The following is a 52,678-nucleotide window of genomic DNA, read 5'->3' as shown; positions in this document are numbered from 1 at the left end:
CCAAGCTTCGCTCGGGCCGCCGGCTCTTTATCGCTTTATCGTCATTGACGCCGGCGGATAGAGTCTTCAACCCGCTCTTTGCCGTTGTCTGTGCGATATGCCAAGCTTCGCTCGGGCCGCCGGCTATACCAACCTTCGGTTGAACCGCGCTCTCCATCGTGTTATCGAGATTGATGCGCGCGGATAAAACCCACAAGGAGGTTTCTCGTTGCTTGATTCGCCTTATCGTCATTGACGCCGGCGGAGAGAGTCCTCAACCCACTTGCTTTTCCTGATCTCCGAACCTCCGAGGCGGAGTGCTGCTAATCAGTGAGTAAGTGATTGGTCATTGAGTGATGGGGAGAACGGCACGGTCAATTCCCGATCACGAATGACTGCATCATCCATCACGTTGTCACTCTTTTGGCTTCCATCGTGCCACCAAATACGGCTTGTGCTTCTCGAAGATTTGACACAGGGCCTCGATCCGGCCCTCGGCCTCCGCCGAGGTCAGGGCCTGAGTTTCCAGCACGAACGTGGCGGTGCGGCCCAGGTAGAGCGGGGTGAACGCCTTGAGCAGGTGGTCTCGCGGCATCACCCGTTCATGATACGCCACGGCGGCGTCATAGACCACGTGCGCCCACAGGTCGTCCGGGATGCGGAACTCCTGCGGCGAGGCGGTCCCCAGCGAGCGCAGCCGTTTCATCGTCTCGGGCGAGAGCATCTGATCCCAAATGGCGCCCAGGTCCGTCAAGCCTTGGCGGAAGCTGGCGATCATGCGATCCACGTTGACGTTCACGGGTTCGACCCCGACCTCGTACTGGAAGCCGAACAGCTTGACCGGGTTTGATCCCTGGAGCGCGGACCAGATCCCGGCATGTTCTTCCATCAGGGCGAAGACGGCGCCCAACACCTGGACCAGCATGGCGGACAGGTCCGCGGCCGGGTCTTTCGGGTTGTGGATCTTGGCGCCCAGGAAACTCTGGCATACGCGGGCGCCGCTCGCGATGGCTTCCGTCGTCATCCAAATGTCGATGCCGAACTTGGCGACGTCGGATTCCCAAACATGCTTGTCCAGGTAGTGGTCCGCCAGACGTCCGGAAAACCCGAAGTCGCCGCCGATGGGCTGGCGGATCCGCTGCCCGTAGAGCGCGCGCGTCAGCGGATACACGATGCTGTTGGTGATGGTGCCGTCGTACTTGTGGCGCAGGTAATAGGGCGCCACGTAATCGTACTGCTCTTCCAGTACGGGCCGGATCAGCAGCTCGATCCATTCGGGCGTGATGCTGCGCAGATCGGAGTCCACCACCGCGCAGGCCTTCGCCTTCAACCGGCGGGCGATCTCGAAGATGGTCCGGAACGCGCTGCCTTTCCCGGGAATGCCGTGGTAGGGCGTGATGATCTTGTGCAGCGGGCTCTGGCGGTCGCCGATGAACATGGCGTGGAGGTCCGCGACCGTCCGGTTGACCACTTCCTGCGTCCCGTCCGACGAGCCTCCGTCCGAATTGACCAGGACCGACCGGGCGCCGGGGAAATACTTCGCCAAGCCCGCGTTGACGGCCCGCACGACGTGCCCGACCGTTTCGGCGTTGTTGTAACTGGGAATTCCCACCAGGATGTCCGCCTCGCCGAGTCGCCGGACTTTTTCCTCGGTCTCGGGCGTCAGGGGCGTGTCGTTGGCAGGCATCCTTGTTTCATCCTGTAAAACAGCTGTCAGCCATCAGTAGTCAGCTATCGGTTCCCGATGGATGGTTGCGCGACGCGCGAGACAGGCGAGACGAGCGGGATGGGCGGAGCTGCCTTCTTCCAGTCGCGCATTTCGCGCGAGTCCGCTTGTCGCGCTCTGCGCGTCGCGCATTACGGATTACGGCGCCGCCTCGCTCACCCGAATCGTGGCGGTCGGGCTCATCGTGCCCTTCGGATCATCCGGTTCCATCCAGACATTGTAATGGACCGTGCCGGTCTGCGCGAAGCAGAGGCTCGCGTACTGCGCCGGCTCGATCGTCACGAGATCCTGGATCGCGCCGAAGCTCATGAATCCCTTCTGGCAGGAGACCTGGTCCAGTCTCTTGTGCTCGAGGATGCCCACGTTGACGGGGCCCTCCCGGAGGTTCTGCCAGCGGACCTCGTCGCCGACGTTGACGTACAGCGTCTGCGGGCTGATGTGGTCGCGGATCTGCACATAATGCACGGCGCCGGTGCGGCTGGTCTCGTGCAGGCCGCTGCAACCGGACGCGGCGCCGAGGACGGCGCAGAGAATCAGGAACATGCGGGGCGGCGTCGTGGAGCGTGTTTCCGTCATAATTCCTCTTTCATAGATTTCGCGGATCGGCGGGATTTGTGTTCTCCGCTTGGTTCCCAGTCATGGTCTTCCTCGACCGCTTCGATCAGTCGGCCGAAGATATCCGGCACCGCGGCGGTCACCCGGCTCCAATTGGAAATCATCGGCACGCCCAGGGGATCCTCCAGGAAGCGGTCCGTCGCGAGCTTGATGCCTTTGAGGAACACCTCGACGGCGGTCCGTTCCTCGTGGCGGTCGAATTTCAGGCTGTTGATGGCCGCGTCGTTCTCGTAGCGGCTGATGGCTTCCTGGGCCGCCTGCAGATAAGTCGCCCGCAGGGTCTTGAGCGTGCTGTCCGAAAGAACGACCCCGTCGCTGGCCAGGTTGCGGAACAGCGCCTTCGTAATATCCACGCACATCTTGAGCAGGCCGCCTTCCGGGTTGTTTGCGGACAACGGCTGGTGTTTGTGCTCATACTCGTCCGCGATATCCACCTGACAGATCCGCCGCAACGCGCAGTTACGGTGCACCTCCGCCAGCACCCCGATCTCCAGCCCCCAGTCGCCGGGGATGCGATTGATCCAGGCCAGGTCCCGCACCATCGCGAACTCGCCGGCCAGCGGATAGCGGAAACTGTCGAGGAACGTGAGCAGCGGCTGGGGACCCACAAGCTGCTGGAGGCTCCGCAAGAGCGGCGTGATAAAGAGGCGGGTCACGCGGCCGTGAAGCCGGTCGGTCACCCGGGCGTAGTAGCCCTTGCAGAATTCGTAACCGAGGTTGGGGTTGGCGATCGGGTAACAGAGCCGGGCGAGATATTCCCGGTTGTAGCTGAGGATGTCGCAGTCGTGCAGCGCGATCACCTTGCTCTGCCTCCGGGCCAACACGTATCCGAAGGCGGTCCAACAGCCGCGCCCTTTGCCCTGCAGGCCGATGTCGATCTCGTGGGAGACCAGCAGTTTGAGGATCTCCTGGATACGCGCGCCGTCGTTCCAGATGATCCGCACGCGTTGGGGGAGCGCGGAGAAATACTGCTTCGCCAGGCGGAACTCCAGCGCGGAGGCCCGGTCGAGCGAGATCACGATCTCGTTCAGGTACCGGACGTGTTTCAGCGTGTCCACGATGCCTTTCAACGCCGGCCGCTCGAGCTCCGCGTAGAGCGAAGGCAGCACGAGCGCGATCGGATTCTCCGAGGCGTGGCGTTCGAGCTCGATTTCGAGTTGCTCGATGTTCGGCCGCCCCAGCCGGTGGAGCACGGTGACGACGCCGTTTTGATGGAAGTCCGCCATACGTAACCCGCTGTGTCGTTGTTAAGTGTCGTCCATCCGGGCGGTTTATGCAACCCGGTTTCCAATGCAGGCGCGACGGATTGCGCGGCAGCGGCGGGCTGAGGTGAAGGGGAGGCCGTCGGGGATCGCAGCGGGAGAAACCGAAGAACGGCGGGGCACCGGTCCGACGCAGGACCGTGCGTCCGCCTCAGGCCGGGTCGTCATGGCCCAGGAAGATCCGTCGGCATTTCTTGGCGAAGAGGTCCTGGTCGAACGGTTTGACCAGATACTCGCCCGCGCCGAGCGTGATCGCCGCCCTGAGTCGATCCAAATCGGACGCGGTGGACATCATAATCACGGGGATTTCCGGGTGCCGGTCGCGTATCTCCCGGAGCACGGCCATCCCGTCCGGACTGGGCGTGTGCAGGTCGAGCAGCACGCCGTGGATCGGAGTCCGGTCCGTGTCCGTCGCGATTCGCGCAAGGCCCGCGCGGCCGTCCTGCTCTCCGACGACGTCGAACCCCATCGCCGACAACCGGTTGCAGACCATCGCGCGGGACCGCTCATCGTCGTCGACCACCAGGATTCTCCTGCGCATCCCGTGGCTGTTCATCGCCTCCGTCCTGTCCCGCTTCCTCGCGCCGTCGCGAATCGGGAGAGGACCCGCGGTCGCCGCCTCTATGCCTTCCGCTCATGCGTCTCTCTCGCTCACGGTCCGCGGCGCGGATCGCCTCAACTGATCACGATGCCGGCCTTCTTGGATCGGGCCCGGCCGTGCGCCGGCTCCGGACGGGCGATGCGGTTTTGCACGATGAGGGGGTCGACGATGTCTCCGCACGTGATGCAACGCCAGCCCGTAAAATACAAGGCTCCGGTGTCGGATTCCCAATCGACGAACGTCTCCTGCACCATCAGGCTATGACAACGTGGGCATCCCATCGGGGACCTCGCGGTGCGCGATTCCTCGGGTGTCTCTACCATCACTCACATACTCATGTGCCGGCCGCCGGGCGGTAAGCGGGTCGGTCGACGAAACTCTGATCGCCGCGCCCATAGCTCATAAGCTGCCGGTAGAACACGCAGCAATCGGGACAGTACGTATGGGAAAAAATGAAATCCGCGGGGGCGAGACGATATCGCTTCATGTAGACCAGCACGTCGCCCCATTCGCCTTGACCGAATCCGGTTCCGTTATCGTCCCGGACGCGCCGGCACAGCGAACACAGTGGAACCAACGCCGTCATGGACCGCCTCCATACCAAGCTTCGCTTGAACCGGTCGCGCTCTTAATCAGCTCGACCGGATAGACACCTCACGTAACTTTGCTCTCCCTTTCCATGCAGACGCGCCTTTCCGATACCGTGCTGAGGGGGAAAAGAAAACCCGTCATCTCCCCAGGAGCGAAGAGGAAAATCCCCAGGGGATGCGACAATCGGCACGAGTGCGGCGGCGAGGGGGGGGGATTACTGGGACGTCGTCAGGCCGTGGGCGATCGCGTACTTGGTCAATTCCGCCGTCGTATGGAGGTTGAGTTGATCCATGATCTGGGATTTGTGGAATTCGACGGTTTTCGCCGAAATGTTGAGCACTTTGGCGATTTCCTTGTTCGAACGTCCCTCGGCCACGAGCTGCAACACCTCGCGTTGGCGGAGGGTCAGCGAATCGCGGCGGGAGACCGGACTGCTCCCGCTGTCCAGCAGCGAGTGGATGAGGTCCTTGGTGATCAACGGCGTGATGTAGAAGTGGCCGTCAAGGACGGAGTCGATCGCCTGGATGAGTTCCGCGCCCGCCGACCGTTTCAAGAGATACCCGGATGCGCCCGCTTTGAAGGCTTCGTTCACGTAGGCCGGGTCCGCGTGCATCGTGACGAAGACGAGTTTGACCTCCGGCACCAGCTTCTTCAGTTGGCGCGCCGCGTCGATCCCGTTCAGCAGCGGCATCGAGATATCCAGCGTCACGAGGTCGGGTCGAAGCCGGGGCGCGACTTCGAGCAGCGCGCGGCCGTCCTCGACCGTACCGACCACCTCGTACCGCTCGCCCAACAGCTTGCGGAATCCTTCCAAGACCAGCGTATGGTCGTCCGCCAACAGCACCCGAGGCAACGGACTCATCAGATCCTCCCGGGCACCGGGATCCAGACACGCACCGACGTGCCCTGGCCGGGACCCGTCGCAATGTCGAACGTTCCGTTCACGAGACGCACCCGTTCCTTCATGCTGACCAGACCCAGTCCGGTCTGCCGGCGCTTCACGAGCTTGAGGTCGAATCCGCAGCCGTTGTCCCGCACGGTCAGGGCCACCCCCTGTTCGACGCCGGCCAGTTCCACATCGACGCAGGACGCGTTGGCGTGCCGGCTCGCATTGCCAAGGCTTTCCTGCGCCACCCGGTAGAGGCAGGTGGACACCGTCTGCGGCAACGGGTCGGCGACGTTGCGCAGCACGAAGGTGCCCTTGATGCCGGTCCGCGCGGAAAAATCGTCGATCAGGCGCTCTAGCGCGATCGGCAGGCCCAAGTCGTCCAGGATCGAAGGATGGAATTGATACGCCAGGTGTCTGACGTCGTCCGAGAGTTCCGCCAGACGATTCTGAATCGTCCGCAGCCCCCGGCCGATCCGTTCCGGGGACGACGGCAGGCTCCGTTCCAGCGTTTCCACTTCCACGGTCAGCATCGCCAGCCGCTGGTTCACGTCGTCGTGCAGGTCGCGTGACAGGCGCCGCCGCTCCTCCTCCTGCGCCGTCAGGAGGCGGGCGGCCAGGGCCCGCAGCTCCTCGCGGCTCTGCCGCAGCGCCTGCTGGCTGGCTTCGAGGGCTTGCTGCGCGCGTTTCCGGTCCGTGATGTCCGAATGGACGGCGACCCACACGGTTCCGTGCTCCGGATGTTCCAGCGTGGAGATGCTGGCCCAGGACCAGAACGGCGTCCCGTCTTTTTTTCGGTTGAGGATCTCCCCTTTCCACACGCCGGCGGCCTCGAGCTGGCGTACGATGTCGCCGGCCGCCTCGCCCGGCGCGTTGATGATCCCGACGGGCTTCCCCGTCAGTTCATCGGAGTCGTACCCGAAGATGTGTTCGAACGTGGGATTGGCGTACACGATGGTCGCATCGCTCTTGCGGACCAGACAGATCCCCTCGGCCATGTTGGCGGCGACGACGCTTTGGAGGCGGAGGGCTTCCTCGGCCTGCTTACGCTCCGTGACATCGCGCGTGATCTTGAGGAACCCGCGCAGCCGCCCCGACTCGTCCCGCAGAGCCGTGAGCACCACGTTGGCCCAAAAGCGGGAGCCGTCCCTGCGGACGCGCCAGCCTTCGTCCTCCACGCGCCCCTGGGCGGCGGCCTGTTCGAGCTGCCGTCGGGGCTTGCCGCTCCGCTCGTCGTCCGGCGGATACAACCGGGCGACACTGCGGCCGATGATCTCGTCCGCCTTGTAGCCGATGACGCGCGCGGCGCCGGCGTTCCAACTGGCCACCAACCCCTCGCGGTCGAGAAGAAAAATCGCATAGTCCTGCGTGCCCTCCACCAGCAGGCGAAACCGCTCCTCGCTGGCGCGCAAGGATCGTTCGGTCTCCATCCGTTCCGTGATCTCGGCCACCAGCGCTTTGTTGACGCTCGCCAGTTCCGACGTCCGTTCCTGGACCCGGACTTCCAGCGCGTCGTAGGCGCGGCGGAGCGATTCTTCCGCCCGCCGGCGTTGCAGAAAGAACAGCACGGGGATCCAGATGACGAGCACGCTGAACAGCCGATTGGTCAGGACCATCCACATCGGCACTCCGGCGATCGTCGGGCTGAACCACGCGCCCAACGCGTCGAGACCTGAACAACATCCCGCCACGAAAATGGGAAACCGTCGGCTGGATGAAGCAAAGGCTAGAATCACGACGCCGCTGTACAGGACGCCGTCGGCCACTCCCAGCGGAAGCGAGAGGTCGAGGAGGAACAGGCCGAGGATCAGTCCCGTAACTCCGAGGACGAGGGATGTGTCATTGCGCGAGGTCATTCCGCCGGCACACTCCCGTTGGGGGGGGAATTATCCTCCCCGGTCGTCGGTCTATTCAAGTGCGGGGCGTTTCGGGTGGACCGTCGGTTGCGCCGACCGGGCGCGGAACAAGCGGCGAGGAGCGAAACGGACACGCCGGATCGACCGGCGCGCCGGCCTGTGACGTGCGAAAGGTTCGTTATTGGCCGGGAGCGGCGGCGCGGCTCATACTGACGGCCTTGACGATTTTGGCTTGCCGGATGGACTCGAGAAACCGGTCGGGCGGGCCGACCGGGCGCGGCACTTCCACCGGATACCAGCCGGCGTTGACGGAGCCCTTCCGGCCGTGAATCTCGTCGATCAAGTGCTGGATGCTTTCTTCCGACGTCCCTTCCTGGAACGTGACCCAGAAGGTGAAGGGTTGCGCCTGGGGGTCGGGGCGCACCTCGGCGATTTGCGTAGACGCGGCGGAGTCCTTGGGCTTTCCGGCCACCGCCGGGGTCTCACCGGACGCCGGAACGGCCTTGGACACATCCACGCCCGCCGACTTCAGTCGATTTTTCAGCTCTTGGTTGCTGCTCTCCAGCGTCGCCATCTGCTTGCTCAGCGCCTCGTTGGCCGCGGTCAGGGTTCTGAGTTCGTGGCGCAACTGCTCGCGCTCCAGATCGGCCCGGTTCAGGAGCAAGCGGGTGAGGTGTTCGACCTCTCGGCTGACGGCCTTGTTGCGGTCGCCGAGGTTCTGCCGCACGGTCAGCACGCTGTCGTTGAGCTTCTGCTGTGTATCCGCGACCGCGGCCAGCGTTCGCTGAAACTGCTCCAACTCCTGCCGCTGGCTCTGCACGGTCTGCAAGACTTCGGTCTGGGCGTCGGCCAGTTGCGCGACGTCCTGCCGGAGGCGATCCACGTGGGCCTGCGTCGCCGAAACCAGCGCCGAGACCTGGCTGGCGGGCATGACCGGAGGTTCGGGTTTCAGCCAACCGGTCATCCGATCGGTCCACAGCACCACCACCGCGGCGGCGAGCGCGACCTGCGTCAGGACCAACACGCGCGGCCATGCCGGTTCGCGGGGTTCGGTACCGGAGACCCCGGAAACCAGCGACGCAGCCGCCTGCCGGACCCGATGCCACAGCGCCGGAGCGGCCTTGTATGCGACCCGAACCGATCCTCCGTCCATCCGGTTGTGGACGGTGATCTCGATCGCGTCGCGTGAAAGCGGAACGCGCGCGGTGCGAAGGCCGAACTCCGGCGCGCACAGGCCGCCGACGAGCACGCCGTCCTCCGTCCGGATCTCCACGGAGTGGACGATCCGTTCGCGACTGGAAAAGGCGAATGTCGGCTCGGTGGCCGCGCAGGCGACCGTGCCGACCCGCTCTTGATTGACGAACACCTGCAGCAGGTCGGGCTCCTCCCGACGCCGCTGGGTCGAATGGGTCTTGAGCGCGTCAAGCAGACGTTGGCGATATTCGCTGAGCAGGCCGTCCTGTTCCATGTCTTCTCCCACCTCCTTGTTCCGGTAGGAAAAAGGTCACCACTCCGCCCTTCTGGCGCGGGCGGATATGGAGGTCGATGCGCGGTTTCAACACGCCGTTGAGCTCAATGTACCGAAGGTCGCAGACTTCGACAAAACAATCGCGACACATGGCCAGATGCCAGACCCGGTAGTCGTATCCGTAGTCCTGCTGAAACAGTTCGTCCCACTTCTGTCGGGGCAGACAGGGATAGTGCTCGGGTTCGCTCTTCCGGTAATGGGTCTGGAGCAGACGAATGAGCCGTTCGGTCTCCGCGTTCACGCGTTCGGGATGCCGTTCCTTCTGCTCTTCCAGTTCGTGCAACTCTTCCTTGGTGAGACCGATCTCCTCGACGGCCCGTTGCCAGCCGCTCTGGCGCCACCGTTCGAAGTTCTTGTAGACGCGTTGGCTTTCGGCCATGCCGAGCCCCAGGATTTTCACCACCTGGCCCTGGCCGAAGCCGTATAAGTGGTAGAACAACGCCATCAGCGCATCGCGGCTGACCACCGCCCGCGAGGTGAGCCCGTCCAGAAACCGGCCCAACGGAGACAACAAATCCTTGTGGTAACAGAGGGGGTCCGGCTGGCTGTAGTATTTCGCGATCAGACTGTCCAACAAAAACAGCGGGCGGCAGGGAACCTCGGTCCGCCCGCAGACCAAAAACCGCTCGACCAGTTCATACCCCCATCGCAAGGCCAGTTTCTCGTGGGCGATATCGTTCTCCCACTGGCCCGTTTCTTTCAAAAACCGTTTGGTATGGCCGGTGGCGCGGTCAAGCAACTCGGGCATCGCCTCCGCCGCAAAGCGGTCGAACTCCTCCGCGCTGGCGACGACGCTGCTCAACCCGCCCGACACGTCTCGGTCTTCGCCCATCGAGGCTCCTCGCGCGGCTTTATCTTCCCTCCGACCGGGGTGGGAATGCAATTGGACATTTTTCGGAGGCATCCGGGCTTTTTGTCCATTGGGCCGTCACGGGGATTTTTGTAAGAAATTCCCATGCGCCATGCATGGGGCACGGCGCGACGCAAACCGCTTTTTCTACCGATAGGAGGGTGTCATGAGAAAGTTGGCTGGATTGATCGCGATGGCCGTCGTGTTGGTATTCGGACTGGCGACGACCGTCGCCTACACCGCGACGACGGTCTTCGCAGGTGAGGAGAAGAAGGAGGAGAAAAAAGGCGACAAGGGCGGCAAGTTGACGGACGAAAAAAAGGACGAAAAGAAGGATAAAGGCGGTCATTAATCGGTGCAGTCTACCGCGGAAGGGACACGGCGTTGAACGCCGTGTCCCTTTGTCGCTTTTGAATTCTTGAACTCTGCCAGGAGGGAGGTCATGAGCGCAATCATCGGACTTGCCCTGCTCTCGCTCGTCGGCTGCTGGCTGGGTCCGCCCGCGACCTTCGCGGCGGACACGAGCACGGCTCCGGTCACCGGCTCTCCCCAGTCGATCAAAGTCGAACTCCTCCGGATCGACGGCGAGTTCTACATCGTCAAAGACGAATCGGGTAAAGAACGGCGGCTGCACGTCGGCAAGGACACGGAGGTGTACGGCCAGATCAAACCGGGCGACCTCATCGAAGTCTGGGTTCAGCCCGACGGGCATGCCAGGACGATCATGATCGTCAAGAGCGCGCCCGCCGCCGCCAACTGACCCGTCGTTGCGCCTGCCATCCTTCGCCGGCGAGCCATCGCAATCGTTTCCACCGATGCCGGAAAGCGCCGACAACCCCGACGACACCTTTGTGGTCCGGCAGCGGGACCTTCATGTAAAGGTCCGGTTTCACACGTCCGACGGCGACCGGCGCGAAGGTCTTCTCTCCTCCGTCGGTGAACACGGACTGTTCATTGAACACCATGATCCTTTACCGGTCGGGATCGAGCTGAACCTGGAATTCGTTCTGCCCGACGGTTCATCGGAGCGGCTGGAAGCGAAGGGCGTGGTGGCCTGGGTGTGTCCCCATCCCGATCAGTACGCCTTTTCGCGCGGGATGGGGGTGCGCCTCACGGAGGTGCTCGAGAGCCGTGGGCTGGAGAAGGCGATAGAGAGGGCGCCGACCAGCGATCCCGCAATCTTCTCGCACCTGCTCATGCTCTATGCGCGGACACTTCAGGCTCGCTGACGCCGGGCGCGGCCCCTCCGATCCTTGCCGTCCTCATTGTCATTGACGTCGCCGCTCGGCCTGGGTCGAGGGGGTAGGCTACACCGACCGGAGTGTTGCGTAAGGGTAGCGGTGGGGGTATGCTCGCTTCGGAACTCGAAACAAGGAGGAACCGATTATGACACGTACGACGATGATTCTGTTCCTGGCCGTGTCGGCCGCGGTGGCTGCCGGATGCGTCAGCAAAGGCACCCATACGCAGACGCTGGGGGAGTTGGACGAAGCACGGAAATCGATGGCCCGGACCGCGGCCGAACTCGAGAAGCTGAAGAAAGAGTCGGCGGAGGAGCTGCAGGCGAGCCGGCGGGCCAACGCCAAGCTGACGGGCGATCTGGAGGCCGCGCAGGCCGAGATCGGCAAGCTCAAGGAGAACTTCGCTTCGGTGCAGAAGAGCCTGTACGAGGAGCGGGATAATCTTCGGCGGACGGAAGGCGAGCTGAAGAAACTGCGGGACGACTACCAGGCCGCGCAACAACAGATGGGCGACTTCCGGCGGGAGCGCGACCTTCTCCAGGCCAAGGTGGACGAGCTGAAGCGAGACCTGGCTGCCGCGAACAAGGCGGTGACGGACGCCGAGGCGCGGATCGCCGCAGTGCAAAAGGAGAAGCAGGAGCTGATGGCCTCCCTCGGCGAAGCCCGGGATCGCGCCCGCGATCTCGAGACTAAATTGGCGGCCGAGTCGGCGCAGGCCGCCGCGCTCCGTGAGGACAAGCAACGGCTCATGAGCGGGACCACGACGGCCCAGGAGGAAATCGCCAAGCTCCAGAAACGGGCCGGCGAATTGGAGACCCAGGCGGCGCTGGCCGCGGATTTGACCAAGCGGCTGGAGGAGCGGGATCAGGAGATCGGCAAACTCCGCCAGGCGGCCGCCGATCGCGACGCCCTGACCGCCAAGGTGGCGTCGCTGACGGAGGAATTGAACAAGGCGAAGGAACGCGTGGCGATCGTGACCGGCGATCTGTCCAGCCTGCGCGAGGAAGAGGCCAAGCTGAAACAGGAACGGGATCAGTTGGCGCAGGAACGGGAAAAGCTCCAAGCGAGTCTGCAGCGGGAACAGGAGCGGCTGAAGGCGGAAGAAGCCGAGAAGGCCAGGCTGGAGCAGGAGCGGGCGGCCAAGGAAGCGGAGATCAAGCGGCTCACCAAGACGCAGGAAGAACTGAACAAGGCGCTGCAGGAAGAAATCGCCAAAGGCAACATCAAAATCAAGCAGATCGGGGACCGATTGACCATCAACATGGTGGACAAAATTCTGTTCGATTCCGGTCAGGCCAAGGTGAAGCCGGAAGGGCTCAAGGTGTTGAAACAGGTCAGCGACATTCTCAAGACCGTGACGGACAAGCAGATCCGGATCGAAGGCCACACGGACAACGTGCCGATCGGCGTGAAGCTGCGCGAAAAGTTTCCGACCAACTGGGAGCTCTCCACCGCCCGCGCGACCAGCGTCGTGCGCTACCTGATCGAAGAAGGCGGGGTGGATCGGAGCAACATCGCGGCCGTCGGCTATGCGGACACGAGGCCGGTCGAAAGCAACGACACGGAGGAAGGCAAAGCCGCCAATCGGCGGATCGAGATCACGCTCTATCCGAAGGACCTGTCCGAGATCGTCAAGGAGGTAAAGCAGGCGAGCTGAACAGTCTTCATGAGCCTTCAGCTCACCCGCGCATGATGAACATCATGAACGGGCAAGAGGCAAGGGGCTCGGGGCAAGGGGGAAGAGACTCAGACCTCTAGCCGCGGGCCTCTCGCCTCGCGCCTATTTTCAGAGGAATGGAATCGCACAGTCTTTCAGATCGATCACCGAAGAGACGGATGGTTGCTTCCTCGGCCCTTCAGAAGAAAGGCTTCGCCGGAATTTCTCTCCCGGCTCTCATTCTATTTCTATGTTGGTGGCTCGCGCCGTCGGCGCCGCCTGTGCAATCGGCAGAGCGGTCCGGATCGGGCGGGGCGGCGACCAACAATGAGACGCCGTCCGAAGCCGGCCTTTCTCCCGCCGCCGAGAGCGCACACGAATTTCCCCCTCTCCCGATTACCTGGTCGACCGGCACCGGCGAATGGCGCGGGCAATGGGGACGACGGGAAGCGCTGTTCTGCCCGCCGGGCGGCACGCCCGAGCCTGTGTGGGGCACGGACATCTATACAGATGACTCTTCCGTGTGCACCGCCGCGATCCACGCCGGTCTGCTCGAATCGGCCGAAGTCGGCGGAAGGGTCATGATCGAAGTGCGTCCCGACATCTCGCAGTACTTGGGAAGCACGCGGAACGGTGTGACGAGCGGGGATTGGATGGATGTGTGGCCGAGCAGCTTCATCTTCATCTGGGGCGCTGCGCAGCATGAGCCCGCTCCCGCTGTTCAGATCGATGCCAGGACAAGCGCCGAATCGTGGCAGGGGCGGCCGGGGCGAACGGTCACGGTCCTATGTCCGCCGAGGTTCGAACTGCTCAGCGTGTACGGCGGCGGAGTCTACACCATCGATACTCCCATCTGTTCAGCCGGCGTGCATGCCGGCAGGATTACTCGGGCGAAGGGAGGAATGCTGACGATCAAGCTGCTGCCCGGTCGGTCCGTCTATCCCGGCAGCACCAACAACGGAATGACGAGTTTCACCGCCGAAGCGCGGCCTCAGAGCTACACCTTCGTCCCGACCCCGCCGCACACGCCGCTTCCGCCCAGGGCGATGTCGCCGTTTCTCCCTCCGCCGGGCTAGGAAGAACTGACCTCCCGGATGGCTGAAACGGCCTGCGGGTTCTCCAGGCTGGAGAGGTCGCCCGGGTCCTGACCGAGAAACGCGGCCCGGATCACCCGTCGAAGAATCTTGGCGTTCCGGGTCTTCGGGAGGTCCGATACTGCATGGACCGCGGCCGGCTTGAGCGGCTTGCCGAGCCGTTCCGCCACCCGGCTCGCCAGCTCATCGGAGAGCGCCTCGCCGGCTGTCCATCCTTGGCGCAGCACCACGAAGCACACCAACGCTTCCCCTTTCACCGGATGCGGCACGCCGATCGCGGCGGCTTCGCTGACCGCCTGATGGCCGGTGAGGATCGCCTCCACTTCGGCCGGCCCCAGGCGCTTTCCGGCTATTTTGATCGTGTCGTCCGAGCGGCCCAGGATGTACCAGAACCCGTCCTCGTCGGTGGTAGCCCAATCGCCGTGCACCCACACCTGCGGCCACCGGGACCAGTAGGTGTCCAGGTAGCGCTGCGGATCGCGCCAGAATCCTTGCGTCATCCCGACCCAGGGCTTGGTGACCACCAGTTCCCCGACCTGTCGACGCACGGGCCGCCCGTCGGCGTCGAAAATCTCCGCCGCCATTCCCAGGCAAGGGCCGGTGAACGCGCAGGGTTTGCAGGGTTGCAGGACCGTACCCCCCACGATCCCGCCGGAGATTTCGGTGCCGCCGGAATAGTTGATGATCGGGCACCGCCCCTGACCGACCTGCTGGAAGTACCAATGGTAGGCATCCGGGGTCCACGGCTCGCCGGTGGAGCCCAGCACGCGCAGAGAGTCGAGATGATGCTGACGCACCGGAGCGTCGCCGTGCCGCATGAGGGCTCGAACCGCGGTGGGGGAAAGGCCCAGAATCGTCACGCGGTGGCGTTCCACGAGTTCCCACAGTCGTCCCGTGTGAGGCCAGTCCGGAGCGCCTTCGTAGAGCAGGCAGGTCGCCCCCAAAGAGAGCGCGCCCAGGATCTCCCACGGTCCCATCATCCAGCCCATGTCGGTGAACCAGAACAGCGTGTCGTCGGGTTGAAGATCAAAGTGGAACGCCAGGTCCTGCGCGGCCTTGATGGGAAAGCCGCTGTGCACGTGTACCGTCCCCTTGGGCCGTCCGGTGGTGCCGGACGTGTAAATGATCATGAACGGGTCGTCGGCCGCCATCTCCTCGGTCGCCGGCGCTTCACTCTCGCCGTGGGGCGGCTCATGCCACCAGACGTCACGCCCGGCCTGCCAGGAGACCGGACAGGCGGCCCGCCGGACAACCAGCAGATGCTCCACGGTCGGGCAACGCGCCGCCGCCTCATCGGCGACCTGCTTCATCCTGACCAAACCGCCGCGCCGGGAAAAGCCGTCGGCCGTGACCAGGAGCTTCGCCTCGCAGTCCTGCACGCGTGTCGCCACGGCCTCCGACGCAAAGCCGGAGAAAATCGGCGTGTAGACGGCGCCGATCTTGGAGCAGGCCAGCGTGATGACGGCCGCTTCGGGAATCATCGGCAAAAAGACCGCCACACGGTCTCCGCGGCGCACCCCGAGTCCGCGAAGGATCGACGCGGCACGGGAGACTTCGGCGCCCAGTTGGCGGTATGTCAGGGATCGCCGCGTTCCGTCTTCGCCTTCCCAACGGATCGCCTGACGATCGGCCCGCGGGCCGGCGCCGTGCTTGTCGACGCAGTTGTGCGCCACGTTCAGGCGTCCGCCCACGAACCATCGGGGCCACTGGATCCCGTTCCTCAAGTCCAGCACCTGCGAGTAGGCACGAACCCACTCGATCCCTAGCTCGTTGAGCACCGCCTCCGCGAACCATTCGATTTCGGAGATCGAGCGCCGATAGAGAGAGGAATAGTCGGCGATCCGGTGCCGCTGCATGAAGCGGAAGAGCCGGCTCCGCTGGACATACTCCGGGGTGGGGCGCCAGAGAATCGGTGGGAGCTGGTTTAAAAATGTAGGGCCTGTCACCGACCAGCCCGTCCGTGCTCGCACCCCGCCCGGTGTGGGGACCCCGCTGCGCGCGGACGGGCACCCTGGTCGGTGCCACCCACATTTTCAAGCCGTAGGGTTGAAAGAGGATTCATAGCGACTGGTCAGGTCCGTTCGTCGATCGGGACATAGGCTCGGGGCGGCGGCCCCGTGTACAGCGCGCGGGGACGGATCAGCCGATTGTGATCCTGTTGCTCGATCACGTGGGCGCACCAGCCGGTGATGCGCGAGCACACGAACACCGGTGTGTAGAGGTCTCGGGGAATGCCCATCAGAAGATAGGCGACCGCGGTGTAGAAATCCAGGTTGGGGTACAGGCCCTTCTCCTGCTGCATGATCCGGTCGATGGCGGCCGCGATCTCGTACCAGCGCGTGTCGCCGCAGGAGCGGCTGAGCGCTTCGGCGTGTCGCTGGATGATCGCCGAGCGCGGATCGCCTTTTTTCAGCACCCGGTGTCCGAAGCCCATCACGCGACGCTTGGCCGCCAGCGCATCCCGCACCCACCGCTCGGCCCGGTCGCGCGTTTTGATGTCCAGCAACATGGCCGCGACGGCTTCGTTCGCGCCGCCGTGGAGCGGTCCCTTGAGCGTGCCGATCGCCGACGTGATCGCCGCATGCAGGTCGGTCATGGTGGAGGCCGTGACCCGTGCGGCGAAGGTCGAGGCGTTGAACTCGTGTTCAGCGTACAGGATGAGCGACACATCCAGCGCGCGGGCCATGGCCTTGGCCAGGCCGTCGCCCTGATGGTCGGTCAGCAGATAGAGCAGGTTCTCGGCGAAGCGCAGGTCGGCGCGCGGCTGGACCTGCCGTTTGCCGTGCGCAAGCCGGTAGGCGGTGGCGATCAGGACCGGAATCTGAGCCAACAGCCGAACGGACTTGCGGACGTTCGCCTCGTGCGAACAGTCGGCGGCATCGGGGTCGGTCATGCCGAGCAACGACACCCCGGTGCGCAGCAGGTCCATCGGATGAACGTCGCGCGGCACCACGCCGATGAAGGCTTCTACCGGGCCGGGCAGCACCCATTGACTGTGCAGTTGGACGGAAAAGTCGTCCAACTCCTTGCGGGTCGGCAGTTTGCCGAACAGGAGCAGATAGGCGACCTCCTCGAAGGTGGCCTGCTCCGCCAGGTCGCCGATCGCGTACCCGCGATAGCGCAGGCCCGCGTCGCCTTCGTCCACCTGGCAGAGGGCCGTCTCGCCGGCCAGCACGCCTTCGAGGCCCGGGCTGTAAGGCGTGCGGGGTGAGGGGTGAGGGGTAAGGGATGAACCCGGCTGCGATTCGTCAGCTTTGTGATTCATGGTCACCGGATCGGAATTGCCGCTCCCGCTGTTCGTATTCCGTGTAGCGCAGCAGATCGTACAGTTGCTGTCGCGTGTGCATCCGGCTTAACGATTCGCGCTGCGAGCCGAGCGTCTTCAGCTCCCGCAGCACGTTCTCGATCGCTTTGGTCGCCACGCGTAGGGTGGTGACGGGAAACAGCACGAGACGATAGCCCAGTTCCTCGAATTCCCCGGCGCTCAGGTACGGGGTCTTGCCGAACTCGGTCATATTGGCGACCAGCGGAATCTTGATCCCCGCCTCGGCCAACCGCTCGGCGAAGCGACGGAACTCGTCCGCGGACTCGAGCGCTTCCGGAAAGATCGCGTCGGCTCCGGCCTCGACATAGGCGCGCGCTCGTTGCACGGCTGCATCCAGGCCTTCGACCGCGCGGGCGTCGGTGCGGGCGACGATCACAAAATCCGGATCGCGTCGCGCTTCTATGGCGGCGCGGACCTTGGCAGCCATCTCCTGCGTGGAGACCAGTCGCTTGCCCGGCAGGTGCCCGCATTTCTTGGGGTTTTCCTGGTCTTCCAACTGAATCCCGGCCAGGCCCGCCTGCTCGAATTCACGAATCGTCCGCATGACCGACAAGGGCGGGCCGAAGCCGGTATCGACATCGGCGAGCGCCGGGATCGACACCGCGTTGGCGATCGTCGCGGCGTCGGCCAGCACCTCCGTCATGGAGAGCAGGCCGATGTCCGGCAATCCCCGCGCCGCCGCGAGCGCGGCGCCGGACACGTAGCACGCTTCGAAGCCGGCCCGCTCGATCTGGATCGCCGTGAGCGCGTTGAACGCGCCGGGCAACACCACGGTTCGCTTGGCGATCAGCTCGCGCAGGCGCTGGGGCTTGCTCCTGGCCTTGTCACGCATTACCCACCTTGAAAATAGCCGTCAATGGTCAACCGAAACGCGCGACAGGCGCGAATCGCGCGACGGGCAGTCTGTCTACTTATGACCTTTCGCGCAAGTCCCGCCATTCTCGCAAGTCTCGCTTCCCCGCATCACGCGTCACCCGTCACGGACTTTCAGCAACGGCATCAAGACACCGATGTCCTTCACGCGGTCCAGTCGCCAAACCAACTCGATCACCCGGCGCGCCCGCGCGCGTCCCAGCGGCTTGGCTGTGAGCGCGAGAAACTTGTCTTCGACCTGACGGTCCGACATCGGATTCCGCGGATGGCCGAGCGGGTCGTCCACCTGTTTCACATATTCTTTGCCGGATGCCGTCTTGACGGTTATGCGCGTCGGCATCGACTCCGGGTAACGGCCGACGAACTCCGGTTGCGGCACCACGCGGATCTTGTGCATCAGCTTGTGAACGTCCGGGTCGGCGAGCCGTTTCCGGTCGAACGAGGCGAGCGTCACGGTCCCGTCCAGCAGCGCCACGGCCACGCAATAGGGAAAACTATGGTCGGCCGTCTCTCTCGTGCGTGGCCGCCACTTCTCCGGATCGCGCCCGATGATTTCGATCGCCACGTCGTAACTGCCGATTTCCACCTCCGCGATGTCGGCCAGCCCGCGGGGGCCTTCCGCCTTCAGCAACTCCTCGCGCAGGGCGAGGGAGGCCTCCACCGCCGTCTGCGCATGGTACTCGACCGGGTAATGCTTGATGTAGGAATCCAGAATCTTGAATGGGGACTGGCCCCCTTCTTGGCCTTCCGAGGGGGGGCCTGCTCCCTTGCTAGGTGACAACTCTCCCCCTCCGAGGGGAGAGGGAAGGGCGGAGGGGCGCTCGCCGCCCAAGACCGACAACTCGAACGGCCCGGAAACCAGTTTCATAAATCCTTTCTCGCCCTCGAAAATCGGCGAAGGACCCGTCATGCCCTGCCGGGCCAGCATCGCTGCGAACACGCCGTTGCGCGCCGCGTTGGAGAAGGCGCAGGCCTTCCAGATGGAGAGGTCACCAACCCGTGTCTGGCGCAACGCGATGTTCGCCACGCCCGCCAGATTGATTGCCTGCGCTGTCCGCGCCGGCGAGAGCTTGAAGAGCTTCGCCGCCGCCGCCGCCGTGGTGAACGGCCCGTACGTCACATGGTCCCAGCCGCGCGGGCGGAGCGCTGCCGCGTCGCAGAGGCGACAATGCAGCTCATAGGCCAGGACCAGCGCTTCGATCACCTGTTTACCCGATGCGCCCACGACTTCTCCGACCGCCAGCACGGCCGAGAGGTTGTCGGACGGGTGGGCCGGTTCCTTGGAGAGGTAGGTGTCGTTGAAGTCCAGATAGCGCACCATCGCGCCGTTGGCGAACGCAGCCAGATCGGGCGTCGTCTTGCGGCCGGTCCCCCAGAGGGTCGAGCCTCCCGGAACCTTCACCGATTCGGCCACCCGTCGCGCGATGCGGCAGGGCTCCGCGCGCCACGCGCCGAACGCGCAGCCCAGACTGTCCAGCACACGGCGCTTGGCTTCATGCACGACAGCCTGCGGGAAATCCCTGTAAGAAAGCCGATGGACGTAGTCGGCCAGCCGTTCCGCGAGCATGCTTGATCTCACGAAAAGAACGTCATTGGTCGAGGGTCATTGGTCAATAGTGGAACGCAGCCGCGACCGCACAAGGGGAGCAGGTTCGGACCATTGACGATTGGCCATTGACATGCGGCCGTTCACTCGTCGCCGAACTTCGGCGGTCGTTTCTCCAGGAACGCCTGCACGCCTTCCTTCTTGTCCGCCGTCTCGCACAGCGCGCCGAACAACTCGGCCTCGCGCGCGAGCCCTTCCGCCATCGGACTATCGAGCCCGGTGCGGATGGCGCGGAGCGCGGCCTGAACGGCGTGGCGGCCCTTCGAGGCGACCTTGGCCGCCACGGCGGTCGCCTCCTTCACGACCTCGGTCGCCGGCACGACCCGATTCACCAATCCCAAGTCCAGCGCCTGCTCGGCCATGATCGTCTCGCCCGTCAGGATCATCTCCGCCGCCCGCGACGGGCCGACGATGCGCGGCAGACGTTGGGTGCCGCCGAATCCCGGAATCAGCCCCAACGTGATTTCCGGCAAGCCAAGGGTGACACCGGCCGCGGCGATCCGCATGTGGCAGGCCATGGCGAGTTCGAGCCCTCCGCCCAGGCAGGGTCCGTTGATCGCCGCGATGATCGGTTTGTCGAACCGCTCGATGCGATTCAGCAGGGCCTGCCCGCGGCCGGCGAGATCCGACCCGGTATACGCGCTGTTCACCTGCGCCAACTCTTTGATATCCGCCCCGGCGCAAAAGAAGCGGCCTTCCCCGGTGAGCACCAGGGCGGCGAGGCGTTTGTCCGCTTCCAACTCTCCCAGCAACCGATCCAACCGGTCGAGTATCGATCGGGTGAGCACGTTGGCGGGCGGGTTGTTCAAGGTGATTCGTCCGATCCGGTCCGCGACGGTCACGGTCACGCCTGGTTCAGCCATCGTGTCTCTCCTCACCCGGGCCTGCGTTCCCCGCCCGGTCGTCCGCGCCGATCACATCTCACATCCCGAGATGCTTCTTCAGAATCGGCGAGTCCTTGATCGCCACATTGGTCGGGGCCAGTTCCGCCGCTTTCTTGAATTCGGCCGTCGCTTCGTCGTGTTTGCCCATCTTGTCGAGGGTCAACGCCAGATTGAAATGCGCCTCGGCCAGATTGGCGTCCTTTTTGATGGCCTTCTGGAACCATTCGGCCGCCACATCCCAGTGGCCTTGCCTGAAATGCCCCACGCCTTCGTCGTTGTCCTCGCGACCGGCCGAGCCGGCCGGCGACATCAGGGCCGTCTCCGCCCCGCCCGTCGGTTTGCCGGAGTCGCAAGCCGAGACCGAAATGAACAATCCGACCGCCCCTATGATCAGGAGAGATAAGCGTGCCATGGCGCCCTCCATACCAAGCTTCGCTTGATCCGCCGGCTCTTCATCGCGTTATCGTCATAGACGCCGGCGGATAGAGTCCTCAACCCACCAGTGCTTCTTGGCCGTTGCCTTTGTAGAAACCAAGCTTCGCTTGATCCGCCGGCTCTTCATCGCGTTATCGTCATAGACGCCGGCGGATAGAGTCCTCAACCCACCAGTGTTTCTTGGCAGTAATTCATGGCCACCAAGTGGCCACCCTGGAGCATGAAAATGCAGGTGGCACCGACCTGGGCGCCTGTCCTCGCGCAGCGGGGTCCCTCGGGTACCCGCCCGGCGGGTGTGGGCGGGGTGCGAGCTTGCACCCGTTGCAACCGGAGAGGAGCAACGGGTACCCGGCTGGTCGGTGACAGGACCCGCATTTTCATACCAGAAACCAAACTTCGCTTGATCCGCTCGCTCGTTATCGCTTTATCGTCGCTGACGCGAACGGATGGAGTCCCCAACCCGCTTGGGTTTCTTGATCTCCCACACCGAGACTACGCACCCTTGCCCTGAAGATCCAGGATCCGCTGATGTTCGGCGATCGCCCGGATGAGGTCGGGAACGCCGTCGCCCTTCAACGCCGACACGCGCACCACTCGCGGGTGCCACTCCTGTAGATCCCGAACCGTCGAGTCGGCGCCTTCCCGATCCGCCTTGTTCACCACGATGAGGTCGGCGATCTCCAACAGCCCCGCCTTCATGGCCTGCACCTCATCGCCCAGTCCGGGCGCCACGACCGCCACGACGGTCCGGGCGACCGTGCCGACGTCCGTGTCGGCCTGGCCGACCCCGATCGTTTCGACGAGGATCACGTCGTAACCCGCCGCGTCCAGCACCGTCACGGCGTCCCGCGTCGCCTGCGCCAGGCCTCCGTGCCGGCCGCGCGTGGCCATGCTGCGGACATAGACGCGGGGATCGAGCGCATGGTCCTGCATGCGGATGCGGTCCCCGAGAATGGCGCCGCCGGTGCGCGGACTGGTGATATCCACCGCCAGCACCGCGACCGTCTTATTCTGCCGGCGGTACGCCCGCACGAGCTGGTCGATCAGCGTGCTCTTGCCGGCGCCGGGATAGCCGGTGATGCCGATCACGGCCGCGCGGTTGCGGCCGGGCAGCAGGGCGAGCGCGGCGGATCCGTTCAGGTCTCCGTTCTCCAGCAAGGTGATCAGGCGGGAGACGGCCCGCACGTCGCCGGCTTTCACGCGTTCGGCTAACGCCGAGACATCCGTCATGGGCCCCACTTCTGACTTCATCATTGCCCCTGGCCCCGCGCCCCTAGCCCCGTGCCCATTGTCAAAGCCGACAGCCGCGAGGCCAGATCGCGGCGCAGATGCCGGCCGAGCCGCCGAGCCGCTGCGACCACTTTCGTTTCGTCCACCGGTACCGTCGCGCCGGAGGCCTTCAGCGCGTACACCAGGTCTTCGGTGGCCACGTTCCCGGACGCGCCCGGCGCGTACGGACAGCCTCCCAAGCCTCCGGCGGAACTGTCGAACGCCTCGATCCCGTATTCCCACCAGGCGGTCAACGCATTGGCGACCGCCATCCCGTACGTGTCGTGAAAATGGAGCGAGAGGCGGTCCCGCGAGAGACACGGCAGCGCCGCGTCCAGGAGTTTCCGCACGTCGGCCGGCGACGCTTTCCCGATCGTGTCTCCCAGCGAGATCTCGTCCACGCCCAGGTCGAGCAGCCGCTTCATCACCTCCGTCACCTGTGTCGGCGCGATCCGACCTTCATAGGGACAGAACACCGCCGTCGAGACGTACCCCCGCACGACCATGCCGTCGCGTTTGGCGCCGGCCACCACCGGCCGGAAGCGTTCGATCGACTGGCGGATCGTCGCCTTGATGTTGCGCTGCGTAAAGGTCCCGGAAGCCGCGGTGAAGACCGCGATCTTCTGCGCCGACACCGCCCGCGCCCGCTCCAAGCCGCGTTCGTTCGGGACCAGCGCCGAGTAGATGACGCCGGGCACCCGCTCGATCTTGCGGAACACGTCGCCGGTGTCCGCCAGTTGAGGCACGGCCGCAGGCGACACGAAGGAGCCGACTTCAATCTCGACGACACCGGTCCGCGACAACGCGTCGATGAAGGCGACCTTGTCGTCGGTCGGCACGATCCCCGGCTCGTTCTGCAGCCCGTCCCTGGGACCGACCTCGATGATCCGCACAACACCCGCGCGTGGATCAGGCTTGACGGCGTGCGCCGTCGGGCGCGATGGGTTCTCCATGCTCGGTCCGTTCCGCAGCCCACGCCGGGGCGCGTTTCTCCAAAAAGGCCCGGAGCCCCTCCCGGGCTTCCGCCGAAAGTCTGGCTTCCGCGTTGGCTTGCGCGCACACCGTCCAGCGATCCGCGTCGGGCAACCGGAGAATCCGGCGGAACAGCGCCTTGGTGTGTTGCGACGCCGAGGGCGCCAGTTGCAAGACCGCCTCGATCAGTTCGTCGATCCGCTTCTCGAGCCCGTCCTTCTTGACGACATCGTGGACCAGGTTGAACTGTTTGGCGACCGACGCGGAGAAGGCTTCGCCGGTCAAACAATAGCGGCGCACGAACGATTCCCCGGCCTTGCGCAACAAGAACGGCGCGATCACCGCGGGGACCAGCCCCAGCTTGACCTCGCTGAGCGCAAAGACGGTGTCGTCTGCCGCCACGACGATGTCACAGACCGCCGCCAGGCCGACTCCGCCCCCGAAGGCCGACCCGTGGACGCGGCCGATCACGGGACAGGGACATTCGTCGATCGCGCGGTACATTCGGATCAGCCGGTCGGCGTCCTCTCGCGCCTGTGCTTCGGACACGGGCGAATCCGGGTTCATCCACCGGAGATCGGCGCCGGCGCAGAAGGCCGGGCCGGCGCCGGCCAGGACTACGCCTCGCACCGAAGGATCGCCGCCCAGTTCCTCGAACGCTTCGCGCAGCTCATCCGCCATGAGGGCGTCGAACGCGTTCCGCCGTTCGGGTCGATTCAGGGTGACGTACGCGATGCCGCGCGAAAACTCGACCAGGAGGGTGTGGAATCGGGGCATCGGTTCATCCTTTTTAGCGGGAAGCTCATAGCGAACCGCCAACAGCTAGCAGCTCACAGGCCCCCCACCCAACCCTCCCCTATTATGAGGTAGGGGGGCGTCACATCCGGAACACCGGCGCGTGGCTCTCGCGGATCGGCGCCGTCGCGGTGATATCGAGGCACAGGCCGAGGACGCGGCGCGTCTCCGCCGGGTCGAGGATCCCGTCGTCCCACAGGCGAGCCGTGCTGAAATAAGGGCTCCCTTCCCGCTCATATTGCTGCAGAATGGACTCGGTGATGCGCTGCCGCTCTTCGTCCGACAGGCTCTTGCGCTCCCGTTCGAGCTGCTGCTGTTTCACGGTCGCCAGCACTTGGGCCGCTTGCCAGGGGCCCATCACCGAGATCCTCGCATGGGGCCAGAGGAAGAGGAACCGAGGGCTATAGCCTCGCCCGCACATGGCGTAGTTGCCGGCGCCATGCGACGCCCCAATGATCACCGTGAATTTGGGCACCTCCGTGGTGGCGACGGCCTGCACCATTTTGGCGCCGTCTTTGATGATCCCTCGTTCTTCGTACTCCCGGCCGACCATGAAGCCGGTGATGTTCTGGAGGAAGATCAGGGGAATACGCCGCTGGCCGCAGAGTTGGACGAAGTGCGCGCCCTTGAGCGCGGCTTCGGACAAGAGCACGCCGTTGTTCGCCACGATGCCGACCTGATGGCCCATCCAGCGGGCGAAGCCGCAGACCAGCGTTTGCCCGTAGCGGGCCTTGAATTCATGGAAACGGCTGCCGTCCACCAGGCGCGCGATGATCTCCCGCGCGTCGAAGGTCTGGCGCGGGTTGCTCGGGATCAGACCGTACAAGTCGCTCGCCGGGTAGAGCGGCTCCTCGACCTCCGCGCGCCGCGGCTTCGGCGGCAGCTTCCCCAGTGTGGCGACGATGGACCGGCAGATCTCCAGCGCGTCGCGGTCGTCTTCGGCCAAGTGGTCGCTCACGCCGGAAAGCCGCGTATGCAGGTCGGCCCCGCCCAGCGCTTCCGGGGTGACGTCCTCGCCGGTGGCCGCTTTCACGAGCGGCGGTCCGGCCAAATAGATGGTGCCGGTGCCTTTCACGATCACATTTTCATCGCACATCGCCGGGACATAGGCGCCGCCGGCCGTGCACATGCCCATGACCACCGCGATCTGCGGGATGCCCAGCGCCGACATGCGGGCCTGGTTGTAAAAAATGCGCCCGAAGTGATCCCGATCCGCGAAGACCTCGGCTTGTAACGGCAGAAACACACCGCCGGAATCCACGAGATAGATCGCCGGGAGGCGATTGTCCATCGCGATCTCCTGGGCTCGGAGGTGCTTCTTGATCGTGAGGGGGAAATAGGTGCCGCCTTTGACGGTCGCATCGTTGGCGGTGATCACGCAGGGTCGCCCGCAGATGTACCCGATGCCCGTGATGAGCCCGGCGGCGGGAACCTGGTTGTCGTACAGGCCGAAAGCCGCCAGGGGGCTTAGCTCGAGCCAAGGGGAATCGGGATCGAGCAGCGCGGCGATCCGCTCGCGGGCCGTGAGCTTGCCGCGCTTCTTGTGCAACGCCACCGCGTCGGCCGGCCCACCGGCTTGGGCCTGAGCGAGGTGCTTCTTCAGGTCAGCGAGGAGGTTTTCGTAATGCCGCTGATTCTGTTGAAACTCGTCGGAGGTCGCGACCACCGCCGTTTTGAGCGCGCGCATAGAAGAGGTCCTCTTTACGGGTGCGCCTTGAGTCCTTTGACGAACTCCACGATCTCGCTCATCGGCGTGCCCGGCCGGAACAGCGCCCGCACACCGGCCGCCTTCAGGCGCGGGACGTCTTCATCCGGGATGATCCCGCCCCCGAACACGGCGATGTCGTCCGCCCCGTGTTCCCTCAGCAATTCCAACACGCGGGCGAAGAGCGTGTTATGCGCGCCGGACAGCACGCTCAACCCGATCGCATCCACGTCCTCCTGGACGGCGGCGCTCACGACTTGCTCCGGCGTCTGGTGGAGGCCCGTGTAGATCACCTCCATTCCGGCGTCACGGAGGGCCCGCGCGACCAGCTTCACGCCTCGGTCGTGGCCGTCGAGCCCGACTTTGCCGATCAGCACGCGAATGGGTTTCGTGGCAACGGTCATTGATTCACCTTATGGAGCAGAGTGATTAAGTGATTTTGGTGATCGAGCGATTGCCTTGCAGAAAAATCGAGGCGTGTGATTGTTCTTTCACCAATTACTTAATTACTCAATCACTCAATCACTAACTCTGACTGGCTCCAAGAGATACTTGCCCTCGCCGTCCCGCCGTACATAGCCCATCGGGACCACCGGATCGTGCTCGAGTATCAACAGCCAGTTCCCGTCGCAGGCGCGTTGGAGCACCTTCCGTTTGGTCTCGAGCGTCTGCAACGGATAGAGATCGTATCCCATTATATAGGGCAAGGGTAGGTGCGAGGCGGTCGGAATCAGGTCTCCGAGGAAGAAGGCCGCCTCGCCCTCCGACTCGATCTTTACGCTCTGATGGTGAGTCGTATGGCCGTGCGTCACGACCACGGACACACCGGGCACGATCTCGGCGTCGCCGTCGAGGAATTCCCACCGCCGCTCATGCGCGATCGGCACGAAATTCTCCTCGCGATAGCTGGCCTTCGTCCGCTCGTTGGCCAGGACCGCCTCCTCGTACTCCCCCCGCTGGACGAAATAGGCGGCCTTGGGAAACGCCGGAGCGAAGCGCGCGCCCTGCTGCGCCGTATTCCCGCCCGCATGGTCGAAGTGGAGGTGCGTATTGATGACGAGATGGATGTCCTCGGGCGCGAGCCCGCGTTCCTTCAACGACTCGAGCAGGGTCGGCGTCCGGTCGATGGCGAACCGCTCGCGGTATTTGGCGTCCCACTTGTCGCCGAGACCGGTATCCACCAGGATGTTCTTCCCGTGCGCCCGGACCAACAGGCAGGTCACGCTCAACTGAATGCGGTTCTGTTCGTCCGCCGGGCAGCACTGCTGCCACAGCACCTTCGGCACGACCCCGAACATCGCCCCGCCGTCCAGCCGGAACCGGCCGTCGGTGACCGGATAGATGTCAAATGCGCCGAGCTTCATAGCACACGTCAATCGTCAATGGTCAATCGTCAATTGTGCTGACCATATTCCCAAATCGCAGGCCACCAGTTCCATCTGAAGAGCAATGTGTGTGTGCCAATCGCCCATTACCACTCGGTAGCGCGGGTGGCGCCGACCTGGGAGCCCCTGACCCGTTGCACGCGACCCATTGCAAGATGAAGCAATGGGTGCCCCGGCAATGGGTACCCTCGCAGCGGGGGCCCTCGGGTACCCGCCCGGCGGGTGTGGGCGGGGTGCGAGTGTGCACCCGTTGCATTGGAAAAACAGCAACGGGTCCCCGGCTGGTCGGCGACAGGACCTGCGCCTTCCCGCTCACAACACCACCGGCTCCCGATACGTCCCGAACACTTCCCTGAGCGCCGCGCAGATCTCGCCCAGGGTTGCCTTCGCCTTCACCGCCTCGACCAGGTACGGCATTACGTTCTCGCTGCAGGCGGCGGCCTCCTGCAGTTCTTCCAACGCGCCGGCCATTTTGAAGGAATCGCGCGCCTTGCGGAGATCGGAGAGCCGCGCCACCTGCTCCCGCTCCACCTCCGGGCTGATCCGGAGGATGGGGATCGGGTCAGCCTGCTGTTCGACGTACTCATTGACGCCGACGATGATCCGCTCTTTCTGCTCCACCTCGCGCTGGTAGCGCTGCGAGGCCTCGAGGATTTCGCGTTGCGGATATCCGCGTTCGATGGCCTTCACCATGCCGCCCATGGCGTCCAGTTTGCGAAAATACTCGCGCGCCCCCTCTTCGAGGCGATTGGTGAGCGCCTCGACATAGTACGAGCCGCCCAGAGGGTCCACGGTATTCGTCACTTCGCTCTCGTGGGCGATGATCTGCTGCGTCCGCAGGGCCAGTTTGACCGCCTCCTCCGTCGGCAGGGCCAGCGTTTCGTCCATCGAGTTGGTGTGGAGCGATTGGGTGCCGCCCAACACCGCGGCGAGGGCCTGGAGCGTCGTCCTGACGACGTTGTTCATCGGCTGCTGCGCGGTGAGCGAGCAGCCGGCGGTCTGCGCATGGCACCGGAGTTGGAGCGACCGGGGATCTTTGGGATGGTACCGGCGATCCATCTCGCGCGCCCACAGCCGCCGGGCCGCCCTGAACTTGGCGATCTCCTCGAAGAAGTCGTTGTGGACGTTGAAGAAGAACGACAACTGCGGCGCGAACTCGTCCACCGCCAGCCCGGCCTTCACCGCCTCGTCCACGTACGTCAGGCCGTCGTAGAGCGTGAAGGCCAGTTCCTGCACCGCCGTCGAGCCGGCCTCGCGGATGTGATACCCGCTGATGCTGACCGGGTGCCACTTGGGGACGGACTTGGCGCAATAGGCGATCGTATCCGTGATGAGCCTGAGCGACGGTTCGGGCGGAAACAGCCATTCCTTCTGCGCGATGTATTCCTTCAGAATGTCGTTCTGGAGCGTCCCGTCGAGGCGCTCCAAGGGGATCCCGCGTTTCTCCGCCACCGCCAGGTACATGGCGAAGATCACGGCCGCCGGACCGTTGATGGTCATGGAGGTCGTGACCTGATCCAGCGGGATGTCTTCGAACAGCCGCTCCATGTCGGGGAGGCAGGAAATGGCGACGCCGCAATAGCCGACTTCGCCGTGCGCCCGCGGATCGTCGGCGTCGATCCCCATGAGCGTCGGCATGTCGAAGGCGACGCTCAGGCCGGTCTGCCCGTGCTGGAGCAGGTACTTGAAACGGCGGTTCGTGTCCTCCGCGCTGCCGAAGCCGGCGAACTGGCGCATGGTCCAGAGCCGGCCTCGGTACATGGTGGGATACACGCCGCGGGTGAAGGGAAACGCCCCCGGCGCGCCGAGATCGGCGTCCGGCGCCCAGTCTTTGAGGTCATCGCCGGTATAGACGCGATGGATCTCCAGTCCCGAAATCGACGTGAATCGTGGCTTGCGCTCTTGCATCGCTTCGTTCCTTCGGTTTGAGGCGCGGGGCACGAGGCAAAAGGTCAGGTCTTGTTGCTCGTTGCCTCGTGCCTCTCGCCACTCGCCTCATACACGTAGAACCCACGACCGCTCTTGCGGCCCCACCATCCCGCTTCGACGTACTTGCGCAGCAGCGGACAGGGCCGGAACTTGGGATCGCCGAGATCCGCATGGAGGACTTCGCAGATCGCCAGAACGGTGTCCAAGCCGATCCGATCGGCCAGCGCGAGCGGACCTACGGGATGGTTCGCGCCGGCGGTCATGGCGAGATCGATGTCTTCGGCCGTGCCGACCCCCTCTTCGAGCGCGAAGGCGGCTTCGTTGATCATGGGGATGAGGACTCGATTCACGATGAACCCCGGCACGTCCTTGCACACCACCGGCGTCTTGCCGAGACGCCGGACCAGGTCGAGGACGAGGTTCATGGTGTGCTCGGTCGTTTCCAGGCCGCGCACCACTTCGACCAGCCGCATCACCGGCGCCGGATTCATGAAGTGCAGTCCGACCACCCGGTCCGGGCGGCCCGAGGCCGCGCCGAGCTTCGTAATGGAGATGGACGAGGTATTGCTGGCCAGGATGGTGTCGCGCGGGCACACGCGATCCAATTGCGTGAAGAGCTCCTGCTTGACCGCGAGATCTTCCGGAATGGCTTCGACGACGAGCTGGGCGTCGCGAAGCCGATCCAGGACCGTCATGGGGTGGATCAACGTCATGACGCTGCCCGCCTGGTGCCGGGTGAGGCTGCCGCGCTCGACGGCCCGTTCGACGCCCTGGCGGATCTTCTTCAGCGCCTCTTCGAGCGCCGGTTCGGCCACATCGATCAGCAGGACCTGGTAGCCGGCCGTCGCGAAGACCTGGCTGATCCCCCGTCCCATCTGCCCGGCGCCGACAACGCCGATCGTCTTGATGTCGTCGAGCGTCATGATATACCCGTGAAGCGTGATGCGTCACGCGTGATGCGTGACGACTCGAGTTGCGAGCAAAGAAACAGCTAATTCCGCTTCACGCTTCACGTATCACGTTCTATTATCATCGCCAGCGCTTCGCCGCCGCCGATGCAGAGGCCGGCCAGTCCGCGCCGGGCGCCTCGAGCCTCCATGGCATAGAGCAAAGTCGTGAGGATCCGCGCTCCCGTTGCGCCGATGGGATGGCCCAGCGCCACCGCGCCGCCGTTCACGTTGACCTTCCGCGGATCCAGCCCCAACTCCCGATTGATCGCCACGGACACGGCGGAGAAGGCCTCGTTGATCTCGAACAAGTCGATGTCGCTCACCGCCAGGCCGGTCTTCTTCAGCACGAGTTTGACGGCCTCGACCGGTGCAATGGTGAACCATTCGGGTGCCAGCGCCGCGCCCGCATACCCGACGATCCTGGCCATCGGCCTGAGCCCGAGGGCGGCCGCCTCGTCCTCGGCCATCACGACGAGCGCCGCCGCGCCGTCGTTGCAGGACGGCGAGTTTCCCACGGTGAGCACGCCGTCCTCCTGAAACACCGGCTTCAAGCTTCGCAGCTTGCCGAGGTCCGCGCGGTTGGGCTCTTCATCCTCCGTGACCGTGAGCAGCGGGCCCTTCTTCTGCGGAACCTCGACCGCGACGATCTCCCGCTTGAACGCCCCGGTCGCAATGGCCTCCCGCGCGCGGCGGTAGCTTTCGAGGGCAAAGTCGTCCAACTCGGCGCGGGTCAGCCCGTATTTGGCGGCGCACAGCTCGCCTGCGTTGCCCATGTGAAACTGGTGATAGACGTCCCACAGCCCGTCTTTGACCAGGCTGTCGATCAATTCGGCGTGACCCAGCCGATAGCCTTGGCGGGCCTTCTCCAAGAGATAGGGCGCGCGCGTCATGCTTTCCATGCCGCCCGCCACCACGATACGGGCGTCGCCGGCGGCGATGGCCTGGGCCGCCATGATGACGGTCTTCAAACTCGAGCCGCAGACCTTGTTCACGGTCGTCGCGCCGACGGAGGTCGGAATCTTGGCGCCGATGGCGGCCTGTCTGGCCGGCGCCTGTCCCAATCCGGCGCTCAAGACGCAGCCCATGAAGACTTCGTCCACCCGCTCCGGCGGCAGGTCGATCCGTTTCAGGGCTTCGGCGACGGCGATGCTGCCCAGCTTGGTGGCCGGGACGGGGCTGAAGACGCCGTTGAAACTCCCCATCGGGGTCCGTACGGCGCTGACGATGACGGCTTGCCGTGTCTTCATCACACTCTCCATGAGCCTTCCACCAACCAATATGCCGAACATGCGGGTGGCGCCGACCTGGGCGCCCGTCCGCGCGGAGCGGGGTCCCTACACCGGGCGGGGTGCGAGCACGGACCGGCCGGTCGGTGACAGGCCCCGCATGTTCATCACAGCAACTTCTCCCATTCGCTCTGTTCGAGGTACTGCTTCACCTTGGCCATGAACTGATCGGCCGTCGCGCCGTCGATCACCCGGTGGTCGAACGACAGGCTGAGATAGCACATGGGCCGGATCGCGATCGCATCGTTGATCACGACGGCGCGTTTCTGCACCGCCCCGACGCCGAGAATGGCAATCTGCGGCTGGTTGATGATCGGCGTGCTGAAGAGGCTCCCGAACCCGCCGTGATTGGTGATCGTGAACGTGCCTCCCTGCACCTCCTCGGGGTTCAGTTTCTTGGTCCTGGCCCGCTCCGCCAGATCGGCCACTTCCCGGCCCAACTGCTGGAGCCCCTTCCGATCCGCATGGCGGACGACCGGCACCAGCAGCCCGTCCTCCAGCGCGACCGCGATCCCCATATGGACGTCTTTCTTGATGATGATCCCCTGGTCCCCCCACGACGAGTTCAGGATGGGGAAGACCTTGATCGCGCGCGTGACCGCGTTGATCACAAACGGGACGTAGGTCAGTGAGTGGCCCTGCCCTGAGCCCTGGTGAAGGGCCTCGCGGAATCTGGCGATTGCGCTGAAGTCCGCCTCGAAGAAGGTGGCCACATGGGCCGACGTCTGCCTGCTCTTCACCATCCGCTCGGCGATGGTCTTGCGCATCTGGGTTAACGGCAGGATCTCTTCACCCGCAGAAGGCGCCTCTGCGGTCCGCGGTCCGCGGTCCGCGGTCCGACGAGCCACGAAGTCCAGAACATCTTTCTTGGTCACCCGGCCGCTGGCGCCGGTGCCGGGGACCTGAGACAGGTCTACGCCGTGTTCCTTCGCCAGTTGTCTGACGGCCGGGGAGTAGTGATCTGGTCCGGCGCCGGGCGATTCCATCGGACGGACGACCACGCCGCCGACGCGGTTGATGACGCCGGCGGAGGGCTGTTCGCTTTCCAGCCGCCCGAGCAGCGTGCCGATCGGCACCGTCTGGCCGGCCTGCACCAGCACTTCGCTCAGCACGCCCGTGCCCGGGGAGGGGATTTCGAGCGAGACCTTGTCGGTCTCCACTTCCAACAACGGCTGGTCCTTCTCGATCCGGCCGCCGGGCGCGATCATCCATTTAATGATGGTTCCCTCGGCGATGCTTTCTCCGAGTTGGGGCATGATGATGTCGGTGGCCACGGGAACCCTCGTTATGCGCGATGCGTAATGCGTGATGGGTTAGAAGTGGACACGAGCCGAACAGTTGAACTCATAACGTTTCACATATCACCCGTCATGCTTCACGCGTCACGTCTTCTAGTACGCCGCCAACTTCCGTGCCGCGGCGACGATGTCGCCGACCTTCGGGAGAAAATACTCTTCCAGCGGCGTGCTGAACGGCACGGGGGTATCGGGCGCGGCGATGCGGAGAATCGGCCCGTCCAAACAGTCGAAGCATTCCTCCGCCAGCAACGCGGCGATTTCCGCGCCGATGCCGCCCGTCTTGTTGTCCTCGTGCAGCATGATGGCCTTGCTGGTTTTGCGCACCGAGGCGAAGATCGTCTCCTTGTCGAGCGGAATCAGCGTCCGGAGGTCCACGATTTCCAGATCGATCCCTTCCTTGACCAACAGCTCGGCCGCCTCCAGCGCGAGGTGCACCGTCGCCCCGTAGGTCACGACCGTGATGTCGCCGCCGGTCCGTTTCACCTCGGCTTTTCCGATCGGGACGATGAAGTCCTCTTGCGGGAGCACCGCCTTGATCCGGCGGTAGAGAAACTTGTGCTCGAAATAGATGACCGGATTGGGGTCGCGAATCGCGGCCTTCAGCAAGCCTTTGGCGTCGTACGGCGTCGAGGGGGCCACGATCTTCAGCCCCGGCGAGTGAAAGAACCATCCTTCCGGGCATTCTGAGTGGAAGGGGCCGCCGTGCACGCCGCCGCCGAACGGGGCCCGGATCACCATCGGTACCGCGGCGCCCCAGCGGTAGTGGTTCTTGGCCGCAACTTCCGTGATCTGATCGAATGCGCAGGAGATGAAATCGGCGAACTGCATTTCCACAACCGGCCGCATCCCCATCATCGCGGCGCCGATCGCCGCGCCGACGAAGCCGGACTCGGAGAGCGGCGTGTCCAGGACCCGCCACTCGCCGTATTTCTTCTGGAATCCCTCGGTGATGCGGAAGGCCCCGCCGTAGGGGCCGATATCTTCGCCCATGAGAAAGACCCGTTCGTCTCGGGCCATTTCCTCGTCCAGCGCCTGCGAGATCGCCTCCAGATAGGTGACTTCTTGCGCGGCAGCCGTCGTCATGGCTGCACCTCATCTTCCGTTGCGAACACGCCGTCCAGCACTTCCCGTCCTTCCGGGAGCGGGCTCTGTTCCGCAAACTCCACACCGGCCTCGACCTCTTTCTTCACCCGTTCTTCGATTTCCTTCAAGGTCGCCTTGTCGCCGTAACCGAGCTGTTTGAGCATCTGCTCGGCCTTCATGATCGGGTCCCTCTTCTTCCATTCCTCCAACAACTCGCGCGGCACGTACTTGGCCGAATCGTGCTCCGAATGCCCGTGCATCCGCATCGTCTTGGCTTCGATGAAGGTCGGCCCCTCGCCGGACCTGGCCCGCTGAATCGCGCGCTTGGCGGCCAGGTAGACCTCCGCCACGTCGTTGCCGTCCACGATCTCGCCGGGCATGGCATAGGCCTTGGCGCGCTCGACCACGTCGCGAATCGCCATCTGAAGATGGAGCGGCGTCGAGTAGGCGTATTGATTGTTGTTGCAGAAGAAGACGACCGGCAGCTTCCGCACGGAGGCAAAGTTCAGGGCTTCGTGAAAATCGCCCCGGCTGGTTCCGCCGTCGCCCGTGTTGGTGATGACCACGCGCGATTCGCCGCGCATTTTGAACGCCAGCGCCGCGCCGGTCGCCACCGGCAGGTTGTCGGCCAGATGGCTGACGAACCCGATGACCCCGCGCTTCAGGTCGCCGATGTGGACGTTCCCGTCCTTTCCCTTGGTCGGTCCGGTGCGCTTGCCCAAATACTGGGCGATGACCTCGCCCGGGGTGATGCCGCGGATGAGAAACGCGCCCATGTCCCGGTGATAGGGTGCGATGATGTCGTCTCGTTCCAAGGCGGAGGCATAGCCGACCGCGATCGCCTCCATCCCGTGACTGGTGTAGACCCCGCCCATGATCCGGCCTTGTCGGTACAGAGCCGTGATCCGTTCCTCCAGCGTTCTGGTCAACCGGAGGTAGTAGTACATCTGGAGCAGATCGTCCTTTTTGATCTCCTTCGCGACCACGGCGAGATCCATGATGACCTCCATACCAAGCTTCGCTTGAGCCGGCGCCTCTTTTTCGTCGTCTCGAATAGCCGGCGCCGGAGAGAGTCCTCAACCCACTGGGATTTCTTGATCCATCATACCAAGCTTCGCTTGAGCCGCCGGCTCTTCATGATCGTGTCGAATCGAATGCGCCGGTCCGGCTGTTCGCTAGAATTCGGGCATCTCCTTCCATGACAGCAGCGGTTTTTGGGCTCGGCACAGCGGGCACTGGTCCGGCTCCCACTGCGGCATGTCGAGGTCGGCCGCGTAGTAAAAGGGATACTGCTGCACGAGTTCCTGCATCAACGGAAATTGGCCGCTGTCCCGCCGCGCGAAGACCATCATGCCCGCCAGGATGCCGCCGTGATCCGTGATCACGTTCCCCAGCTTGCTGACGCAATTCCCGCGCGTCGTCACGTCGTTCAAGGCGACGAACCGCTCCCCCGTGCGAATGGCGCCAGTCCTGATCTCCGTGCCGATCTTGCCGGTCTCCGGGTTGTAGGGCGTCAGGGTGACCCGCAGCCGCATTTTGTCGTGCAGAATATCGGCGATCCCTTCGGCCAGGAGTTCGGCCGCCGACGTCGTCGCGACGATGCCGGTGATCGGGTCGCGCTGAAAGGTCAGCCTGACCCAGTCCGCCATGTCGCGCGCGATCAGCCGGATCAATTGGGGAATGCGCGCGATGGATTCGAACCGCAGATACGTCGCGGTGTGGTGTCCGGAGACCATCTCGACGTGCGTGTCGAAGTACACGCAGCGGGCGGTCCGCAACAGTCGATGGATGTCCCAGTCGGACAGTTTGGATTGGGGGCCGTCGCGGATGATGTGTTTCAATTTGGACTCGATGTCCGGCCCGTCGTACAGGGCCCGATGGCGCTCGATCAATTCTCCAAGGGTTCGGTCGTCCGTCACGTGTACACTCATGATGCGTTCTCCCGCTCCGGTTGTTTCACGATGCGCGTCCGAAGCACGCCGATGGGCTGAATTTCCAGTTCGACCACATCGCCGGGATTCAAGAAGCGATCCAGTTCCAGGCCGCAGCCGCCCCCGACCGTGCCCGATCCGAACAGGTCCCCGGGATAGACCATCTCGCCGCGCGACACATGGGCGATCATTTGCGGGAACGACCAGTGGATGGTGCCGAACCGACCTCGGGACCAGACCTCTCCGTTGACCCTTGCGATCATGATGAGCGCGTCGAGATCGGGAATTTCGTCCGGCGTCACCAGGCAGGGGCCGATGGCCGTCGCGAAGTCCTTGCCTTTCGCGGGACCCAGCCGGCAGGCCATCTCCTGGAACTGGATATCGCGGGCGCTGAAGTCGTTCATGATCGTATAGCCGGCGATATAGTCCGCCGCCTCCCGCTCGGGCACGTCCCGCCCTCGCCGGCCGATCACGCAAGCCAGTTCCAACTCGTAGTCCAACTTCGTCGTCTGAAGCGGCCACGGGAGGTCTTCGTCCGGACCGATGATCGTCCGATGGTTGCCCTTGTAGTAGACGGGGGCCTTGTACCACTCGGGCGGAATCGGCTGTCCCCGTTTCCTGGACGTGGCGGCGATGTGCTCTTCGAAGGCGATGAAATCGCGCAGCGACGGCGGATTCGGCAGAGGGGCGATGATCCGCACGTTCCCGGCGGAATAGGCGATCGTTTCTCCCTGGGGACCCAGCGCCTGATCGCCCAGCTTGCCCGCATAGTCGAGGGCCTGCCTGGCCGCGGCCATGGCCGAAGCGCCGCCTTCGAGCAACTCCAGCATGGTCGCCGGGACCACCGCGTTGGCGAGCCGATAGGGCTGCGCTTCGTTCCGATCGGCCAGCATCCGGGCGTAGGCCATGTTCAAGTCCGCCAGCTTCTGGCCGAGCAGCGCGCCGACACGGGTAAACGTGCCGACCGGCGTACGGACTTCAAAGCTGTACAACTTCATCGGCGGCTCCAGCTCAACGCATAGTCTTTGACTTCGACGGATTCCAGGGCCGGCGTCACGAGGAAGGGCCGGCGCGCTTCGATCATGATGGCCACTTCGTCCGTGTGGGTCTTGGTTGTGCTCGCCTCGACCGCCTGCGGTTGAGGTCCGTGATGGATGCCTTGGGGATGCAAGGTCAGCATACCGGGCCCGATGCCGGCTCGGCTGAAGAAGTCGCCTTGATGGTAGAACAAGACTTCATCATAGTCCATGTTCCGGTGATAAAACGGGACGCGAAGCGCCTGGGGATCGCTCTCCAGCGGGCGCGGGGCAAACGTGGAAAACAGCGTACCGCCGGCCTGAAACGTGACATGCACGCTGGGCGGCAGGTGATATCGCGCGCTCGTCACGGGACGGAAGTCCCGGACATTGAGCTTGGCGACCCAGAGGTCGCCCTTCCACCCCACCACGTCCATGGGATAGAAAGGATAGAAGACCTTCGTGTACTCCCCGTGGCGCTTGATCCGCACTTCCCACTCGCGCCGCTCTCCGCCGTCTCGGACTGAGTCCAGTTCCGGTGGGACCAGCACGCCTTTGTCGAAGAGCGCGTGCTGACCGAGCATGCCCCGGTCGGGCAGGGTGACGGGCTCCGGAGTCTCGACGATCAGAAACAAGGATGGGGTCGATTCGACGAGGGTCCGGTACGTCGTGCCTTTGGGGATGATGATGTAATCGCCGGGCTCATACGCGAGCCAGCCGTAATCGGTCTCGTAACGACCACGCCCGCTGTGCACGAAGTGGACTTCGTCGCCGTCCGAATTGCGGACGAAATAGGTCATCGGTTCGGATCGACGCGAGAGAAAGACGCTGGCATCCGGGCTGCGAAGGATCTCCAACGGGCTCGCCTTCGCCGAACGTTGGTCTGGGGTGGAAAGAGCCGCGCAGGTAAACGCGCGGGGCCGGAGCGGGCCTTCGATCCTCACCCAGCCGGTCGGCGGATGGGTCCGATAGAGATGCGAGGATGGGCCGCTGAATCCTTGGCGCCCGTGTTCCTCCTCGCACAAGCCTTCCGGAATGCCCACGTGAGCTTGATTCGGAACCTTGCCTTTCTTCACGAGATACATCGCGGCCTCCCCCTTCTCGCCGGCGCCGAGCACGCTCAGGCGGTCTTTTTGAATGAGACCGGACAGGATTCGTAGTCGATGATCGTTTGTTCGACGCCGCTGATCTGGTCGCGTTCGATATCCTTATAGAGCGCTTCGACCGTGCCCCGCACGAACGTCTTCGACTGCTCGTTCCCGTGCTGGCGTTGGGTCAGTTCGAAGAAGAGGCCGCTGCCGGGAAAGAGCGGGTACGTAAACCGCTGCTTCAGGGGGCCGAAACCGTCCCGTCCTTCCTTCAGAGGACCGCTGAACTTCACGCCATGGGCCTCCCATTCTCGGCAGACCGCCTCGATGTCGTCCACTTCCATGGCGATGTGCTGGACTCCTTGCCCGTATTTCTCGATGAACTCGTTGATCTGGGACTTGACGACCTTGTCTCGCCCCTGCATGAGCGCGATCTTGGCGTTACCGCGCTGCACGACGACGGTATCCATGCTGGATTTGTCGCTTCCGACATCCCGCGCCGACCAGATCACTTCGAACCCCAGAATCTTGGTGAACAAGTACTCTGCGGCGTCCAGGTTCTCCACGCACAGCGTGATGTGATCGATACCCATTGATCCTTTCATAACGGCGCCTCCTCCTCAACCTCGGCGGACCCGACCCACGGTCCGCCTGTCGTGGGTGATGGTCGTGGATACAGGCGGAGTATAACATAGTAACTCTATTGTGCAATAGAGAGTTTATATCAAATTGATGGAACGTTGTCGGATTACAGAGGCGGAGATTGAGATGGATGGCGCAAAAATGCAGTCCAGATAAGGATTGAACGGTCTGTTTTGCGGATTGCGCAAATAATATAAAAGGTATATTATTGGAACAGCTCGGACGCGCGAAGCGGAGAGGCGCGGTCATTCCGACGTTGTGGACCGGAGTGGGAGGTGGGTCATGACGTTCTACGAGCAGATGCGCAGCGAAGTCCTCCGTCATGGAGCGATCAATAACCCGTATCTGGATCGCTTTCGGCTCGGCGATATGACGGACGAGGAGTTTCGGGAGTTCGCGGTCGAGTTCTACAATTTCGCGAGGTTCTTTCCGAAGATCCTGGTGTCGCAACTGGTCAACACGGAAGACGAAAAGGTGGCGGATGAGCTGACGAAGGTCCTGTATTCGGAACTGGGCGACGGCCAGACGAGGAATCGGCATGAACTGCTCTATCGCGATTTTCTCCGTTCGGTCGGCATCGATGTGCATGAGGCGATGACCCGGCCGATGCTGCCCTCGACGCGCGCCTACATCGAAGGCATGGAACGGCTTTACAGCGACGGCAATCACGCCACGGCGCTCGGTGCCTCTTTCGGATTGGAGAACATGGCGATCACGATGTGGGACCATCTGATCCCGGGTCTCACCCGGCTCAAGCGGGAGCGATATCCCCGCATGGACATGACCTATTTCACGTTCCACCGCCAGCTCGAGTCCGCCCACGAAGAGGCCATGGAACACGCCGTGGCTGCGGTCGAAGGGGCGACCGGCCCGGACGGGGCCGGCATGTCCGAGAAGGAAAAGGAAGATTTCCGCAAGGGCGTGAAGGCCGTGTTGGACTACCTCGAAGGATTTTGGATGGGGTTGGAGAACAGACGCCAAGCGGGTCGTTCGCGACACACACCCACCGCGCTCGGGGCGGCATAGCCCGTCATGAGCGTCGCCGTCGTGACGAGGCGCCGGCGCCTGAGCCAGCGAGGATGCGGATGCTGCAGCCCTGGTTCCGTGAGTACGATCCGGGCGTTCCACCCTCCTGCCGGTATCCCGATTGGACGGTCGGGGACCTGCCGCGTCGATCCGCGACGCGATTTCCCGAACACCCCGCGTGGATCTTCTACGGCCGGCGTGTGTCCTTCCGCCAATTCGACGCACTGAGCACGCGGTTTGCGCTGGCGCTGATGGCTCTGGGGGTGCGGCCCGGAGATCGCGTGGCCCTCATGTTGCCGAACATCCCGCAGTCGCTCATCGCCTATTACGGGGCGCTGAAAGCCGGAACGATCGTCGTGCCGACCAATCCGCTGTATGTGTCGAGGGAAATCGAGGCTCAATTGGCCGACTCCGGCAGCGAGACCCTCGTCGTGTTGGACCAGTTCTTCCCGCGTCTCGAGGACGTCCGGCGGCATACGGGACTTCCGAAGCGCACGATTGTGACGAGCGTCCGGGACTTTCTCCCGCCGGTCCCGCGCCTGCTCTATCCCTTCAAGGCCATGCTCAATCGCCGCTGGATTCGCATCGACACACGGCCGCCGGTCTATGATTTCCGTGACCTGCTGGATCGGACGTCCGTGCCCGGTCAGGCGGCCCTGCCGAAACCGGGACCGGATGACCTCGCGCAGCTTCAATACACCGGCGGAACGACGGGCACGCCCAAAGGTGTCATGCTGACGCACCGCAATATCGTCACCAACGCGTTCCAGTGCCGGTACTGGGTGCCCGATTTTCGCGAGGGAAGCGAAGTCTTTCTCGGAGTCATTCCGTTTTTCCACGCCTATGGATTGAGCACCTGTCAGAACCTGGCCGTCATGACCGGATGTTCCATCGTCCTCCTCCCGCGCTTCCAGGTCGTCGACGTGCTCCGCGCGATCCAACGCGACCGGATCTCGGTCTTTTCCGGCATCCCCACGATGTTCTCCAAGCTCAGCGAGTTCCCGCAGGCCCGCCGATACGACTTCCGGTCCCTGCGCGTGTGCCTGAGCGGAGGGAGCGGCCTGCCCGCGGAGGTACAGGACCGGTTCGAACGGCTCACCGGCGTGAGGATTTCCGAAGGGTACGGCCTGACCGAGGCGGGGCCCGTCACGCATTGCAACCCGATCTACGGCGAACACCCGCGCGGGTCGATGGGGCTCCCGTTCCCGGACACGGACGCCAGGATCGTGGATCTGGAAACCGGCCGACGGGACGTGCCGATCGGCGACATCGGCGAATTGATGGTGCGCGGCCCGCAGGTGATGCGCGGGTACTGGAACAACGAAGCGGAAACCAAGGCCGTGCTGTGCGACGGCTGGCTCCGCACGGGCGATATCGCCAGGCGGGACGACCGGGGTTTTTTCTTTGTCGTGGATCGGAAGAAGGACCTGATCATCTCCCGCGGCGAGAACGTGTACCCGAGGGAGGTGGAAGAGGTGCTGCTGCAGCATCCGGCCGTCGGGGATGCCGTGGTCATCGGCATCCCCCACCCTCTTTATGGAGAGGCGATCAGGGCGTACGTGGTCGCCAGATCGGGACGGTCCGTGACCGAGCAGGAACTGATCGAACACTGCGGGCGGTCGTTGGCCCGGTTCAAGGTCCCGACGGCCGTCGAGTTCCGCTCCGAACTGCCCAGAACGGTGGTGGGGAAGGTCCTCCGCCGCCTGCTGCGCGACGAACACATCCGCGCGAACGACGCGGCGGCCGCTCAGCGCAAAGTCGGGTGAAGAGCCGGAACGGGGATCGTCATGAAAGAAATCGTCATTGTCACAGGAGTCCGGACGCCCATCGGGAACTTCGGCGGGGCGCTCAAGGATATCCCGGCCCACAAGCTGGGCGAACTGGTCGTGCGCGAGACCCTCGCCCGAGCCGGCCTCGATCCGGGGCTGGTCGAGGAAGTGATTGTCGGGTGCGTGGGGCAGACCAGCGACGCCTACAACGTCGCCCGGGTGATCGCGCTCATGGCCGGATTGCCGATTCGTCTCCCGGCGTATTCGGTTCAGCGCAACTGCGCCTCGGGCCTGCAACCGTTTGTGAACGCCTGCCAAAACATTCGGAGCGGCGACGCCGACGTGCAGGTGGTGGGCGGCGTGGAGAACATGAGCCGCGCGCCCTTCGTGTCGCGCGATATGCGGTGGGGGAAGCGCCTGCGGCACGCCGAGTTCATCGACAGCATCTGGGAAGGGCTGACCGACGCGTTTTGCGGCCAGCTCATGGGCCGGACCGCCGAGAATCTGGCCGAAGAGTTCGGCATCAGCCGCGAAGAGCAGGATCGGTTCGCCGTGGAAAGCCATCGTCGCGCGTTCAAGGCCGTCCGAGAGGGGAAGTTCAAGGAAGAAATCCTTCCGATCTCGATCCCGAAAACGGTCGCCGGCCGTGATGTCGCGCCGACTGTGTTCGCGCAGGACGAAGGACCGAACCCCGGATTGACCGAACAGCAGCTCGCGCTCTACCCGCCCATCTTCAAAGAGGGCGGCACGGTCACGGCGGGCAACAGTTGCCCGCTCAACGACGGGGCGGCGGCGGCGCTCGTGATGTCCGCGGACCGGGCGCGCGATCTGGGACTCCGGCCGATGGGGCGGATCCGGGGATACGCCTTCGTCGGGGTGGAGCCGACCCGGATGGGAATCGGACCGGTGGAAGCGTTGCCGTCGGCGCTCAAGCGGGCGGGCGTGAGTTTGACCGATCTGGAATTGATCGAAGTCAACGAGGCCTTTGCGGCGCAGTACCTGGCGGTCGAACGGCTGTTGGGACTGAAACGGGAGATCGTGAACGTGAACGGCGGAGCCATCGCGCTGGGTCATCCGGTCGGGATGACCGGGACGCGCCTGGTCCTCACGCTCCTCCACGAGATGCGGCGGCGCGGCGCGTCCCTCGGCGCGGTGACCATGTGCGTCGGAGGCGGGCAAGGCGCGGCGATGGTCCTTGAACGCCTCTGATGCGCGAATCGTGCGAAAGTCGGGAAACGCGAGATGCGCCAAAGCGTCGGGCTGTAAACGAAACGTTCCGTGCACGTCTCGCCGGTCGCGCGCGAGGCTAGCGAACTGAGCCATGTACATCTACACCGTCGGCGTTGTGGGAGCCGGGACGATGGGCGCGCAGATCGCGCAGGTCGTCAGCATGGCCGGCGTGCCGGTTGTGCTGGCCGACGTCAATGAGACGTTGGCGCAGCGCGGACGGGAATCCGTGCGGGCCTTGTATCAGGCCCGCGTCAACAAGGGCAAGATGACGCCCGAACAGCTCGAGGAAAAAATGCTCCTGGTCACGGCCGCGTCCGGTCTTGCCGGCCTTCACCAGGTCGATCTGGTCATCGAAGCGGTGCCGGAAGATATGAAGCTGAAGAAGCAGGTTTTCCATGAGTTGGATCAGATCTGCCCGCGCGGCGCAATCCTGGCCAGCAACACGTCGGCGCTCTCCATCTCGGCGCTGGGAGCCGCCACGAGCCGGCCAAGCAAGGTGGTGGGCTTGCACTTTTTCAACCCGGCTTATGCCATGGCTCTCGTCGAGATCATTCCCGGTCTCGCCACCGACCCTCAAACGGTGGACGACATGGTCGGCTTTGCGGAAAGCATCCGGAAGACGCCGGTCGTGGTGAAGGAATGCGCCGGCTTTCTCGTCAATCGTCTGCTGATGCCCTATCTGAACGAAGCGATTCTCTGCCTGCAGGAAGGCGCGGCGCCGGTCAAAGACATCGATCAAGAAATGGTCGCCTTCGGGATGCCGGTCGGGCCGTTCACCCTGCTGGATACCGTCGGGCTGGATATCTCCCTGGAAGTCGCACGGATCCTCCATCGCCATTATGGGCCTCGCATGACCCCGGCTCCGTTGCTGGAAGCGCTGGTCAAGGCGGGGCGATCGGGCGTCAAAGCCGGTCACGGCTTCTACGACTATGTCAGCGAGGAAGAAGGGGGCCGTGAGCAGGGTCTCGACACTGTGATCCGGCGGGTGCGGGAGGAAACGGGCGCGCCCGGCACGCGATGGACGCGATCACGGCTTCTGTTGGCGATGGTGAACGAGGCCGTGACAGCCTTGCAAGAAGGGATCGCCTCCGCGCGCGACATCGATTTCGCGATGGTCGCCGGAATCGGGTTCCCGGTCGACAAGGAAGGGCCGTTGCATTTCGCCGACCGGCTCGGCATGGACCAGGTGCTCCACGAATTGGAGGACTTCGCGCACAGCCTCGGTCCGCGGTTCTGGCCGGCGCCCATGCTGCGCCGCATGGTGGACGCCGGATTCACCGGCCAGATCGCGGGGCGAGGATTCTTTGTGTATTGAGGTGAGGTCATGACGGCGATGGCCAACGGCATGCTCTCCTGCTCGGTGGAAGAGTTCGTCGCGACGCTGACCATCAACTATCCTCCGGCGAACACGCTGACGGTCCAAGTGCTGGACGAGCTGGAAGCCGCGTTCGACGGCCTGGCCAAGGACGACGCGGTCAAGGCCGTGATCCTGACCGGAGCCGGTCGATTCTTCATCGCCGGGGCCGACATCCGTGCACTGGCTGCGATCGCATCGGCGCAGGAGGGTGAACGGATGGCGCTCCGCGGGCAGGCGATAGTGGACAAGATCGAAGCCTTCGAAAAACCGGTCATCGCCGCCATCAACGGAGCCTGTCTCGGCGGGGGCCTGGAGCTGGCGATGTGCTGTCATATCAGGCTGGCGGCGGAGGGCTCGAGACTGGGCCAACCGGAAATCAATCTGGGGATGATGCCGGGCATGGGCGGCACCCAGCGCCTGCCTCGGCTCATCGGTCGATCCAGAGCGACGGAGCTGATTCTCACCGGAGACATCATCTCCGCGCAGGAGGCGAAGGTCTTGGGATTGGTGTCCCAGGTGATTCCGTCGGACGATCTGCTCCGTCAGGCGCGGGGGTTGGCGCGCAAGATCGCCTCAAAAGGCCGGGCGGCCGTCAGGGCGGCGCTCCGAGCGGTCCGGGAAGGGGCCGAGCTGAATGTGCGCCAGGCCTTGGCCTTGGAGGCGCGTCTGTTCGGCACGCTCTGCGAGACGGAGGACAGGAAGGAGGGGCTCGCCGCTTTTCTGGAAAAGCGGCAGCCTCGTTTTACGGATCGGTGAGAGAGCACGCGGCTCACGGTCGGGGGGACGGAGGATCGGCAAGGGTACGGGCGATTTGGGACGGAAAGCGATCATGGGACCGGAGGGGACGACGAAACGAGCGCTGGCGTTGGCGGGGGGCGGGTTCACCGGCTACCTCTTCGAGATCGGCGCCTTGACGGCGTTGGACGACCTCTTCGACGGGGGCTTCACGGTCAACGACTTCGATCTGTACGTCGGCGTCAGCGCCGGCTCGGCGGCGGCCTCGCTCATCGCGAACGGCGTCAAGCCGCAAGAGATCCTGGAGACGAACTTGTCGAGCACGCGGCCGTATTATTTCGACCACCGGGATATCTTCGCGCCCGCCTTCGGCGAAGGACTCAAGACCTTCCCCCGGGCGATCCGGCAACTGATTCCCTTGCTCAAAATGTATGTCCGTCACTACCCGGAGATGACCCTGATCGATCTCATGGACAAAGCCCAGGAGGCGCTTCCGAGCGGCATCTATACCTTGAAGCCGTTCGCCCGGTACTTGGAACGAACGTTTCGCGCCAAGGGCCTCTCCGATACGTTCGCGGAATTGCGCCGCGAACTGTACATTCCCGCGATCGATCTCGAAACGGGGGACTGCGTGATCTTCGGCGACGAGGGTTGGCGGGAAGTCTCGATCTCCAGAGCCGTCACCGCCTCCTCGGCCGTGCCGATCTATTTTTGTCCCGTTCGAATCGATGGACGCGATTATATCGATGCCGGAATCGGACGTCTGGCCTTCTTCGACCTGGCGGTCGCCAAACACATCGGTTTCATGGTCGTGATCAATCCGATGGTCAGAGTTCAGCTCCCGCGATCGACGCGTGGCGCTTCGGCGCATCCGTCGCACCAGGCCTGTCTGCGGGACAGGGGATTTTTGGCCATCGGCGAGCAGGCTTCTCGCATCAACTTCGACGTGCGGTTTTCCCAAGCCCAGGAATTGTTCGAGCGCAGCCATCCCGATAAAGATCTGTTGGTGATGACCCCGACCTCTCACGACGCGCTCTTGTTTGAACGAAGCTTTTTGACCTACCAGGACCGGGTGCTGCTGCTCTGCGCCGGGTATAGGTCGGTCGTGACGTTGGTGAGAGAGCGGGGCAACGAGCTGGTGGCGCAATTCGCTCGTCATGGTATTGCCTTGTCCCTCGCTCGATTCGATGACCTGGCGAAGCAACGCATGGCGCGGCTCGATCGGGGCGAGGCCGCCTCCGGCCTGCCGCAGCATCCGGTCAGAGTCGTCCCCGTCGGTGTCGAGCCTGCCGAGGCCGCCTTGTGCAAGGCCGATCAGCGACCCGGGAAGGGATGAGCGCGGCGCACAGGACCGGCCGGTTGGAGAGGGCATCATCCCGTTTAGTTCCGTCGTCGGCGGAGGACGAGGCATTTGATTCTTCGTGTTATGATCGGCCTTTGGTGAGGCAGGCGTGACGGAGATCGCCAGTTATCTCGAAGCGGTCAAAGAACGGTATGGATTGAGCAGCGATTACGCGCTCGCCGAAAAGCTCGGGATCGCGCAGCCCGAGGCGAATCTCATGCGCCGGGGGCTCAAAGTCCCGAAGCCCGAGGTCTGCATCACGATCGCCAAGCTGTTGGACAAGAATCCGGTGGAGTTGCTGCTGGTGGCCCAGAAGGACAAAGCGCCGGCGGCGGCCAAGGAATATTGGAACCTGGCCCTGACCGCCGTGGACGTGATGCTGCATGTCCCGAAAAATCCCCGCTACATTCCGAAGAAGGTCGAAGCCATCGGTCGCGAGCTGCGTCAGCTCGAATCCCAGACCCTGGTCTATGAAGGGGCGGCCGCCAACGCCGAAGCCGTTCGGCTCATGGAAACGGCCGAGCGGTCGGTGGACGCCATCATGGAGCGGTGGAACATTTGGAAGAAGGGCGAGGCGCTCTATCCCAACTATCTGTTGGCGAACCAAGCCGCGGTGCGTCGCAATGTGACGATTCGGCGGCTGTTGATTCTGACGAAGGACCAGATGCACCGGGCTTCCCTGGTGGCGGACGCGATCCAGGTCATGGACGACCAGCACCGGGCCGGCATCAAGATTTATTACGCCTTTCGCGAGGATCTCGATCGCTCGCCGATGTTCCAGCGGCTGGAAGAGGATTACCGGAAGCAGGGCGCTGCGCAGGATATCAACGCGGCCATGTTCGACGGCGAAATCCTGATCTTCTCGCAGACCTACGGGCAGGTCCCGTTAGGGATGGTCGGCAAACCGACGCCGATCACCATGATCAACAAGCTTCAGATCACCTGGAAGCCGGACCTCATCCGGGACCTCGATCCCGCGCCGCTGTTCGACATGACGCGCTACGTGTTCGAGTACGAAGGGGCGAAGGCGTTCAAGGCGCAGTTGGCGCGACTCAGGAAAGACGCCTCATGAAGTTCCCGTCCGAGCCGTTCAAGATCAAAGTCGTCGAGCCGATCCGCCGAACCACGCGCGAAGAGCGGGACCGCCTGTTGCGCGAGGCCGGCTACAACCTGTTCAAAGTGCCCGCCGAGAGCGTCTATGTGGACCTGCTCACCGACAGCGGCACCTCGGCCATGAGCGACAACCAATGGGCCGGCCTGATGCTGGGCGACGAATCCTACGCCGGCAGCAGGAATTTCTACCATTTTGAAGAGACAGTGAGGTCCATCTTCGGCTACCGCCATGTGATTCCCACTCACCAAGGCCGCATGGCCGAAAACCTGTTGTTCTCGACCGTGGTTAAGCCCGGCATGTGCGTGCCCAACAACATCCATTTCGACACCACCCGCGCGAATGTCGAGCACCAGGGAGCCGAAGCGCTCGACGTAGTCGTCAAGGAAGCCTACGATCCGCATTGCGACATCCCCTTCAAGGGGAATATGGACCTCGTGCGGCTGGAGGAAGTGATCAATCAAGTGGGGCGCGACCGCATCCCGCTCGTCATGATCACGATCACCAATAACAGTGGCGGTGGCCAGCCGGTGTCGATGGCCAACATCCGCGCGACAAGCGAGCTGTGTCGGCGCTATGGCATCCCGCTGTTCTTCGACGCCTGCCGCTTCGCGGAAAACTGCTTTTTCATTAAGGAGCGAGAGCCGGGGTATCAGGGGAAATCGATTCAGGATATCGCACGCGAGCTCTTCAGCTACGGCGACGGGTGCACGATGTCCGCCAAGAAGGATGGGTTGGTGAATATCGGTGGATTCCTCAGCCTGAACAATGCCGACTGGGTCCAGGACATTACGAACATGTTGATCCTCGTCGAGGGGTTCCCGACCTACGGCGGATTGGCCGGCCGCGATCTGGAGGCGATGGCCAGAGGCTTGAAGGAAGTGCTGGACGAGGAGTATCTGGGATTCCGGATCGGCCAGGTGCGCTATCTGGGCGAGCTGCTCGACCAGGCCGGCGTGCCGATCTTGAAGCCGGTCGGCGGGCATGCGGTCTATCTAAACGCCAAGGAGTTCCTGCCGCACATCCCGCAGTCGGCATTTCCTGCTCAGGCCCTCTGTGTGGCCCTGTACCGGGAATTCGGCATCCGCGGCGTGGAGATCGGCACCGTGATGTTCGGTAAGAAGGACCCGGCAACCGGCCGAACGATCCATCCGGAATTGGAAATGGTCCGCCTTGCCATCCCACGGCGTGTCTATACGAATATGCAGATCACCTATGTCGCCGAGTCCATCATCGAGCTCTTCCGCAACCGTGAGACTATCCGCGGCCTCACCATGACCTACGAAGCCCCTGTCCTGCGCCACTTCACCGCACGGTTCGAAGAAATGCCGGCCTGATCGCCACAAGGGTTTCCCGTAGCCGGTGCATGCCGGCTACACCGGCTTGCTTCTACAGGCTTCGATGGAAGGCGCCGACAGGCCGGTCGGCACATTGAACTCGCCCACAGCCACGCGGCTTCTCGGATCAAGGTAGGAGGGGACGCACTGCCCTCTCCTGCTCGACTCTCGTATGTCCCCGAGGGCCGTTGTCTCAGGCGCTGAGTAATCCGTTGAGCGACCAGTCTCTGGCCCATCATGTCCGAGGTCGACAAGTACGGCGCACGGCATCATCTGCATCCTGATCACCGGTCGAATAAGAAGAGCGCCACCGGCGGCGGTGGCGCCCGGGTTCAGATGGACACCCGCATCAGTTGCACTCTTCGATGAGGATCCGACGCGGTTTGGCCTCCTCCTTCTTAGGGAAGGCGACGGTGAGAATCCCGTCTTTGTAAGAGGCCGTAGCCTGCGCATGGTCCACGTGGGACGGAATCGCAAAGGCTCGAGAGAAGGAACTCTCCTCGATTTCATGAACGAGCCATGGAGCTTGACCCGTTTCCAAGGAGGGGCCTTTCCGCTCGCCTTTGATAGTGAGCATTCCGTCCTGAACGCGGAGGTCAACGTCCTTGACGTCCAAGCCGGGGATGACGGCCTGGACATAGAAGCTGTTGTCATCCTCGTAGACGTTGCAGGGCGGAATCCAGACGCTCACCCGAGAGGTCACCGCGCGGACCGCCTCTTCGAAGAGCCGATCGATCTCGCTTTCGAATGGGAGTCGCATCAAGTTCGGCACATACGGGACCAACGTCATAGCGGCATCCCTCCTTTCTCATGAAGATCGGAAATCGGCAAGGAGGATCGAAACGAAAGGACTCCAGCGAAAAGGGGAACGGTGGAGACCGGACGTCGCCGGTAATTGCCGGAACGACGCTCACCGTCCCGATCCAGCTCGCCAAGTTCCGCTTCTGAACATAATCATGCCCTGTGACCGGTCAAGAGCGCGCGGCGCGAGCGCGAACCGGGCAGGACGGAGGCGGGAGCGGCCTGGGATTCTTGACCGTTCGCGGGGCCTGCTTACTTAAAAAATATATAAGGACAATCGCACAACCGGCCGCCCACAGCCGGTGTATGCCGGCGCGTTTCCGCAGGGATGACGATGGGCGGACGCGGAATGGTGAGGGCAGGTATGCGGGCGCGACTGGTGAATGGGCTGCGCCGGATCGTCGTCTTTCTATGCATCGGGCTGGCGGCCCAAACGTGTGTGTTGCTGCCCGAGCAGGCCGGAGGCGCAGCGCCGGCCGGCGCTGTCACGACGCCGACGGGTTTAGCCATCAACGAAGCGTTCATCGACGCACCCGCCCGGGCCAAAACGGCGGTGGTCAATATCTCTTCGACCTTCAGGCCGGAGGCTCGCGGCGGGCCGTTCGGAGATCCCTACTCGCGGCGGTTTTTCGGCGAGGAGTTCGAGCGGGGTTTTCCGCCGCCCGAACAAGGGCAGGGCTCGGGCGTGATCGTCAGCCCGGACGGCTACATTGTGACCGATAATCACGTGGTGCAGGACGCCACGGAAGTGCAGGTCCTGTTGGCCGACAAGCGCACATTCAGAGCGAAAGTCGTCGGCACCGACGCCCGCACGGACATCGCCGTCATCAAAATCGACGCGACGAATCTGCCGACGTTGCCGTGGGGGGACTCCAGCCGCCTGCGCGTCGGGGAAGTCGTGCTGGCCGTGGGCAATCCGTTCGGGCTGAACGAGACCGTCACCATGGGCATCATCAGCGCGGTGGGGCGGGCGAACGTCGGCATCGTCGATTACGAGGATTTCATTCAAATCGACGCCGCGATCAACCCGGGCAATTCCGGCGGGGCGCTGGTCAACCTCAAGGGGGAGCTGATCGGGATCAACACCGCGATCTTTTCCCCGACCGGCGGATTCATGGGCATTGGGTTCGCGATCCCCCGCAACATGGCCAAGAGCGTCATGACCAGCTTGCTTGAGCACGGCCGGGTGATCCGCGGGTGGATGGGACTCGGGGTCCAGGAGTTGACGCCGGATCTGGCCCGTGCGTTCGGTCTGTCGGAGACGGCGAAAGGCGCGCTGGTGTCGGATGTCCTGGAAGACGGTCCGGCCGGCAAGGCGAAGCTTCGACGCGGCGACGTGATTGCCGCCTATAACGGAACGCCGGTCAAAGACGCCGCGCATCTGCGCATGCTGGTCGCCGAGACCAAGCTGGGCACGACGGTCGCGCTTTCCGTTCTGCGCGGAAACCGGACGCAGGAGGTGGCTGTCACCGTCACCGAAATGCCCGCCGAGCCGGTCGCCCGCGCGGGTCCTGAAGGAGAGCACATGGAACACCCGCTGGAAGGAGTCGCGGTGGACGAAGTGCCGCCGACCATGCGCGGGCGGTCGGGACGGAAAGAAGCAGGGGTGCTGGTTGTGGACGTGGAACCGGGAAGCCCGGCGGATCGTGCCGGCTTGCGCCCGGGCGACATCATCCGGGAAATCGATCGGAAGCCGATCAAGACCCTTCGGGACTTCGAGCGAGCGAGCAATGAGCTCGCTCCGGGCAAGCGCATCCTGCTGCTGGTAAAACGCGACGGGGCCACGGTCTTCCTGTCGGTTGGGTCGTGATCCGGCCATCGGGGAGAGAAGACGTCGCCCCTCCCTTCCCTCGTTTCAGAGCGTACAAATACGTAGGTTTGTCAAGGGCTCGCTGTTGCAACGGCTTCCCCATATTTCTCTACTGAAGGGTCGGCCTGTTGATTGTTCCGGGATCGGGCCGTCAGAGGCCCGCTGAGCAAAACTCAGCGGGCTTCTTGCGCGTATGCCACTTTTGGCATAGCATGGGGGTGGATGAGGCCGGTTCATTTCGTCGGGACATGACGGGAAGATCTGCGACGGCTTCCGGACAGTGTGCGGGAAGCGGCCGGATTTCAGTTATTCAAGGTCCAACAGGGGAAAGAGCCGGATGACTGGAAGCCGATGCCGACGATCGGACCCGGGGTGCAAGAAATTCGAGTTCGGGACGACAGCGGCGCGTATCGAGTGTTCTATGTGGCCAAGTTCGAAGAAGCGGTGTACGTCCTCCATGTCTTTCAGAAGCGATCGCAGAAAACGGCGAGAGCCGATGTAGAACTCGGCAAGAGCCGATATGCGGATCTGCTGAAGTGGAGAAGGGAGGAAGGTCTATGAAACGCGCGCGTGTGACGAAGGGCACGGGGAACATCTTTCGGGACGTCGGGTTTTCCGGACAACGGTCCGCTGAGCTGATTCTGAAAAGCAGTTTACTGCAGGCGCTTCAGGAAACGATCAGAGGCCGAGGATGGAAGCAGGTGGAGGCAGCCGCTCGCCTCGGAATCGATCAAGCCAAGGTGTCCAAGTTATTGGCCGGACAGATGGCCGGATTCTCGGTCGAACGCCTGGTTCATTTTCTCTCTTTACTGGGACAAGATGTAGAAGTCAGGGTGCGCCAAGCTCCTCGCGGCCGGCGATACGGCACGGTCCGCGCAAAGGTGGCGAGTCGATCGCTTTCGGTTGCGGGACCTCGGTCCGGGAGACCGCTATGATCAAGAAAGGAATGCGACTGGTCCATGATTCCTGATAACCGGGGTATATCACGATGAAATTTGAGCTGTACACGGATGTGGCGTTGACGCGCGATCTGCTGGAGCACCGGCTCCGACGGGGCGACATCCTGAAACTGGTAGACCATCATATTGCGCCCGACGGCACAGAAGGGGACTCGATTGAGGTCTTTAATGCCGTCAGCGACACCATCGCCGTTACCGCCGTGCCTGCAACTGCCCTAGAAGCCCTCCGCAACGACGAAGTGCTGTGCGCTCGCCCGCTGAATGTCGCCTAGGCATCTCGCGCAACCAATTTTCAAACGCCACGGCAAAGTTTAATCGATGGAGAAGGGAAGCCCCCAGGGACCGGAGGCTTCACATGAAGGCCCTCAGCGTGTGAGGGCGTGCGCGGCGATCCACTCCTTGGCCTTGAGGGCCTCAAGATCGTTGAGGCCCTCCTCTTTCCTCCTTTGTGGAAATGAAGTTGGCTCTCTCACCGGTAGAGGAGAGCCAACGCACATTTCCGGGAGGAAACACGAGGCAGCGGCCGCCGCCGGCGTGCCGGAGAGGGACAAGCAACGGGAGTGACAGTGCCCTAGCGCGAGCGGTGCGCCTCGGAGTGTACCTCTTCAGGACTCCACGGTTAGGATTCTCTTTTCTTCAAGCCATCGAGAGAATTTCTCACAGAAAACGTCAAGCACCGTATCCTCCAGCAGTCCGCGTTTGTTCTTTTCAACCAAAGTAGAACCTATCTCAAAATTGCTTGAGTAGCATGGCGATGCAAGCGAGTTGCACAAAACCCAGGAAGTTGGTGGCGTAGTATTCCCAGCGAATCAGTAAGCGCCGCTTCCATTGCAACCATGCAAA

General features: G+C 63.7%; 52 protein-coding genes. 17 read left to right on the top strand and 35 right to left on the bottom strand.

The features are described from left to right. The 11 genes from AB1555_18390 to AB1555_18340 form a co-directional block, all read right to left on the bottom strand. Positions 1-196 (bottom strand): hypothetical protein (locus AB1555_18390; protein ID MEW6248658.1); only part of this gene is annotated, 196 nt, incomplete at its 3' end. A gap of 198 nt (positions 197-394) precedes the next feature. Continuing rightward, positions 395-1,666 (bottom strand): glycosyltransferase, encoded by a 1,272-nt coding sequence (locus AB1555_18385; protein MEW6248657.1) that lies wholly within the window; start codon positions 1,664-1,666, stop codon positions 395-397. Positions 1,667-1,843: 177 nt separating this feature from the next. Then, positions 1,844-2,281 (bottom strand): hypothetical protein, encoded by a 438-nt coding sequence (locus AB1555_18380; GenBank protein ID MEW6248656.1) that lies wholly within the window; start codon positions 2,279-2,281, stop codon positions 1,844-1,846. After that, positions 2,278-3,546, bottom strand: a complete 1,269-nt coding sequence (locus AB1555_18375; GenBank protein MEW6248655.1) for a glycosyl transferase — start codon at positions 3,544-3,546, stop codon at positions 2,278-2,280. Before AB1555_18375 ends, AB1555_18380 begins: the two co-directional genes overlap by 4 nt. A 187-nt stretch (positions 3,547-3,733) precedes the next feature. Further along, complete coding sequence (locus tag AB1555_18370) at positions 3,734-4,138, bottom strand: response regulator (GenBank protein MEW6248654.1); 405 nt, start codon at positions 4,136-4,138, stop codon at positions 3,734-3,736. Between the two features lie 119 nt (positions 4,139-4,257). Beyond that, positions 4,258-4,464 (bottom strand): hypothetical protein, encoded by a 207-nt coding sequence (locus AB1555_18365; protein ID MEW6248653.1) that lies wholly within the window; start codon positions 4,462-4,464, stop codon positions 4,258-4,260. Between the two features lie 53 nt (positions 4,465-4,517). Next, entirely contained in the window at positions 4,518-4,769 is a 252-nt protein-coding gene (locus AB1555_18360) for a hypothetical protein (GenBank protein ID MEW6248652.1), read from the bottom strand. Between the two features lie 219 nt (positions 4,770-4,988). Beyond that, complete coding sequence (locus tag AB1555_18355) at positions 4,989-5,636, bottom strand: response regulator transcription factor (GenBank protein ID MEW6248651.1); 648 nt, start codon at positions 5,634-5,636, stop codon at positions 4,989-4,991. After that, a complete protein-coding gene (locus tag AB1555_18350) occupies positions 5,636-7,516 on the bottom strand; it encodes a PAS domain S-box protein (GenBank protein MEW6248650.1) in 1,881 nt (626 codons plus the stop codon). Before AB1555_18350 ends, AB1555_18355 begins: the two co-directional genes overlap by 1 nt. Positions 7,517-7,694: 178 nt before the next feature. Beyond that, positions 7,695-8,984 carry a hypothetical protein gene (locus AB1555_18345; protein ID MEW6248649.1) on the bottom strand — a complete coding sequence of 430 codons (1,290 nt, stop codon included), beginning with the start codon at positions 8,982-8,984 and terminating at the stop codon, positions 7,695-7,697. Next, entirely contained in the window at positions 8,938-9,876 is a 939-nt protein-coding gene (locus tag AB1555_18340) for a hypothetical protein (protein ID MEW6248648.1), read from the bottom strand. The genes AB1555_18345 and AB1555_18340 overlap by 47 nt, the downstream gene beginning before the upstream one ends. A gap of 184 nt (positions 9,877-10,060) precedes the next feature. Here AB1555_18340 and AB1555_18335 point away from each other — a divergent pair, with 184 nt between their 5' ends. From AB1555_18335 to AB1555_18315, 5 genes are all read left to right on the top strand, one after another. Beyond that, positions 10,061-10,246 (top strand): hypothetical protein, encoded by a 186-nt coding sequence (locus AB1555_18335; GenBank protein MEW6248647.1) that lies wholly within the window; start codon positions 10,061-10,063, stop codon positions 10,244-10,246. A gap of 90 nt (positions 10,247-10,336) precedes the next feature. Further along, positions 10,337-10,654 (top strand): hypothetical protein, encoded by a 318-nt coding sequence (locus tag AB1555_18330; protein MEW6248646.1) that lies wholly within the window; start codon positions 10,337-10,339, stop codon positions 10,652-10,654. A 55-nt stretch (positions 10,655-10,709) separates the two neighbouring features. Then, positions 10,710-11,123, top strand: a complete 414-nt coding sequence (locus AB1555_18325; GenBank protein MEW6248645.1) for a PilZ domain-containing protein — start codon at positions 10,710-10,712, stop codon at positions 11,121-11,123. A 157-nt stretch (positions 11,124-11,280) separates the two neighbouring features. Next, on the top strand, positions 11,281-12,792 hold the full coding sequence (locus tag AB1555_18320) for an OmpA family protein (GenBank protein ID MEW6248644.1): 1,512 nt from the start codon (positions 11,281-11,283) through the stop codon (positions 12,790-12,792). 281 nt (positions 12,793-13,073) lie between these two features. Beyond that, positions 13,074-13,868 (top strand): LCCL domain-containing protein, encoded by a 795-nt coding sequence (locus AB1555_18315; protein MEW6248643.1) that lies wholly within the window; start codon positions 13,074-13,076, stop codon positions 13,866-13,868. Here AB1555_18315 and AB1555_18310 read toward each other — a convergent pair. The 22 genes from AB1555_18310 to AB1555_18205 all read right to left on the bottom strand — a co-directional run bounded on the left by AB1555_18310 (position 13,865) and on the right by AB1555_18205 (position 38,321). Continuing rightward, positions 13,865-15,832: an AMP-binding protein gene (locus AB1555_18310; protein MEW6248642.1), complete on the bottom strand. Its 1,968-nt coding sequence runs from the start codon at positions 15,830-15,832 to the stop codon at positions 13,865-13,867. The two genes, AB1555_18315 and AB1555_18310, sit on opposite strands and share 4 nt — an antisense overlap. A gap of 125 nt (positions 15,833-15,957) precedes the next feature. Further along, positions 15,958-17,151, bottom strand: coding sequence for a citrate/2-methylcitrate synthase (locus AB1555_18305; protein ID MEW6248641.1), 1,194 nt, complete (start codon positions 17,149-17,151; stop codon positions 15,958-15,960). Next, on the bottom strand, positions 17,135-18,043 hold the full coding sequence (gene prpB / locus AB1555_18300; protein ID MEW6248640.1) for a methylisocitrate lyase: 909 nt from the start codon (positions 18,041-18,043) through the stop codon (positions 17,135-17,137). The genes AB1555_18305 and prpB overlap by 17 nt, the downstream gene beginning before the upstream one ends. Before the next feature lie 138 nt (positions 18,044-18,181). Then, positions 18,182-19,663: an MmgE/PrpD family protein gene (locus tag AB1555_18295; GenBank protein ID MEW6248639.1), complete on the bottom strand. Its 1,482-nt coding sequence runs from the start codon at positions 19,661-19,663 to the stop codon at positions 18,182-18,184. Positions 19,664-19,773: 110 nt separating this feature from the next. Further along, complete coding sequence (locus AB1555_18290) at positions 19,774-20,553, bottom strand: enoyl-CoA hydratase (GenBank protein MEW6248638.1); 780 nt, start codon at positions 20,551-20,553, stop codon at positions 19,774-19,776. 58 nt (positions 20,554-20,611) lie between these two features. Next, the gene (locus tag AB1555_18285) at positions 20,612-20,986 is read right to left on the bottom strand and encodes a tetratricopeptide repeat protein (GenBank protein MEW6248637.1); all 375 of its coding nucleotides are present in this window, start codon (positions 20,984-20,986) and stop codon (positions 20,612-20,614) included. 515 nt (positions 20,987-21,501) lie between these two features. Further along, on the bottom strand, positions 21,502-22,239 hold the full coding sequence (gene meaB / locus AB1555_18280; protein ID MEW6248636.1) for a methylmalonyl Co-A mutase-associated GTPase MeaB: 738 nt from the start codon (positions 22,237-22,239) through the stop codon (positions 21,502-21,504). A gap of 20 nt (positions 22,240-22,259) precedes the next feature. Beyond that, the gene (locus tag AB1555_18275; GenBank protein ID MEW6248635.1) at positions 22,260-23,231 is read right to left on the bottom strand and encodes a hydroxymethylglutaryl-CoA lyase; all 972 of its coding nucleotides are present in this window, start codon (positions 23,229-23,231) and stop codon (positions 22,260-22,262) included. Beyond that, positions 23,188-24,027 carry an enoyl-CoA hydratase-related protein gene (locus tag AB1555_18270; GenBank protein MEW6248634.1) on the bottom strand — a complete coding sequence of 280 codons (840 nt, stop codon included), beginning with the start codon at positions 24,025-24,027 and terminating at the stop codon, positions 23,188-23,190. Before AB1555_18270 ends, AB1555_18275 begins: the two co-directional genes overlap by 44 nt. A gap of 100 nt (positions 24,028-24,127) precedes the next feature. After that, complete coding sequence (locus AB1555_18265; protein MEW6248633.1) at positions 24,128-25,732, bottom strand: carboxyl transferase domain-containing protein; 1,605 nt, start codon at positions 25,730-25,732, stop codon at positions 24,128-24,130. Between the two features lie 14 nt (positions 25,733-25,746). Then, positions 25,747-26,154 carry a cobalamin B12-binding domain-containing protein gene (locus AB1555_18260; protein MEW6248632.1) on the bottom strand — a complete coding sequence of 136 codons (408 nt, stop codon included), beginning with the start codon at positions 26,152-26,154 and terminating at the stop codon, positions 25,747-25,749. Positions 26,155-26,268: 114 nt separating this feature from the next. Then, positions 26,269-27,114, bottom strand: coding sequence for an MBL fold metallo-hydrolase (locus tag AB1555_18255; protein ID MEW6248631.1), 846 nt, complete (start codon positions 27,112-27,114; stop codon positions 26,269-26,271). A gap of 333 nt (positions 27,115-27,447) precedes the next feature. Further along, on the bottom strand, positions 27,448-29,043 hold the full coding sequence (locus tag AB1555_18250) for a methylmalonyl-CoA mutase family protein (protein MEW6248630.1): 1,596 nt from the start codon (positions 29,041-29,043) through the stop codon (positions 27,448-27,450). Positions 29,044-29,087: 44 nt separating this feature from the next. Continuing rightward, complete coding sequence (locus AB1555_18245; protein ID MEW6248629.1) at positions 29,088-29,987, bottom strand: 3-hydroxyacyl-CoA dehydrogenase NAD-binding domain-containing protein; 900 nt, start codon at positions 29,985-29,987, stop codon at positions 29,088-29,090. An 86-nt stretch (positions 29,988-30,073) separates the two neighbouring features. Beyond that, entirely contained in the window at positions 30,074-31,261 is a 1,188-nt protein-coding gene (locus AB1555_18240; GenBank protein MEW6248628.1) for a thiolase family protein, read from the bottom strand. A 146-nt stretch (positions 31,262-31,407) separates the two neighbouring features. Next, complete coding sequence (locus tag AB1555_18235; protein ID MEW6248627.1) at positions 31,408-32,574, bottom strand: dihydrolipoamide acetyltransferase family protein; 1,167 nt, start codon at positions 32,572-32,574, stop codon at positions 31,408-31,410. 117 nt (positions 32,575-32,691) lie between these two features. Further along, positions 32,692-33,681: an alpha-ketoacid dehydrogenase subunit beta gene (locus AB1555_18230; GenBank protein ID MEW6248626.1), complete on the bottom strand. Its 990-nt coding sequence runs from the start codon at positions 33,679-33,681 to the stop codon at positions 32,692-32,694. Continuing rightward, on the bottom strand, positions 33,678-34,679 hold the full coding sequence (locus tag AB1555_18225; protein ID MEW6248625.1) for a thiamine pyrophosphate-dependent dehydrogenase E1 component subunit alpha: 1,002 nt from the start codon (positions 34,677-34,679) through the stop codon (positions 33,678-33,680). Before AB1555_18225 ends, AB1555_18230 begins: the two co-directional genes overlap by 4 nt. A gap of 177 nt (positions 34,680-34,856) precedes the next feature. Then, positions 34,857-35,612, bottom strand: a complete 756-nt coding sequence (locus tag AB1555_18220) for a hypothetical protein (GenBank protein ID MEW6248624.1) — start codon at positions 35,610-35,612, stop codon at positions 34,857-34,859. Beyond that, on the bottom strand, positions 35,609-36,610 hold the full coding sequence (locus AB1555_18215) for a fumarylacetoacetate hydrolase family protein (GenBank protein MEW6248623.1): 1,002 nt from the start codon (positions 36,608-36,610) through the stop codon (positions 35,609-35,611). Before AB1555_18215 ends, AB1555_18220 begins: the two co-directional genes overlap by 4 nt. Beyond that, positions 36,607-37,713, bottom strand: coding sequence for a homogentisate 1,2-dioxygenase (locus AB1555_18210; protein MEW6248622.1), 1,107 nt, complete (start codon positions 37,711-37,713; stop codon positions 36,607-36,609). Before AB1555_18210 ends, AB1555_18215 begins: the two co-directional genes overlap by 4 nt. 35 nt (positions 37,714-37,748) lie before the next feature. Then, positions 37,749-38,321, bottom strand: a complete 573-nt coding sequence (locus AB1555_18205; protein ID MEW6248621.1) for a VOC family protein — start codon at positions 38,319-38,321, stop codon at positions 37,749-37,751. Between the two features lie 319 nt (positions 38,322-38,640). Here AB1555_18205 and AB1555_18200 point away from each other — a divergent pair, with 319 nt between their 5' ends. From AB1555_18200 to AB1555_18165, 8 genes are all read left to right on the top strand, one after another. After that, positions 38,641-39,384: an iron-containing redox enzyme family protein gene (locus tag AB1555_18200; protein MEW6248620.1), complete on the top strand. Its 744-nt coding sequence runs from the start codon at positions 38,641-38,643 to the stop codon at positions 39,382-39,384. Between the two features lie 53 nt (positions 39,385-39,437). Continuing rightward, complete coding sequence (locus tag AB1555_18195) at positions 39,438-41,150, top strand: long-chain fatty acid--CoA ligase (protein ID MEW6248619.1); 1,713 nt, start codon at positions 39,438-39,440, stop codon at positions 41,148-41,150. A 21-nt stretch (positions 41,151-41,171) separates the two neighbouring features. Beyond that, positions 41,172-42,362: a thiolase family protein gene (locus tag AB1555_18190; GenBank protein MEW6248618.1), complete on the top strand. Its 1,191-nt coding sequence runs from the start codon at positions 41,172-41,174 to the stop codon at positions 42,360-42,362. A 112-nt stretch (positions 42,363-42,474) separates the two neighbouring features. Further along, positions 42,475-43,698, top strand: a complete 1,224-nt coding sequence (locus tag AB1555_18185; protein MEW6248617.1) for a 3-hydroxyacyl-CoA dehydrogenase — start codon at positions 42,475-42,477, stop codon at positions 43,696-43,698. Between the two features lie 18 nt (positions 43,699-43,716). Continuing rightward, positions 43,717-44,496 carry an enoyl-CoA hydratase gene (locus AB1555_18180; GenBank protein ID MEW6248616.1) on the top strand — a complete coding sequence of 260 codons (780 nt, stop codon included), beginning with the start codon at positions 43,717-43,719 and terminating at the stop codon, positions 44,494-44,496. Between the two features lie 73 nt (positions 44,497-44,569). Next, entirely contained in the window at positions 44,570-45,811 is a 1,242-nt protein-coding gene (locus AB1555_18175) for a patatin-like phospholipase family protein (protein ID MEW6248615.1), read from the top strand. Positions 45,812-45,926: 115 nt separating this feature from the next. Continuing rightward, on the top strand, positions 45,927-46,889 hold the full coding sequence (locus AB1555_18170) for a hypothetical protein (protein ID MEW6248614.1): 963 nt from the start codon (positions 45,927-45,929) through the stop codon (positions 46,887-46,889). After that, a complete protein-coding gene (locus tag AB1555_18165; GenBank protein MEW6248613.1) occupies positions 46,886-48,265 on the top strand; it encodes a tryptophanase in 1,380 nt (459 codons plus the stop codon). The genes AB1555_18170 and AB1555_18165 overlap by 4 nt, the downstream gene beginning before the upstream one ends. 349 nt (positions 48,266-48,614) lie before the next feature. On the opposite strand, the gene AB1555_18160 is transcribed toward AB1555_18165, so the two are convergent. Next, positions 48,615-49,055 (bottom strand): Hsp20/alpha crystallin family protein, encoded by a 441-nt coding sequence (locus AB1555_18160; protein MEW6248612.1) that lies wholly within the window; start codon positions 49,053-49,055, stop codon positions 48,615-48,617. A gap of 375 nt (positions 49,056-49,430) precedes the next feature. Between AB1555_18160 and AB1555_18155 the strand changes: the two genes are divergently transcribed. From AB1555_18155 to AB1555_18140, 4 genes are all read left to right on the top strand, one after another. Next, positions 49,431-50,876, top strand: a complete 1,446-nt coding sequence (locus AB1555_18155) for a DegQ family serine endoprotease (GenBank protein MEW6248611.1) — start codon at positions 49,431-49,433, stop codon at positions 50,874-50,876. A 261-nt stretch (positions 50,877-51,137) separates the two neighbouring features. Continuing rightward, the gene (locus AB1555_18150; GenBank protein MEW6248610.1) at positions 51,138-51,437 is read left to right on the top strand and encodes a type II toxin-antitoxin system RelE/ParE family toxin; all 300 of its coding nucleotides are present in this window, start codon (positions 51,138-51,140) and stop codon (positions 51,435-51,437) included. Beyond that, positions 51,434-51,811, top strand: coding sequence for a helix-turn-helix transcriptional regulator (locus AB1555_18145; GenBank protein ID MEW6248609.1), 378 nt, complete (start codon positions 51,434-51,436; stop codon positions 51,809-51,811). Before AB1555_18150 ends, AB1555_18145 begins: the two co-directional genes overlap by 4 nt. Positions 51,812-51,864: 53 nt before the next feature. Continuing rightward, positions 51,865-52,107, top strand: a complete 243-nt coding sequence (locus AB1555_18140; protein MEW6248608.1) for a DUF4926 domain-containing protein — start codon at positions 51,865-51,867, stop codon at positions 52,105-52,107. Between the two features lie 457 nt (positions 52,108-52,564). On the opposite strand, the gene AB1555_18135 is transcribed toward AB1555_18140, so the two are convergent. Further along, a partial coding sequence (locus AB1555_18135) for a DDE transposase (protein ID MEW6248607.1) occupies positions 52,565-52,678 on the bottom strand: 114 nt, incomplete at its 5' end.

The organism is Nitrospirota bacterium (assembly GCA_040755395.1).
GTDB lineage: Bacteria > Nitrospirota > Nitrospiria > Nitrospirales > Nitrospiraceae > DATLZU01.
This window is presented reverse-complemented; position numbering and strand designations above follow the sequence as displayed.

Bases quoted from the DNA above. Each gene is read 5' to 3' on its own strand.
- AB1555_18385 (MEW6248657.1), bottom strand. From the start codon at position 1,666: ATGCCTGCCAACGACACGCCCCTGACGCCCGAGACCGAGGAAAAAGTC.
- AB1555_18380 (MEW6248656.1), bottom strand. From the start codon at position 2,281: ATGACGGAAACACGCTCCACGACGCCGCCCCGCATGTTCCTGATTCTC.
- AB1555_18375 (MEW6248655.1), bottom strand. From the start codon at position 3,546: ATGGCGGACTTCCATCAAAACGGCGTCGTCACCGTGCTCCACCGGCTG.
- AB1555_18370 (MEW6248654.1), bottom strand. From the start codon at position 4,138: ATGAACAGCCACGGGATGCGCAGGAGAATCCTGGTGGTCGACGACGAT.
- AB1555_18365 (MEW6248653.1), bottom strand. From the start codon at position 4,464: ATGGGATGCCCACGTTGTCATAGCCTGATGGTGCAGGAGACGTTCGTC.
- AB1555_18360 (MEW6248652.1), bottom strand. From the start codon at position 4,769: ATGACGGCGTTGGTTCCACTGTGTTCGCTGTGCCGGCGCGTCCGGGAC.
- AB1555_18355 (MEW6248651.1), bottom strand. From the start codon at position 5,636: ATGAGTCCGTTGCCTCGGGTGCTGTTGGCGGACGACCATACGCTGGTC.
- AB1555_18350 (MEW6248650.1), bottom strand. From the start codon at position 7,516: ATGACCTCGCGCAATGACACATCCCTCGTCCTCGGAGTTACGGGACTG.
- AB1555_18345 (MEW6248649.1), bottom strand. From the start codon at position 8,984: ATGGAACAGGACGGCCTGCTCAGCGAATATCGCCAACGTCTGCTTGAC.
- AB1555_18340 (MEW6248648.1), bottom strand. From the start codon at position 9,876: ATGGGCGAAGACCGAGACGTGTCGGGCGGGTTGAGCAGCGTCGTCGCC.
- AB1555_18335 (MEW6248647.1), top strand. From the start codon at position 10,061: ATGAGAAAGTTGGCTGGATTGATCGCGATGGCCGTCGTGTTGGTATTC.
- AB1555_18330 (MEW6248646.1), top strand. From the start codon at position 10,337: ATGAGCGCAATCATCGGACTTGCCCTGCTCTCGCTCGTCGGCTGCTGG.
- AB1555_18325 (MEW6248645.1), top strand. From the start codon at position 10,710: ATGCCGGAAAGCGCCGACAACCCCGACGACACCTTTGTGGTCCGGCAG.
- AB1555_18320 (MEW6248644.1), top strand. From the start codon at position 11,281: ATGACACGTACGACGATGATTCTGTTCCTGGCCGTGTCGGCCGCGGTG.
- AB1555_18305 (MEW6248641.1), bottom strand. From the start codon at position 17,151: ATGAATCACAAAGCTGACGAATCGCAGCCGGGTTCATCCCTTACCCCT.
- prpB (MEW6248640.1), bottom strand. From the start codon at position 18,043: ATGCGTGACAAGGCCAGGAGCAAGCCCCAGCGCCTGCGCGAGCTGATC.
- AB1555_18290 (MEW6248638.1), bottom strand. From the start codon at position 20,553: ATGGCTGAACCAGGCGTGACCGTGACCGTCGCGGACCGGATCGGACGA.
- AB1555_18285 (MEW6248637.1), bottom strand. From the start codon at position 20,986: ATGGCACGCTTATCTCTCCTGATCATAGGGGCGGTCGGATTGTTCATT.
- meaB (MEW6248636.1), bottom strand. From the start codon at position 22,239: ATGACGGATGTCTCGGCGTTAGCCGAACGCGTGAAAGCCGGCGACGTG.
- AB1555_18275 (MEW6248635.1), bottom strand. From the start codon at position 23,231: ATGGAGAACCCATCGCGCCCGACGGCGCACGCCGTCAAGCCTGATCCA.
- AB1555_18270 (MEW6248634.1), bottom strand. From the start codon at position 24,027: ATGCCCCGATTCCACACCCTCCTGGTCGAGTTTTCGCGCGGCATCGCG.
- AB1555_18265 (MEW6248633.1), bottom strand. From the start codon at position 25,732: ATGCGCGCGCTCAAAACGGCGGTGGTCGCGACCTCCGACGAGTTTCAA.
- AB1555_18260 (MEW6248632.1), bottom strand. From the start codon at position 26,154: ATGACCGTTGCCACGAAACCCATTCGCGTGCTGATCGGCAAAGTCGGG.
- AB1555_18255 (MEW6248631.1), bottom strand. From the start codon at position 27,114: ATGAAGCTCGGCGCATTTGACATCTATCCGGTCACCGACGGCCGGTTC.
- AB1555_18250 (MEW6248630.1), bottom strand. From the start codon at position 29,043: ATGCAAGAGCGCAAGCCACGATTCACGTCGATTTCGGGACTGGAGATC.
- AB1555_18245 (MEW6248629.1), bottom strand. From the start codon at position 29,987: ATGACGCTCGACGACATCAAGACGATCGGCGTTGTCGGCGCCGGGCAG.
- AB1555_18240 (MEW6248628.1), bottom strand. From the start codon at position 31,261: ATGAAGACACGGCAAGCCGTCATCGTCAGCGCCGTACGGACCCCGATG.
- AB1555_18230 (MEW6248626.1), bottom strand. From the start codon at position 33,681: ATGACGACGGCTGCCGCGCAAGAAGTCACCTATCTGGAGGCGATCTCG.
- AB1555_18225 (MEW6248625.1), bottom strand. From the start codon at position 34,679: ATGGATCTCGCCGTGGTCGCGAAGGAGATCAAAAAGGACGATCTGCTC.
- AB1555_18220 (MEW6248624.1), bottom strand. From the start codon at position 35,612: ATGAGTGTACACGTGACGGACGACCGAACCCTTGGAGAATTGATCGAG.
- AB1555_18215 (MEW6248623.1), bottom strand. From the start codon at position 36,610: ATGAAGTTGTACAGCTTTGAAGTCCGTACGCCGGTCGGCACGTTTACC.
- AB1555_18210 (MEW6248622.1), bottom strand. From the start codon at position 37,713: ATGTATCTCGTGAAGAAAGGCAAGGTTCCGAATCAAGCTCACGTGGGC.
- AB1555_18205 (MEW6248621.1), bottom strand. From the start codon at position 38,321: ATGAAAGGATCAATGGGTATCGATCACATCACGCTGTGCGTGGAGAAC.
- AB1555_18200 (MEW6248620.1), top strand. From the start codon at position 38,641: ATGACGTTCTACGAGCAGATGCGCAGCGAAGTCCTCCGTCATGGAGCG.
- AB1555_18195 (MEW6248619.1), top strand. From the start codon at position 39,438: ATGCGGATGCTGCAGCCCTGGTTCCGTGAGTACGATCCGGGCGTTCCA.
- AB1555_18190 (MEW6248618.1), top strand. From the start codon at position 41,172: ATGAAAGAAATCGTCATTGTCACAGGAGTCCGGACGCCCATCGGGAAC.
- AB1555_18185 (MEW6248617.1), top strand. From the start codon at position 42,475: ATGTACATCTACACCGTCGGCGTTGTGGGAGCCGGGACGATGGGCGCG.
- AB1555_18180 (MEW6248616.1), top strand. From the start codon at position 43,717: ATGGCCAACGGCATGCTCTCCTGCTCGGTGGAAGAGTTCGTCGCGACG.
- AB1555_18175 (MEW6248615.1), top strand. From the start codon at position 44,570: ATGGGACCGGAGGGGACGACGAAACGAGCGCTGGCGTTGGCGGGGGGC.
- AB1555_18165 (MEW6248613.1), top strand. From the start codon at position 46,886: ATGAAGTTCCCGTCCGAGCCGTTCAAGATCAAAGTCGTCGAGCCGATC.
- AB1555_18160 (MEW6248612.1), bottom strand. From the start codon at position 49,055: ATGACGTTGGTCCCGTATGTGCCGAACTTGATGCGACTCCCATTCGAA.
- AB1555_18155 (MEW6248611.1), top strand. From the start codon at position 49,431: ATGCGGGCGCGACTGGTGAATGGGCTGCGCCGGATCGTCGTCTTTCTA.
- AB1555_18145 (MEW6248609.1), top strand. From the start codon at position 51,434: ATGAAACGCGCGCGTGTGACGAAGGGCACGGGGAACATCTTTCGGGAC.
- AB1555_18140 (MEW6248608.1), top strand. From the start codon at position 51,865: ATGAAATTTGAGCTGTACACGGATGTGGCGTTGACGCGCGATCTGCTG.